At 42.5% G+C, this 57,671-nt stretch carries 64 protein-coding genes and 1 pseudogene; 24 read left to right on the top strand and 41 right to left on the bottom strand.

The features are described from left to right. Positions 1–424: 424 nt before the first annotated feature. The 6 genes from mgtA to VB733_RS21760 form a co-directional block, all read right to left on the bottom strand. A complete protein-coding gene (gene mgtA / locus VB733_RS21785) occupies positions 425–3,016 on the bottom strand; it encodes a magnesium-translocating P-type ATPase (RefSeq protein ID WP_323342151.1) in 2,592 nt (863 codons plus the stop codon). Between the two features lie 461 nt (positions 3,017–3,477). Next, the gene (locus VB733_RS21780; RefSeq protein WP_323342150.1) at positions 3,478–4,839 is read right to left on the bottom strand and encodes an FAD-dependent oxidoreductase; all 1,362 of its coding nucleotides are present in this window, start codon (positions 4,837–4,839) and stop codon (positions 3,478–3,480) included. Between the two features lie 71 nt (positions 4,840–4,910). After that, positions 4,911–5,309: a hypothetical protein gene (locus VB733_RS21775; RefSeq protein WP_323342149.1), complete on the bottom strand. Its 399-nt coding sequence runs from the start codon at positions 5,307–5,309 to the stop codon at positions 4,911–4,913. A 196-nt stretch (positions 5,310–5,505) separates the two neighbouring features. Continuing rightward, on the bottom strand, positions 5,506–5,832 hold the full coding sequence (locus VB733_RS21770; protein WP_323342148.1) for a hypothetical protein: 327 nt from the start codon (positions 5,830–5,832) through the stop codon (positions 5,506–5,508). A 105-nt stretch (positions 5,833–5,937) separates the two neighbouring features. After that, entirely contained in the window at positions 5,938–6,477 is a 540-nt protein-coding gene (locus tag VB733_RS21765; RefSeq protein ID WP_323342147.1) for a general stress protein, read from the bottom strand. Positions 6,478–6,526: 49 nt separating this feature from the next. Beyond that, positions 6,527–6,952, bottom strand: coding sequence for a hypothetical protein (locus VB733_RS21760; RefSeq protein WP_323342146.1), 426 nt, complete (start codon positions 6,950–6,952; stop codon positions 6,527–6,529). Positions 6,953–7,500: 548 nt separating this feature from the next. Between VB733_RS21760 and VB733_RS21755 the strand changes: the two genes are divergently transcribed. The 3 genes from VB733_RS21755 (at position 7,501) to VB733_RS21745 (ending at position 11,210) form a co-directional block, all read left to right on the top strand. Then, entirely contained in the window at positions 7,501–9,015 is a 1,515-nt protein-coding gene (locus VB733_RS21755; protein WP_323342145.1) for an efflux RND transporter periplasmic adaptor subunit, read from the top strand. Positions 9,016–9,216: 201 nt separating this feature from the next. Then, a complete protein-coding gene (locus VB733_RS21750; protein WP_323342144.1) occupies positions 9,217–10,512 on the top strand; it encodes an ABC transporter permease in 1,296 nt (431 codons plus the stop codon). 5 nt (positions 10,513–10,517) lie between these two features. After that, on the top strand, positions 10,518–11,210 hold the full coding sequence (locus tag VB733_RS21745; protein ID WP_272867758.1) for an ABC transporter ATP-binding protein: 693 nt from the start codon (positions 10,518–10,520) through the stop codon (positions 11,208–11,210). A gap of 47 nt (positions 11,211–11,257) precedes the next feature. Here VB733_RS21745 and VB733_RS21740 read toward each other — a convergent pair whose 3' ends face one another. From VB733_RS21740 to VB733_RS21725, 4 genes are all read right to left on the bottom strand, one after another. Then, positions 11,258–11,728, bottom strand: a complete 471-nt coding sequence (locus VB733_RS21740; RefSeq protein WP_323342143.1) for a rhodanese-like domain-containing protein — start codon at positions 11,726–11,728, stop codon at positions 11,258–11,260. A 221-nt stretch (positions 11,729–11,949) separates the two neighbouring features. Continuing rightward, positions 11,950–12,612 (bottom strand): GIN domain-containing protein, encoded by a 663-nt coding sequence (locus VB733_RS21735; protein WP_323342142.1) that lies wholly within the window; start codon positions 12,610–12,612, stop codon positions 11,950–11,952. Positions 12,613–12,813: 201 nt separating this feature from the next. Then, a complete protein-coding gene (gene petC / locus VB733_RS21730) occupies positions 12,814–13,350 on the bottom strand; it encodes a cytochrome b6-f complex iron-sulfur subunit (protein ID WP_323342141.1) in 537 nt (178 codons plus the stop codon). A gap of 177 nt (positions 13,351–13,527) precedes the next feature. Next, entirely contained in the window at positions 13,528–13,740 is a 213-nt protein-coding gene (locus VB733_RS21725) for a DUF2892 domain-containing protein (protein ID WP_010995683.1), read from the bottom strand. Positions 13,741–14,039: 299 nt separating this feature from the next. Between VB733_RS21725 and VB733_RS21720 the strand changes: the two genes are divergently transcribed. Beyond that, complete coding sequence (locus VB733_RS21720) at positions 14,040–14,525, top strand: DUF4079 domain-containing protein (protein ID WP_323342140.1); 486 nt, start codon at positions 14,040–14,042, stop codon at positions 14,523–14,525. 33 nt (positions 14,526–14,558) lie between these two features. On the opposite strand, the gene VB733_RS21715 is transcribed toward VB733_RS21720, so the two are convergent. Next, positions 14,559–17,231, bottom strand: coding sequence for a cation-translocating P-type ATPase (locus VB733_RS21715; protein WP_323342139.1), 2,673 nt, complete (start codon positions 17,229–17,231; stop codon positions 14,559–14,561). Between the two features lie 68 nt (positions 17,232–17,299). Further along, entirely contained in the window at positions 17,300–17,506 is a 207-nt protein-coding gene (locus VB733_RS21710; protein WP_323342138.1) for a hypothetical protein, read from the bottom strand. A gap of 360 nt (positions 17,507–17,866) precedes the next feature. Here VB733_RS21710 and VB733_RS21705 point away from each other — a divergent pair, with 360 nt between their 5' ends. The 4 genes from VB733_RS21705 (at position 17,867) to VB733_RS21690 (ending at position 23,010) form a co-directional block, all read left to right on the top strand. Then, positions 17,867–20,014, top strand: a complete 2,148-nt coding sequence (locus VB733_RS21705; protein ID WP_323342137.1) for an ATP-binding cassette domain-containing protein — start codon at positions 17,867–17,869, stop codon at positions 20,012–20,014. Then, a complete protein-coding gene (locus VB733_RS21700) occupies positions 20,011–21,117 on the top strand; it encodes an ABC transporter permease (RefSeq protein WP_323342136.1) in 1,107 nt (368 codons plus the stop codon). The genes VB733_RS21705 and VB733_RS21700 overlap by 4 nt, the downstream gene beginning before the upstream one ends. 613 nt (positions 21,118–21,730) lie before the next feature. After that, positions 21,731–22,408, top strand: coding sequence for a class I SAM-dependent methyltransferase (locus tag VB733_RS21695; protein ID WP_323342135.1), 678 nt, complete (start codon positions 21,731–21,733; stop codon positions 22,406–22,408). A 365-nt stretch (positions 22,409–22,773) separates the two neighbouring features. Beyond that, positions 22,774–23,010, top strand: a complete 237-nt coding sequence (locus VB733_RS21690) for a DUF433 domain-containing protein (protein WP_416336341.1) — start codon at positions 22,774–22,776, stop codon at positions 23,008–23,010. Positions 23,011–23,288: 278 nt separating this feature from the next. On the opposite strand, the gene VB733_RS21685 is transcribed toward VB733_RS21690, so the two are convergent. The 3 genes from VB733_RS21685 to VB733_RS21675 all read right to left on the bottom strand — a co-directional run bounded on the left by VB733_RS21685 (position 23,289) and on the right by VB733_RS21675 (position 24,334). Next, positions 23,289–23,678, bottom strand: coding sequence for a type II toxin-antitoxin system VapC family toxin (locus tag VB733_RS21685; protein WP_323342134.1), 390 nt, complete (start codon positions 23,676–23,678; stop codon positions 23,289–23,291). After that, entirely contained in the window at positions 23,668–23,877 is a 210-nt protein-coding gene (locus tag VB733_RS21680) for a hypothetical protein (protein ID WP_010995666.1), read from the bottom strand. Before VB733_RS21680 ends, VB733_RS21685 begins: the two co-directional genes overlap by 11 nt. Positions 23,878–24,139: 262 nt before the next feature. Further along, entirely contained in the window at positions 24,140–24,334 is a 195-nt protein-coding gene (locus tag VB733_RS21675) for a hypothetical protein (RefSeq protein WP_323342133.1), read from the bottom strand. A gap of 25 nt (positions 24,335–24,359) precedes the next feature. Here VB733_RS21675 and VB733_RS21670 point away from each other — a divergent pair, with 25 nt between their 5' ends. The 9 genes from VB733_RS21670 (at position 24,360) to VB733_RS21630 (ending at position 32,865) form a co-directional block, all read left to right on the top strand. Beyond that, on the top strand, positions 24,360–25,229 hold the full coding sequence (locus VB733_RS21670; RefSeq protein ID WP_323342132.1) for a hypothetical protein: 870 nt from the start codon (positions 24,360–24,362) through the stop codon (positions 25,227–25,229). 94 nt (positions 25,230–25,323) lie between these two features. Next, the gene (locus VB733_RS21665) at positions 25,324–25,896 is read left to right on the top strand and encodes a PspC domain-containing protein (RefSeq protein WP_323342131.1); all 573 of its coding nucleotides are present in this window, start codon (positions 25,324–25,326) and stop codon (positions 25,894–25,896) included. A 334-nt stretch (positions 25,897–26,230) separates the two neighbouring features. Then, positions 26,231–27,397 carry a serine hydrolase domain-containing protein gene (locus VB733_RS21660; RefSeq protein ID WP_323342130.1) on the top strand — a complete coding sequence of 389 codons (1,167 nt, stop codon included), beginning with the start codon at positions 26,231–26,233 and terminating at the stop codon, positions 27,395–27,397. 153 nt (positions 27,398–27,550) lie between these two features. Beyond that, a complete protein-coding gene (locus tag VB733_RS21655) occupies positions 27,551–28,309 on the top strand; it encodes a CPBP family intramembrane glutamic endopeptidase (protein ID WP_323342129.1) in 759 nt (252 codons plus the stop codon). Next, positions 28,225–28,980, top strand: coding sequence for a DUF6064 family protein (locus VB733_RS21650; RefSeq protein ID WP_323342128.1), 756 nt, complete (start codon positions 28,225–28,227; stop codon positions 28,978–28,980). The genes VB733_RS21655 and VB733_RS21650 overlap by 85 nt, the downstream gene beginning before the upstream one ends. Before the next feature lie 15 nt (positions 28,981–28,995). Further along, on the top strand, positions 28,996–29,364 hold the full coding sequence (locus tag VB733_RS21645) for a hypothetical protein (protein ID WP_323342127.1): 369 nt from the start codon (positions 28,996–28,998) through the stop codon (positions 29,362–29,364). Next, on the top strand, positions 29,354–30,202 hold the full coding sequence (locus VB733_RS21640) for a DUF6920 family protein (RefSeq protein ID WP_323342126.1): 849 nt from the start codon (positions 29,354–29,356) through the stop codon (positions 30,200–30,202). The genes VB733_RS21645 and VB733_RS21640 overlap by 11 nt, the downstream gene beginning before the upstream one ends. Positions 30,203–30,429: 227 nt before the next feature. Continuing rightward, complete coding sequence (locus VB733_RS21635; RefSeq protein WP_323342125.1) at positions 30,430–31,554, top strand: ABC transporter permease; 1,125 nt, start codon at positions 30,430–30,432, stop codon at positions 31,552–31,554. A 15-nt stretch (positions 31,555–31,569) separates the two neighbouring features. Further along, positions 31,570–32,865 carry an HlyD family secretion protein gene (locus VB733_RS21630; protein ID WP_323342124.1) on the top strand — a complete coding sequence of 432 codons (1,296 nt, stop codon included), beginning with the start codon at positions 31,570–31,572 and terminating at the stop codon, positions 32,863–32,865. Positions 32,866–33,043: 178 nt separating this feature from the next. On the opposite strand, the gene VB733_RS21625 is transcribed toward VB733_RS21630, so the two are convergent. The 26 genes from VB733_RS21625 to VB733_RS21500 all read right to left on the bottom strand — a co-directional run bounded on the left by VB733_RS21625 (position 33,044) and on the right by VB733_RS21500 (position 54,908). Beyond that, positions 33,044–33,364, bottom strand: coding sequence for a class I fructose-bisphosphate aldolase (locus VB733_RS21625; RefSeq protein ID WP_323342123.1), 321 nt, complete (start codon positions 33,362–33,364; stop codon positions 33,044–33,046). Between the two features lie 68 nt (positions 33,365–33,432). Then, complete coding sequence (locus VB733_RS21620) at positions 33,433–33,945, bottom strand: IS630 family transposase (protein WP_323342122.1); 513 nt, start codon at positions 33,943–33,945, stop codon at positions 33,433–33,435. Between the two features lie 5 nt (positions 33,946–33,950). Next, a complete protein-coding gene (locus VB733_RS21615) occupies positions 33,951–34,490 on the bottom strand; it encodes a helix-turn-helix domain-containing protein (protein WP_323342121.1) in 540 nt (179 codons plus the stop codon). 187 nt (positions 34,491–34,677) lie between these two features. Further along, positions 34,678–37,104: a phosphoketolase family protein gene (locus VB733_RS21610; protein WP_323342120.1), complete on the bottom strand. Its 2,427-nt coding sequence runs from the start codon at positions 37,102–37,104 to the stop codon at positions 34,678–34,680. A gap of 478 nt (positions 37,105–37,582) precedes the next feature. Beyond that, positions 37,583–37,738 carry a hypothetical protein gene (locus VB733_RS21605; RefSeq protein WP_323342119.1) on the bottom strand — a complete coding sequence of 52 codons (156 nt, stop codon included), beginning with the start codon at positions 37,736–37,738 and terminating at the stop codon, positions 37,583–37,585. Positions 37,739–37,791: 53 nt separating this feature from the next. Further along, entirely contained in the window at positions 37,792–38,076 is a 285-nt protein-coding gene (locus VB733_RS21600) for a hypothetical protein (protein ID WP_323342118.1), read from the bottom strand. A 788-nt stretch (positions 38,077–38,864) separates the two neighbouring features. Continuing rightward, the gene (locus VB733_RS21595) at positions 38,865–39,698 is read right to left on the bottom strand and encodes an alpha/beta hydrolase (protein WP_323342117.1); all 834 of its coding nucleotides are present in this window, start codon (positions 39,696–39,698) and stop codon (positions 38,865–38,867) included. A 10-nt stretch (positions 39,699–39,708) separates the two neighbouring features. Further along, on the bottom strand, positions 39,709–39,933 hold the full coding sequence (locus VB733_RS21590) for a hypothetical protein (RefSeq protein WP_323342116.1): 225 nt from the start codon (positions 39,931–39,933) through the stop codon (positions 39,709–39,711). A 225-nt stretch (positions 39,934–40,158) separates the two neighbouring features. Continuing rightward, positions 40,159–40,314 (bottom strand): transposase, encoded by a 156-nt coding sequence (locus VB733_RS21585; protein WP_323342115.1) that lies wholly within the window; start codon positions 40,312–40,314, stop codon positions 40,159–40,161. A 205-nt stretch (positions 40,315–40,519) separates the two neighbouring features. Next, the gene (locus VB733_RS21580; protein ID WP_323342114.1) at positions 40,520–40,930 is read right to left on the bottom strand and encodes a hypothetical protein; all 411 of its coding nucleotides are present in this window, start codon (positions 40,928–40,930) and stop codon (positions 40,520–40,522) included. Positions 40,931–41,444: 514 nt separating this feature from the next. Next, entirely contained in the window at positions 41,445–42,254 is an 810-nt protein-coding gene (locus VB733_RS21575; protein ID WP_323342113.1) for a potassium channel family protein, read from the bottom strand. Next, positions 42,251–42,562, bottom strand: a complete 312-nt coding sequence (locus VB733_RS21570) for a chaperone modulator CbpM (protein WP_323342112.1) — start codon at positions 42,560–42,562, stop codon at positions 42,251–42,253. The genes VB733_RS21575 and VB733_RS21570 overlap by 4 nt, the downstream gene beginning before the upstream one ends. Further along, a complete protein-coding gene (locus VB733_RS21565; RefSeq protein WP_323342111.1) occupies positions 42,559–43,503 on the bottom strand; it encodes a DnaJ C-terminal domain-containing protein in 945 nt (314 codons plus the stop codon). The genes VB733_RS21570 and VB733_RS21565 overlap by 4 nt, the downstream gene beginning before the upstream one ends. Before the next feature lie 21 nt (positions 43,504–43,524). Beyond that, positions 43,525–44,451, bottom strand: coding sequence for a class I fructose-bisphosphate aldolase (locus tag VB733_RS21560; protein ID WP_323342110.1), 927 nt, complete (start codon positions 44,449–44,451; stop codon positions 43,525–43,527). Between the two features lie 57 nt (positions 44,452–44,508). Further along, positions 44,509–46,278 carry an ABC transporter ATP-binding protein/permease gene (locus VB733_RS21555; protein ID WP_323342109.1) on the bottom strand — a complete coding sequence of 590 codons (1,770 nt, stop codon included), beginning with the start codon at positions 46,276–46,278 and terminating at the stop codon, positions 44,509–44,511. 278 nt (positions 46,279–46,556) lie between these two features. Next, a complete protein-coding gene (locus tag VB733_RS21550) occupies positions 46,557–47,678 on the bottom strand; it encodes an Acg family FMN-binding oxidoreductase (RefSeq protein ID WP_323342108.1) in 1,122 nt (373 codons plus the stop codon). A gap of 35 nt (positions 47,679–47,713) precedes the next feature. Continuing rightward, complete coding sequence (locus tag VB733_RS21545; RefSeq protein ID WP_323342107.1) at positions 47,714–48,445, bottom strand: zinc/iron permease; 732 nt, start codon at positions 48,443–48,445, stop codon at positions 47,714–47,716. Positions 48,446–48,623: 178 nt separating this feature from the next. Then, a complete protein-coding gene (locus tag VB733_RS21540; protein WP_323342106.1) occupies positions 48,624–49,736 on the bottom strand; it encodes a ferrochelatase in 1,113 nt (370 codons plus the stop codon). Between the two features lie 38 nt (positions 49,737–49,774). Further along, positions 49,775–50,569 carry an SDR family oxidoreductase gene (locus tag VB733_RS21535; protein ID WP_323342105.1) on the bottom strand — a complete coding sequence of 265 codons (795 nt, stop codon included), beginning with the start codon at positions 50,567–50,569 and terminating at the stop codon, positions 49,775–49,777. Between the two features lie 93 nt (positions 50,570–50,662). Beyond that, positions 50,663–51,664 (bottom strand): NADP-dependent oxidoreductase, encoded by a 1,002-nt coding sequence (locus VB733_RS21530; protein WP_323342104.1) that lies wholly within the window; start codon positions 51,662–51,664, stop codon positions 50,663–50,665. Between the two features lie 34 nt (positions 51,665–51,698). Further along, a complete protein-coding gene (locus tag VB733_RS21525) occupies positions 51,699–51,863 on the bottom strand; it encodes an oleate hydratase (protein WP_323342103.1) in 165 nt (54 codons plus the stop codon). Between the two features lie 31 nt (positions 51,864–51,894). Next, complete coding sequence (locus tag VB733_RS21520) at positions 51,895–52,140, bottom strand: alcohol dehydrogenase catalytic domain-containing protein (RefSeq protein ID WP_323342102.1); 246 nt, start codon at positions 52,138–52,140, stop codon at positions 51,895–51,897. A gap of 292 nt (positions 52,141–52,432) precedes the next feature. Beyond that, on the bottom strand, positions 52,433–52,756 hold the full coding sequence (locus tag VB733_RS21515; RefSeq protein ID WP_323342101.1) for a DUF5335 family protein: 324 nt from the start codon (positions 52,754–52,756) through the stop codon (positions 52,433–52,435). 198 nt (positions 52,757–52,954) lie between these two features. Then, the gene (locus VB733_RS21510; RefSeq protein ID WP_416336340.1) at positions 52,955–53,104 is read right to left on the bottom strand and encodes a hypothetical protein; all 150 of its coding nucleotides are present in this window, start codon (positions 53,102–53,104) and stop codon (positions 52,955–52,957) included. Between the two features lie 617 nt (positions 53,105–53,721). Then, positions 53,722–53,766, bottom strand: a complete 45-nt coding sequence (locus VB733_RS27520) for a hypothetical protein (RefSeq protein ID WP_416336342.1) — start codon at positions 53,764–53,766, stop codon at positions 53,722–53,724. Between the two features lie 119 nt (positions 53,767–53,885). Next, entirely contained in the window at positions 53,886–54,908 is a 1,023-nt protein-coding gene (locus VB733_RS21500) for a hypothetical protein (RefSeq protein WP_323342099.1), read from the bottom strand. Between the two features lie 180 nt (positions 54,909–55,088). Here VB733_RS21500 and VB733_RS21495 point away from each other — a divergent pair, with 180 nt between their 5' ends. The 7 genes and pseudogenes from VB733_RS21495 to VB733_RS21465 all read left to right on the top strand — a co-directional run. Continuing rightward, entirely contained in the window at positions 55,089–55,277 is a 189-nt protein-coding gene (locus VB733_RS21495; protein WP_323342098.1) for a ribbon-helix-helix domain-containing protein, read from the top strand. A gap of 152 nt (positions 55,278–55,429) precedes the next feature. Beyond that, on the top strand, positions 55,430–55,792 hold the full coding sequence (locus VB733_RS21490; protein WP_323342097.1) for a DUF6876 family protein: 363 nt from the start codon (positions 55,430–55,432) through the stop codon (positions 55,790–55,792). 15 nt (positions 55,793–55,807) lie between these two features. Then, positions 55,808–56,053, top strand: coding sequence for a Pb-reticulocyte-binding protein (locus VB733_RS21485; RefSeq protein ID WP_323342096.1), 246 nt, complete (start codon positions 55,808–55,810; stop codon positions 56,051–56,053). A gap of 48 nt (positions 56,054–56,101) precedes the next feature. Next, entirely contained in the window at positions 56,102–56,491 is a 390-nt protein-coding gene (locus VB733_RS21480) for a hypothetical protein (RefSeq protein ID WP_323342095.1), read from the top strand. An 82-nt stretch (positions 56,492–56,573) separates the two neighbouring features. After that, on the top strand, positions 56,574–56,903 hold the full coding sequence (locus tag VB733_RS21475; protein WP_323342094.1) for a hypothetical protein: 330 nt from the start codon (positions 56,574–56,576) through the stop codon (positions 56,901–56,903). Further along, a complete protein-coding gene (locus tag VB733_RS21470) occupies positions 56,887–57,192 on the top strand; it encodes a hypothetical protein (protein WP_323342093.1) in 306 nt (101 codons plus the stop codon). The genes VB733_RS21475 and VB733_RS21470 overlap by 17 nt, the downstream gene beginning before the upstream one ends. Before the next feature lie 293 nt (positions 57,193–57,485). Then, positions 57,486–57,671 (top strand): annotated as a pseudogene (locus VB733_RS21465) (hypothetical protein); the annotation flags it as partial.

Raw genomic sequence — 57,671 nt, 5'->3', positions numbered from 1 at the left:
ATCAGGAAATACGTTGATGATTAAAATTGATTAAATATTTTTATAAACTGTAAACTCTAAAATAGCGATCGCTTCAGTAAAATTTTCCTGGAGCGTCCGCAAAATAACAAGACGAATAAATGTCTTTGGCACCTTATTTGTGAAATGCTTACTGGGCAAAGGTTTTGTTGATTATTGAGTGATGTTAATAAAAGTTGAAAGCTTTTCAGGATTTAGATGCGTTTACCCTACACCAAATACGATTTAGTTATCGCATCGCTGAGTTGGGAGACGGGAGTATCGATCAATCTCAAAGGATATTTCTCCGCAGTTTGGGGAATATTTCAGGGTGTGCAATCTGCAAATTCGGTGCGACAGATGCTATCGAGGGTGCGGCATAACTCAACCACCTGCGAGGTGATGTGGAAAATCGTTTCAAAAAATACTAAAATTTTACGTGATTATAAAATACTCGTTTGATATTCTCCGCCGCAGTCACGTAGAACACCACGATCGCCCCCAGAACTAGCATAAAATTCAACGGCAATGGTTGAAATCCGAATACCCTTGCTAACGGTGTCCAAGGAATGATTATTGTCACTCCGATAGTCGCCAGTGTTGCCATCAACAAGTATTTTCCTGGCTTACTGTTGAAAATGGATTGGCGAGTACGAACGACTAACACAACCAGCGATGCAGAAATGACAGACTCCAAAAACCAGCCTGTTCTAAACTGTTCTGGTTGAGCTTGTAGCAGCAACAGCAGTGCCGCAAAGGTGAGATAATCAAATATTGAACTCAGCAAACCAAACACGATCATGAAGTTGCGGATAAACTTGATATCCATCCGGCGAGGTTTGTTGACTAACTCCCTATCTACCCGATCTGTTGCGATCGTCAATTCTGGGAAATCAGTTAGTAAGTTCGTCAGCAAAATCTGACTGGGTAGTAGCGGCAAAAAGGGCAGAAACAGAGAAATTCCCGCCATACTAAACATATTGCCAAAATTGGCGCTAGTTGCCATAAATACATACTTTAAAGTGTTGGCAAATGTAATGCGTCCTTCCTTTACGCCTTCGACAAGGACATTTAAATCCTTTTCCATCAACACAATATCAGCAGCTTCCTTGGCGACATCGACTGCACTTTCAACCGAAATACCCACATCAGCAGCATGAAGCGCAGAAGCATCATTAATACCGTCTCCCAGATATCCAACTACATTCCCCGCTTTTTTGAGGGCGATGATTATACGCTCTTTTTGGTTTGGCTCTACCTCGGCAAAGACATTTGTTTGTTGCACTTGATGCATCAAGGCTTCATCACTGAGCTTTTCTAGTTCAGAGCCTGTCAACGCCTTTGGTTTAGGCAGTCCTACCTGATGAATGATACTCATCGCCACCGCCTTACTGTCTCCAGTAATCATTTTTGGGGTGATTCCTAGCAGTTGTAACTCTTTGAGAGTGTCAGCAATACCAGGTTTTGGCGGATCAAACAGAGCTAGGTAGCCGAGAAATGTCATGTTCGTTTCATCGTCTTTGCTGAAAGAATCTTGATTAAAATCGCGATAAGCCACACCCAAGGCTCTAAATCCCCTACTACCTAATTCTTCAGCCTGTTGGTGGAGTTTTTGTCGCTGATCTGCAATGTCAATAGTTTTCCCCTCAACAATCTCAACATTTGAGCAAACATCCAGAATATTTTTCAGTGCGCCTTTAGTGATAATCAGATGCGTACTTTCTTTCTTGAATAAGATGCTTAGACGTTTGCGGTTAAAGTCATAGGCGACTTCATCTAACTTTTGATAGCCAGAAATATCGAATGTTTTGTATTCGCGAATCGCTGCATCGATGGGATTGACATAACCCGACTCAGATGCAGCATTCAAATAAGCGTAAAGCAGAACGCGAGTCGCCTGCGGCGAGGCTACGCCTAACGGCGGGCTTTCGCCAACGCCAACGCTTTCTTTCCCTTCCACATCAACCGCAGAGTGAATTTTCACCTCTCCTTCCGTCAGCGTCCCCGTTTTATCGGTGCAAAACACGTTCATACTGCCAAAGTTTTCGATCGCGGGTAAGCGCTTCACGATCACCTGCTTTTTCGCCATTTTCTTGGCACCACGAGCCAGGTTAACGCTAACGATTGCAGGTAACAATTGAGGAGTCAAACCCACCGCCAGCGCCAGAGAAAATAGAAAGGATTCCAGTACTGGGCGATGGAGATAGACGTTAGCGACAAAAATTAGCACTACCAAAATTAGCGTTACTTCCATGAGAAAGTAGCCAAACTTACCCAATCCGATTTCAAATTCGGTTTCGGGAGGTCTGAGTTTCAGCCGTTCCGATACTTTGCCGAATTCAGTTTCTTTTCCAGTATGAACGACTACTGCTTTTGCCGTTCCACTAATAACATTGGTTCCCATATAAAGGGAATTGGTGCGTTGGGCTAGTCCAGTTTCCGCAGGTAATAGGCCACTTAACTTGTCAACTGGATAGGTTTCTCCTGTCAGTGCTGCTTCATCCACCGATAAATCTTTCGACTCTAAAACTAGACAGTCACCCGGAATATTTTTACCCGCACAAAGCACTACAATATCGCCCCTGACTATTTCCTCGGTGGGGATTTCTTGAGATTTCCCATCCCTCAAAACAGTTGCTTTAACTTGCACTAATGCCAATAATTTTTCGACAGCATTCGAGGCTCCTCGCTCTTGCCAAAATCCTAATAGCCCACTGATGAAGACGATCGCCAAAATGATTATGGCATCTGCCGCATCTTTCAGAAAAATCGATAGCACCGCCGCAAAAATCAGAATTAAGATAATCGGACTCTTGAACTGATTGAGCAACAGCATCCATGCGCTCGATTTGTGTTTCTGTTTGAGCCTGTTTGCGCCGTACTCGCTCAGGCGTTGTTTGGCATCTTGACGGCTTAACCCGGAGATTGTAGAGTGCATTTGCTGAAGCACCTGCTCCGTGGGTAAGCTCCAAAATGTGGAGAGTTGAGGATTCATCGGTGTGGTTTTTGGGGGTCTCATAATGCACCTGAAAGCTAGGGCAAACACATCTAAATCCTGAAAACCTTGTCCAGCAATGACACTAACAGAAAGTCTATGGTACAGGGCTTCTTAATGATTAATTAAACAAAAATATTTATGCTTTCGCTAATCAATTTGATTCTACTCAAACCCTTACGTATAGCCCATTAGGCATTAAGGAAAAGCGGAGCGTGTCCGCTACCCTTTGGGAATGCTTACCCTGCGGGAACGACTTTGCCCAACAGCGAATGTTACACTTTGCTTCACACTCCTGCGGAGAAGCAAGCTACGCAATGACAAATATATATAATTCCTTCAAAGTACTTAAAACAAACTATGTCCAAAAACTGCTCCATCCTAAATGATTGCAGTAAACTAGCAACTGGCGGTCTCTCTAAAGGATGAGATTTTGATTCCAGGTGGCTAAACTGCTAAAACTTATCAAAGAAGACGAGCAGTCATTATTTAGATTTAGTTAATTTTCCGAACTTTTGCAACAATACTAACAAAACACCAGACAGCAATAATCCAATAATTATCAACCGCCATTTCCATAACCATTCAGTAGGAGAAACAGGAAAGGCAATCGGATTACCGCGATCGCGCAGACGCTGTTGCAGGGTCATCAATTTGGCGTTTTTCCGAGGTAAGGTTTCCACTAATTGATCAGCCCAAATATTTTGTTCTAAGGCAAAAGTAGCAGTCATTCCCGCAGCAGCACCAGTAGACCATTCAATCGACTGAGTTCGGTAAGCAGCAGCACTAATATGACTGGTCGCAATATTTGTTCCCGTTACCAAAAGGTTATCAATTTTTTGAGGAATCATTGCCCGCAAAGGAATTTGAAAAGGATAGGTTTGAGCGTGAGCTTGTTTTTCTTCAGGACGTTCGTAATTAAGCGATCGCTCTGGAGGACTCAGTGCCATACAGCCGTGAATGTCTATTGGATAGTGACCGATTCCCACGCTATCGGGAAAAACTGTTGACTGAGTACGCTGCATCCCCGACTCTCCTAAACTAGCAAGAGCATTTTTGAGAGCTTGGTATCTCGTTGGCGAAAACTTCTGTCGATAATAAGGTTGTTCGTAGTTTTGACGAGAGACACGGTAGGGAATATCAGCCAAAGCCATGATTTCTCCCGTTGCAGTTGCTTCAATGACATACCATCTCCCAGATTTAGGGGGAAGAAAGCGAATCTTTTCTTTGCCAAATAAGACCGAATCTTTTTCGCTGTAACTCTCTTCTAAAGTTTGGGAGAGAGGATAAGTATTTAGCGATCGAGCCCCATAAGCAGCAAAATGTTGAATTCCACTAACAGATTGGATAATTTGCTCGGATTTGTGGTTATTGGAGCGAACAATTTGAAGTTCTCTAATTACCGTTTTGGGAAACCAGCGTAAACTTCCTCCTCCAGACTTGGCAGCTTCTTGGAGCATAGCTAAAATAATCAGATGACCATCACGAGGGAAAAAACAAACCTCGCTGACCCAACAACGTCCTGGATTTTGAGTCCCATAATGGCTGGCAATTCTCTGACGTAGCTCTAAATAGCCTTGAGAAAATGCCAATTGAGTCGATTTTCCTAGTTCTTCGTCAAGCGCAGAAGTCCCCTGAGAAGAAACCTGTCCCCCAAGCCAATCAGTTATTTCAGTTAGACAAACAGTATGTCCAGTTTTTAAGGCTTCATAAGCTGTCGCGACCCCTGAGATTCCGCCACCCACCACTAAAAGATCGCACTGGATGTCTTCGATCTGAGGTTGGGATAAAATTTTGATTGCGGGTAATACTAAATTGCCCAAAACCAAGCAGAAGGCAAAACACATAGCAAATCCCAGCAATATGGTCTGAATTGGTTTCTTTAACAAATAAAAATATCAAAGCAAAATAAATCATCCTAATTGGTCTTAGCTAGCAAATTCCAATTGCAGCCGTAGCCAAAATAACTAGCCGCATATTCCAGATTTTGAATAAAAGTACCAATTGATAAAATCGTTTCTCTCTGAGTCGGGTCAACGGCAGGTAGCCATTTACTTTTATCGTTGCCGATAATCCAGTGATAAGGTTCGAGATATTGAACAAACCACGGCTGCATATTGTGTCCACTCGGCGCGAGGGAGACGATAAACAGAATTTCTTTTTCATCCGGTTTGATAGTTTCTTTGTTATTGTTTACTGGTTTTATATCCGTCCTTAAAAGATTCCTTTTATCACTTAAGAAATAAGATGTTGTCATAGTTGCAATTATTATTCCTCCTGCAATACTGATAAAATTTTCCCTATTCATAACGCTCATAATTGAGGGTAAAGAGTAACTAATTTGAATTATGAAAAATTAAAAAATGCGGAGTATCCTTTTATATAAAGATTGGTGGATAAATCCCGCACTGTGCTTTTTAACCTATTTCAAAGTTCAGTCAAAATACTGAGATGCAATGTACTTAGTTGCGGCTTGGGTATAAACACTCAGAACGCGATAGGATTGCACTTCACTAATCATTGGTTTGAACCTCAGTAAATTGCTTTTTAGAAGTATGCTGCATATGAAACCACATAGAAATTCCTGTAAAAAGCAAGATGAACAAGCCGAGAGCATTCAGGAAGGGATAAATAAGTTCTAGATTAAGTGCGCCAAAATGTCCCTTGTGCCAATCTAATAACCAGTAAAACCCATCTTTTTTACCTGCTAAATCAACAATCTGAAAAATAGTTCCTGTAATTGTTGTCAGCAATAAAGGTAACAACATAATAGGTGCAAGTATGCTGTGCAGATGGCTAATATTTTGAAAATAGTGGCTATGATTTTTTGTGGTTGTCATCAAATAATTTCCTTATCCATAACCTTTGTAGAGATGTAGCAATGCTACGTCTCTACATTGTTTTTCACCAGATGTCTAATGTTGGCAGATTAATAGTTCAAAGCCTTAAACAGGGACAGACAAGCTGATTTCATGACTGATTTTGCCTAGCATTTGCTTCGCCTGACTAACATCATCCTTGTTACCTGTCACCAGGATGATGAACTCGCCTGCTTGGATGTTAGTCTCGTACCTGAGTATCTCGTGCTTGGGGATTCCTAACCCTCCTAAAGCACCAGCTAGTCCGCCAACAGCAGCAGCACCAGCGCCACCAACGAGGGTTCCTTCCAACCAACCTGCCAATACTCCCACAATGGGGCCAGCAATGATGATCGGCGCGACTCCGGGAATAAATACCACTCCAGCCCCTGCTAAAATGCCAAATAAACCGCCGACGAAGCTACCCCAATAACCACCGCCTGCGGCCCCAGCTTTGGCTGTATCTTTCCAGGTGAGAAATCCTCGCACATTTTCTGTGGTTTGGTAGTCTTTACCAATGATTGAGAGCTTTTGCATATCGAAGCCTGACTTTTGTAGCTCCAATACAACCCTTTCTGCTTCTGCGTGGGAAGGGAAATGGGCAACAACGGTATGTGTATATGTCATGAGTTTGGCTCTTGTATGTATGTGAAATAGTTCTCAGACAAGCTTGGTTTTACTTTTTCGTAGTTACCGCAGCAGCTTCAGCATCTAGTCTGGCGGCGATCGCTTCTAAGGTGGCTTTTTCAGCTTCTTCAAGGGTGGCGATCGCTAAAAAGGCCGCTGTAGCTGCATGGTTTTCAGCTTTATCTGCCCGATGTTCAAGCTTCTTTACTTTGCGGCTCGTTTTCCATTCCTCAACATGGGACTTCACTTCAGATTCTTTTTCTTCAAATTGAGTTTTCAGCTTTGCTCGATATTCGTCGAATTCTTGTTTTTTAGCATCCAGTTTTGTTTTCGCTTCTTCAAGTTGGGATTCAATCTCAATTTGAGTTTTTTTCGGCGCAGATTGAATACTTGCCTTCAGCGATTTTACCCGTTCTTCAACTGCTTCTAGATTGTCATGCAGGTTTTTAGTGAAGTTATCAATTGCAGTACTCATGATAATTGCTCTATTATTATTTTCTGAAATCTGGCTCTATGATTGTCAAGCTTAAAATTAAGGCCATGCTTGAGTTTTACCACACATTTAATATTTACAAATTTGGAAATATATAACCTCTATCTTTTGAAGGGTTTAATATAAGTTATACAATTCAACCATTATTTAAATCGTCCTTAAAAGTATTTTATATGGTGGTGAGTTACTCTTTGCCGCTTTTGACAAGACTCGTGGGATTAGTACAACAAGGTAAAGGTTAAAAATTCTCCAACTAAAACTGAGAGAATATGGTAAAAAAAACTAGTATGTTGTTGAATTTTATTCTAGCGATCTCTTGATTTATTCTCATACCTAAGATGAAAAGGTGAGTTTTTTTAAATCAACCAAATAACCCTGGAAATCAAACATCACTTTGTTATATTGGTTATATTGTTAAGAGTATTCATACTTTAATTTTTCCTGATAATTTTCCCAAATCATAAAATTATATAGACAGTTTTGATAAGATTGCCAGCACTTTTGCATTTTATAAATTAGAGGTATTACCTATGAGCATTTCCCTAATACCTAAAGAGATAAAACCTAAAGAGGTAAAACCAAAGGAACTAAAGCCGAATGGACTGAGTAAGCTAAGAGCAAATAAATGGCTACTTGGGTTACTGATATTGATACCCATAATTAATATTAGCTATCTTGCTTATAACCAACTTGTTGTGGTGCCTCAAAAACAAGCAAAGAATAAGGTGCAAACGGCTTTAGTTAAGCGGAGCAATCTGCCCATCACAGTTTCTGCAAATGGGACGGTGGAACCTGAACGATCAGTAAATGTGAGTCCTAAAACGTCAGGGATTCTCAAGCAACTGCTGGTCAAAGAAGGTGATTCTGTGCAACAAGGGCAGATACTTGCTTACATGGATGACTCAAATCTTCAGGGGCAATTACATCAGGCTCAGGGTAATCTGGCTGCGGCTCAAGCAAATGTGCAGAAACTAGTAAATGGGAATCGTGCTGAAGATATTGCTACAGCAAAAGCACAACTGGCTGAACAAGAAGCAAATCTCCAAAAATTGCTGAATGGAAATCGACTCCAGGAAGTTGCCCAAGCCCAAGCTCAGTTGAAAGATGCTCAATATGCTCTGCGTCAAGCTGAAGATGATCTGCAAAGAAATCAAAAACTCTATAGTTCAGGTGCGATCGCTCTCCAAAGTCTAAATACCTTCCGCACTAGCCGCGATCGCGCCCAAACTCAAGTCAGGCAAGCAGAACAAGCTACTTCATTAGTGCGATCGGGGACTCGTCCAGAAGATATTACTCAAGCTAGGGCAGTGGTAAAGCAGAGACAGGAAGCTCTGGCGTTGTCTCAAGCGGGGTCACGACCGGAAGATATTCAGCAAGCCCGCGCTCAAGTGGCATCGGCTCAGGGGGCGGTGCAAATTATCCAAGCAAACCTCAACGATATGGTGATCCGCGCCCCCTTTAGTGGGATTGTTGCCCGGAAATTTGCCGATCCTGGCTCTTTTGTTACACCCACCACAGCAGGTAGTTCAGTTTCCTCTGCCTCATCTTCTTCCATCTTGGCTCTTGCATCCACGAACCAGATTGTTGCCGATGTGGCAGAAGCGAACATTGCCCAAATTCGTATGGGTATAGTTGCAACAATTCAGGCAGATGCTTATACAGGGAAAACTTTTACCGGAGAGGTGACGCAAATTGCCACCCAGTCAAGTGTTGTGCAGAATGTGACCAGCTTTGAAGTGAAGACATCAGTGCCAGATACCCAAGGCTTATTGCGATCAGGAATGAATGTGACTGTGGACTTTAAAGCTGGAGAGTTAAAAAATGTCCTAGTAGTGCCGACTGGGGCGATCGTGCAACAAAACAATGCTCAGGGTGTATTTGTCACCAAGGACAAAGGCGATTCGGTCTTTGTGCCGATTGTCGTAGGGACAACAGTAAATGAAAAAACCGAGGTCAAATCTGGCTTAACTGGAAACGAAAACGTTTTACTCAGCTTTCCACCTGGAACTCGTAAGGTTTCTACAGCTAATGGCAGACCTTCTTGACATACTCCTTGTACCTTTAGGTCAAGGATTCTCTAAGTCTCACGGCTTAGATTTCTGCTTCTTAGCAACTGCCTCCACCCCAAAGGTTTTTCGGTCTTATGTTTGCTCCACAGACTTAAATTCCCGGATGTCCCTCGGTATGTACTTAACTGTAGCACAAAGCCGTCCTATAAGGACGGGGTTTCAGACCCAGAGGTTTCGATGAAAAAACTTACTAATTTACAGACAAAAACTCGTCCGCGCCGTTCGGGAAAGCGTAAGGTATCTTTCAGTGAAGTTTTGATCATGTCAGTCGAAACACTGTGGGGTAATAAACTGCGGACAGGTTTGACTATGTTGGGGGTGATTATTGGCATCTCCTCGGTGATTACGATTACCTCTGTAGGACAGGGCGTACAAAAGTCAACGGAGTTACAAATCCAAGCCTTGGGAACAAACGTGATGTTGGTTTCCGCAGGGGCAGCCAGAACAGGCGGTATCAGCCAAGGCGCAGGTTCAGCTAGTACACTAACCTGGGAAGATGCCCAGGCGATCGCCAAACAAGTCCCAGCCGCTAAATCGGTTTCGGCATTCTTACAACGCGGTTCAATTCAGGTCGTCCGGGGCAATACCAACATTGCTACTAGCCTTTTAGGTACGGATTTGAACTACCCAACGATGAAAAATATTCATCCCCAAGTGGGACTATTTTTTAATCAAGGGGATTTAGATGCTGGGCGACCTGTGGCGTTTCTCGGTTCTAAGGTGCGCGATGAATTATTCAACGCAGACGAAACTGTGATTGGAACTGATTTGCGGATTCGGGGCAAGCGATACACCGTGGTTGGGGTGGCAGAATCAAAAGGAACATCGGGTGGACAGGATCTAGACGATCTGATTTATATCCCCCTTACCAATATGTCTGCCCAAATTGTGGGCAATAACGCCTTGACGGGTGTAGCAATTAATGGATTCTGGGTAGAAGCAAGTGATGGCGATCAACTGAACTCGGCTCAATTTCAGGTGACAAATATTCTGCGTCTACGGCATGGCATTCATCCTTCAGCCGTCGATGATTTTCGGATTATCAATTTAGTTGATATTATCAGCACTTTCAGCAATGTGATGGGGTCATTTACCTTGATGATCGGTGCGATCGCCGGGATTTCCCTAGTTGTGGGCGGTATTGGCATTGCCAACATCATGCTAGTTTCAGTGATGGAACGAACGCGAGAAATCGGCATTCGTAAAGCTGTGGGCGCAACCGGCACAGATATTTTGAGCCAGTTTTTGACGGAGGCGATCGTTATCTCCACGGTTGGCGGTGTGATTGGTGTGGGATTGGGTATCGGGTTCGCCTTTGCTGCCGCAACTGTGTTCAAATTTCCGTTTATTGTGCCGTTGTGGTCGATTGGGACAGGATTTAGCCTTTCATTAGTAGTTGGCGTTCTGGCTGGCGGTATCCCAGCGCGGAATGCTGCCAAATTAGATCCAATTTCAGCACTACACAATGAGTGATCGCTATGGCAACTATGATCTCGATGGAAGGCATTACCAAAACCTATCACTTAGGAGAATTGGATGTACCCGTTCTCAAGGAAATTAATTTATCAATTGAAGATGGGGAATATGTGGCGATTATGGGGGCTTCGGGTTCAGGGAAATCGACCCTGATGAACATTATTGGCTGTCTGGATCGTCCTACGAGTGGACAGTATATCTTAGACGGTAGAGAGTTGACGACGCTAGATGATGATGAACTTGCAGATATCCGCAATCAGTATATTGGCTTTGTGTTTCAACAATTTAATTTGTTGCCCCGATTGACAGCGTTAGAAAATGTCATGCTGCCGATGATTTATGCAGATGTCCCCCGTTCCCAACGCCTGAAATCTGCGATCGCCGCCCTGGAAAATATCGGATTAGGCGATCGCTTAACAAATCGCCCTAGCCAACTTTCGGGAGGACAGCAACAGCGAGTGGCGATCGCTCGCGCACTGGTGAATCATCCCGCCTTAGTGTTAGCAGATGAACCAACGGGGGCTTTAGATTCCAAAACTTCTCACGAGATTATGAATCTGCTAACAGAATTAAATCAACAGGGAACCACGATCGCAATTGTCACCCATGATGCGACTGTAGCAGATCAGACAAAGCGGGTGATTCAAATGCAAGATGGCGTGATTGTGGAAAGAGCGATCGCCCAACATTTCTAACACCAGCATTGTTCTCTCGGAGTATCTTGCAGGGTAATTAGTTTTAGTCAGGAGGTGATCGCTTCTTTTGCGTTTTTCCAGCCTGCAAAGCTAGGTGGGAAACCTTGGACATTCTCATAGCCTAATAGGTGCAGTGTCATTACCCCCATTGCTGATCTATAACCAGAGGAACAGTACAACACCACAGGGCGATCGCGGGGAATTTGATTCAGATTTTGCGACAGGGTTCGCAGGGGAATATTAATTGCGTTAGGTATATGTCCAGATTGATACTCAGAGGCTTCTCGCACATCTACTAACATGGGCTGAGACTTCTTTAACAGGCTTTTTAACTCTTCGACAGTGGCGATCGTGTAATAACCTGCGGGAATCGAAGTGAGAAAACTATCAACTCCCGATTCTACATTGGGGGGTTTAGATAGAGTTTGCATCCTGGGTTGAGAGATTGATTCAGCCTGTGTGAGAGTTGCTGCTAGAGTTGGGTTTAGCCCAGCACCAAGCAAGAGGCAAAAACACATAGCAAATCCTAGCAATATGGTCTGAATTAGTTTTTTAGCTATCATATAATTTCGCAATTGTAAAGTAGCAAGTCAATTAATTATGGCGTTGAATATGTAGCCGATGCTGATAATGCCAACGGTCATTAACCCGACAAATACAGCTAACAGTTGTGGTCGTAGCACTTTTTTGAGAATCACTATTTCAATTTTCTCTCTACTGAATCCAAGCGATCGCTTCGCTAACGTTTCTTAATTGACCCCACGCCCCGCCCAGATTCCCGAACTTGAGGAGAGCCAATATACTCTATTGAACCCACACCGGATACAGTCGCATCTAACTGCTGAGTGACATTAACCACAGCACTCCCCACACCGCTATTGCGAACCGTCGCCTGCTTAGTCTGAAAATTCTCCCCTTGGAAACTTCCAACCCCGGAAAGATTGAGTTCCAGCACATCAGCACTGCCGGCGATCGTCATGCTACCCACCCCATCAAGGGAAATCGACAACTGTTTACCTTGGATATCGTTTACCTCAAAACTACCGACACCATCTATATTTAAGCTCTTTAGGCTTTTCACCTCCACAACGAACTCAATGGGGTTGGTGGGATTCATATTTGTATCTTTTGCGATGGTGAGATAGAGAACATTGTCAGCTACACGACTTTCTAGCAACGGCAGAATGTTGTTGTCTGCGGTGATCGTTAGGGACTCTTTTCCCGTCTGCTGTATCCTGACTTTACCTACAGATTTACTAGAAATGGATGAGAATCCACCTACTTCTCTAGATTCGGTCTTAACTATTCCAGAGCCTCTAATCCCACCCAAATTGAGATAGCAGCCTGTTAACAGGCTCAAAGTTGTTAAACACACAATCAAACCGTATGGCTTCGATCTCATTGTTTTGCCTGCTATATAAATCCTTAGTCATTCACTTTTCATGCAACAGCTTTCTAGAAAGCTTCTGGCTTAATACGAGGCGATTCTTGCGTTTTTTATAAGCCAAGTAACTAGCAATAATCATCAGAAATGGTGGAGCCGCAAGCCATAACCAGAAACTAGGAAGTAAAAAATCCGAATCGGTTCCATATCACTTCATCCTTAGACCCACCAGGGTTTCTTTCCAGTGCGAGGATCAGTTTCCGTCCACGGCGAGATTAAAATGCTGTTGTCGATCACTGCAACCTGGACAATTTTGAGCGGTAGAGGAGCGGGGCCACGCACCACCGACCCATCTGGGGCATAGCGAGAACCATGACAGGGACATTGAAACTGCTGATCCAAGGGATTCCAGGGGAAGGTACAACCAAGGTGAGTGCAGTTATCTACAAGCCCAATACGATCCAGGGTGTGATCTTCTTTGACAATCAGATAGGTGGGTTCTCCTGCCAAACCGGCAACCAGGGCGCGGGTTTGGGGCGGTTCAGCCAGAATTTGCGAGGCGGGGATTTGTTTCCCTAGAATATCTTTAGCCAGAATAGCACCCCCTGCTCCTGTTTTTTCTGCTGGAGCAATCAAGAATTTGCCAGCAGGATAGAGCACAGCACCCGCAGTGACAGCAACAGTTGCTCCGGTAATAAAGTTAAGTAGTTGCCGTCTTGATAGGGATGGACTTTCGATTGGAAGGCTATTGTCCATTATGGGTCTCCTTAAAAATTGATGAGTGAATCCCTTTAAGAGACTGAAAAATAAAAAATATCCCAAATTCTCTTGTGGGATGGGTGTTCTCACTACGTGCCACTACGCGAACACCTATCCCAGATTCAGAGCGGGTAGGATACCCCAGAAGATGGATAATTTATTTTTTGAAAGTCCTTAAAGTTGATCATTGATCTGGCTGGTATGAATTCCCAGGAGGCTATAAAGACCACAAAATCCTACTAAAGCTGTCACCAGCAATACGCTACCTGCAACGACAAGACCAATACCCAATCCGGTACTGTAGTACGGGAAAAGTCCTAGATAAAACAACGCCGAAGCTAACAACAGACGGATCAGGCGATCTAACGAACCAACATTCGTTTTCATAACTGTAATCTCCAATATTGAATAGGCTACAAAACCCTTGGAAAAATCTTGAACGGGCTGCAAAACCCTTAGAAAACCCTTGGTGCAATTATGCAGGAAGCAACTCTCAAGGGATGGCAATTTTTTCTTATTTTCTCTTTCATTATAACCCTTAAATTACTAGGATTTTTAATATCAAGACTTATATGTTTCTAGTACAATTGATACAGTTTATCCAGTATTCAAACATGATTTCAAGCAACAGAATGTCATACTTTTTTATGATTAATTCTCCATAGCTAATTTTGGAAATACCTATTATGAGTTCAGAAACCTTAGCGGCTCTCAAGCCCTATCTCAGCTTTTTTCACCCTATTACTATGTGGATCTTGCTGGTTGTTGCGCTCTATGCGATGTACCTGGGTGTGCAAGTTCGACGAACGAGGCTGGCAGACGGAGATATCAAAAAAGAATTGGTGAAGGGTCGGTTTGCCATCCGCCATCACCAAATTGGTTCTATCCTCCTGGCATTGATGGTAATAGGTGCGATCGGGGGGATAATGGTAACCTATTTTAATAATGGCAAAATCGTGATTGGCCCTCATCTGTTTGCAGGCTTAGGGATGGTGGGATTGATTTCTACTTCTGCGGCGTTAGTCCCCTTTATGCAGAAGCATGACTGGGTTCGCAGCATCCACATTTCGCTGAATCTTATTCTGCTAGGATTGTTTGGTTGGCAAGCTGTGACAGGGGTGCAAATTGTGCAGAAGATTGTTACCCAAATGATGAAGAATGGTGCAGCGTAAGTATTATTCACGCTACAGATTAAAGAGTTCTAATCAAAGATTTTCTGGGATAGGTTTTCTTGATTTGGATTGAATAATTCGTTGGGGTCGATTGAGAAACTTTAACTGTTCAAACCAAAGCAGTGCGATCGCCCCACCGCCCAAACAAATTGCCAGGTCAATTGGGTGTAAGAAGGAGAAGCTAAACAATTGACGCAAGAAGGGAACATACAACACGAAGGCGAGAAAAACCAGTCCCCCACCAATCACCCACCAAAGGGCATTATTGGGGGATTTCAAGATTTTGAGGCTGAGGCGAGATGAAGAACTTTCGCTCAAAATTAGTCCTAAATTTGCCAAAATTAACGTTGTAAAAGTTAAGGCACGGGCATCAAGTTCGCCTTGTCTGCGATATAGTGCAACGACAAAGATGACGAGAACAATTACCAAAATTCCCACTCCTTGCAGTACTGCCAAGCCCAAAGTTTTCCTACCAAATAATGGTTCTTTGGGGTTACGAGGAGGACGCTGCATCACCGTTGCTTCTGCGGGTTCGGCTTCTAAAACAATTGAGCAAGCTGGATCAATAATTAAATGTAGAAAGGCAACGTGAACGGGAAGTAATACTAACGGCAACTTAAACAACACTGGAATTAAAGACATCCCTGCAATGGGAATGTGAATCGCCAGCAGATATGCCATTGCTTTGCGGAGATTATCAAAAATGCGCCGTCCCATTTTCACCGCTTGCACGATGGACGAAAAATCGTCATCCAATAATACTAAAGCCGCCGACTCACGAGCCACATCTGTACCTCGCTGTCCCATCGCAATCCCAATTTGGGCAGATTTGAGCGCAGGGGCATCATTCACACCATCCCCAGTCATGGCGACGACTTCACCCTGGGATTTCAAAGCATTAACTAACCGCAGTTTTTGTTCGGGAACAGCGCGTGCAAAGATATTTGTACTTTGAATACGCTCCTGGAGTTCAAGATCACTCATGAGATCCAATTCTGAGCCGGTGAGAATAGCTCCCATTTGCATCAATCCAATCTGACGGGCAATAGTTTGAGCCGTTCCGGGATAATCACCCGTAATCATGACTACTCGAATACCTGCGGTGTAACATTCTTGAATCGCCGCCGCCACATTTGGACGCACTGGATCAGACAGTCCCACTAATCCGAGAAATTGAAAAGGAAAGTCATGTTGCTCGTCGGGTAAATGATGCGGATTGAGCGACGGATGAGGCGGTAAAAATGGGGGCGGTGCATCAACAAGAGAGGCTTTGGCAACCCCTAATACACGCAATCCTTGATCTGCCATTTCACTGATTTGGGCTGCAAGAATTTTCTGCTGTTGGGGGGTGAAATGACAGAGATCCGCGATCGCTTCCGGCGCTCCTTTGGCTGCAATTTCATACTGCTTGCCATCGGCTGACTGCCAAACGTGAGACATTGCCAATAGCTGCGGTGACAGGGGATATTCTCGTAACAGCTTCCAATCGTTGTGCAGATGTTCAGTATGCGCCAGATAGCGATCACCTAATGCCTTAAATGCTTTTTCCATCGGATCAAAGGGATCTCGCTGGCTTGCTAGAATGCAGAATTCGACTAATTCATGAACTGCTTCGGGGAGAGACTCTCTTAAATGCAATTCCAAATTATATGGGTGAGGATTTTCTGCCTGGTTGTATGCAAATAGCTGTTGTACAGCCATCTGATTCAGGGTCAGCGTCCCAGTTTTATCCACACACAGAACCGTTGCTGAACCCAAGGTTTCCACGGCGGAAGCGCGACGAGCTAAGACGTGTTTCTGAGAAATGCGCCAAGCTCCCAATGCTAAGAAAATCGTCACGACAACCGGAAATTCATTGGGCAAAATTGCCATCGCTAGGGTAATACCTGCGAGAAATCCTTTGAGCCAATCTCCTCGCGTGAGTCCATAAATTACAACGATCGCTACACACAATAATAAAGCAATGCCAAACAAACGGCTCACTAACTGAGTCATTTCCTGTTGTAGGGGAGTCGGTTCTGGCTTGACTTTTTGTAAAGCCTTACCAATCTTGCCCATCTCTGTTTGAGCGCCCACCGCTTGGACTTGAGCAATTCCCTGTCCTTGAACTACCAAAGTGCCAGAATACACAAAGGGCAACTCATCGCCCCCTGGACGCGCCATTTCCACGGTACCGGCAGCAGCAATTTTACGGACTGGTAGGGATTCCCCGGTTAATAACGACTCATCGGTTGAAAAATTTGTGCAAGATAACACCATTGCATCGGCAGAAACGCGATCGCCTTCTGCCAACACTAAGATATCTCCCCTAACAACTTCTCGTCCTGCAATCCGTTTTCGCTCACCATCCCGAATCACCAAAGCGCGAGGACTGGAAAGGTCGCGTAAGGCTTCTAGAGCATGTTCGGTTTTACCTTCTTGGTAAAGGCTAATCCCGGTGATGAAGAAGACGAAACCTAGCAAAATCAGGGCTTCCTGGAGGTCGCCTAAAATCCAATAGATGATACCACCACCGACTAGTAATAGGAATATCGGGTCTTTAACGGTATCCCAAACGAACGATAAAAGATTATGCGATCGCGACGAGGGGAGTTCATTGTAGCCTTCGTCTTTGAGCCGAGCGATCGCTGTCGCAGACGGCAAACCGTTCGCTTCTTGCTCAGATAAGCCAGCCACGGTATTGAGATGCTGTGCATGTTCAACCATAATTTAGCTTTTTCCTATAGAAAACTCCACAAAAAGAAATCGGAAATGTTGAACAGAAATATAATTATCTATAGTTGCTTTAAGCTTTCAATTTTATTGAGGCTGATAGCTCCATCAGTAGTACGTCCTGTCATTTCGCTTTCATAAATACGGTAGATAGCAATTGCCTCTGCACGTCCCCAGGAGTCTAGCCAAGTTCGATTGATTGCAGGAGAAAGTGTTGGATTTCGCTCTTTAATGTGTTTAAATTTAATCTTTGTATAGACAACAAGCAATAGGATTTTAGTTTATTTTATTTTTTCCCATACTTTGATTTTATTGTACCGATTTACTTACTTTCTGTTGATTAACTCCCAAGCTCCGCAAAATTCCTGATTATTACCCTAAATTCCAACTAAAGCATAAATCATCAAATATTTCTTATATCTTTATAGGTAGATAATGTTTAGATTATCTATTCCTTTTGGATGTTTTATTTATGCGTAGACTATAAATAGACAAAATATTTAATCAAACATAATATTAGCCATAAAACTTTATATTTATTTTTAACAAAATCAGAGAAGATAAATGGATATATAAAGAAGTATTTGGATTGAGTATTTGTTTTTATTGCTTGAGCAAGGTTTTAGCCTATGAAACTTTCCCATGAGTTAATTCCTGCTGCTTCTCTAAGCCTCAATGAGGTGACGATCGACGTTCGGGGACTCTACAAACACTATGGTAAAACAATTGCAATTCGTGGACTCGATTTGCAAATCAGCCGTGGCGAATTGTTTGGATTGATTGGGCCTGACGGTGCAGGGAAGACAAGCACTTTCAATATTTTGGGTGGTGTGATGGAAGCAACCGCAGGTGATGCCAAAATTCTGGGATTGCCTGCCCGTGATGCTCGAAATTATACTGGATATCTGACTCAACAATTTTCTCTTTATCCTGATCTGAGTGTGGATGAAAATATCTATTACAGTGCAGGATTGCGACTTGTCCCCGAAAATCAACTTGACGCACGACGCACCAAGTATCTCAAGTTGATGCAACTCGATTCATTTCGCGATCGCCTTGCCGGTCGTCTTTCTGGTGGGATGAAGCAAAAGTTAGCCTTGTGCTGTGCATTAATTGCTGAACCGCAAGTATTATTATTGGATGAGCCAACAACTGGAGTTGATACCATTGCTAGGCGTGAATTTTGGGACATTCTGGCTGGATTAACTGCCCAAAATATTACCGTACTGGTTGCGACTCCCGATCTAGATGAAGCCGAACGGTGCGATCGCGTGGCATTAATTTACAACGGACAAATTCAGCAAATGGGTTCTCCCTCAGAACTCAAGGGTAATTTAGGCTTAAATCGCTTAATTATCCGCACTTCACAGCTAATTGAAGCAGAAAAAGCACTGATTGTCACAGAAGAGGCAGAGGGGAAGGGAGCAGGGAGCGGGGGGAGCAAGCCCTTCCCCTCTACGCTCCCCGTAGAGGAGCATGGGTACGTTCCCGGAGCGTCTCGTATAGAAGCCCCGCCCTTCCAAGGCACTTTGACTGGGGCAGAGTACAAGCTCCGTCTCCCCTGCCCCCTGCCCCCTGCTCCCTTGCCTCTTTTGACAGGTGAAATTGTAGAAGTTTCCACATTAGGCGATCGCCTGGAAGTTTTGGTGAAAGATGTGAAATCGGGAATTGCCTTTGTGCGCGATCGCTTGACTCAAAACAATGTACAGTTCGAGGAAATTCAACCAGAATCACCCACACTAGAGAACGTTTTCACCACACTCTTACGCCAAAAAGGTTCTGTACCAAAATCTCTGGCATTTCCGCGAGTTAAAAATTTGGCAATCTCTGAACCTGCAAAGGCGAAAGTTGCCATATCTGCACAGAATCTCAATCGCGTTTTTGGTTCTTTTCACGCCGTTGTGGATTTGAATCTGGATATCCGCTATGGCGATGTTTATGGACTTTTGGGGGCAAATGGAGCCGGAAAAACCACGGCCATCAAAATGCTATGTGGACTATTACCAATTAGTTCTGGCGAAATGTCCCTGGCTGGGGAAACAGGTAATCTTCGCAGTGCAGAATTGCGGCAACGTATCGGCTATATGAGTCAGAAGTTCACCCTCTACGATGATTTAACAATTCTGGAAAATTTGCAGTTCTATAGTGGTGTTTATGGCATTCCACCCCGTCAGCAGCGAGAAAAAATTAGTTGGGTGTTATCCATTTCGGGATTAGAAGGACAAGAACATTTACTGACAAGACAACTCCCCGGTGGATGGAAGCAACGAGTAGCATTTGGCGCATCCGTCATCCATGAACCGGAAATTTTGTTTTTAGATGAACCAACTTCTGGCGTAGATGTTTTAGCACGTCAGCAATTTTGGCAATTGATTAATGATTTTGCTCGTCATGGGACGGCAATTTTGGTGACAACCCATTATATGAACGAAGCAGAACAATGTAGCCGGATGTGTTTTATGGTTGCAGGGCGGAAAGTCGCTGAAGGTTCTGCCAGTGAGATTAAAGCTGCACAACCTGGTCAATTATTTGAGTTAAAAATTGGCGAACTGCAAGGAAGTTACGATCGCTTACGGCAATTTCTCGAACCGTGGCGTGTGTCCATTTTTGGCGATCGCCTCCATGTTGTTCTCGATCATCCTACCGCAGAACTGCCCCAAGTGCGGTCATATCTGCAATCGGCAAATCTCTCCCTTACAGATATTCAACCGATGCCATTTTCCCTAGAAGATGCCTTTATTGGGGAAGTGCAACGAGCCGGAGGTGCGCCGCCATGATGATTCGCCGGATTCGCAATCAATTATTCAAAGAATTAGAGCAGTTTGTGCGCGATCGCTTAGGTGTTGCCCTCGCCTTCATTTTACCTGTAATTGCCCTGCTAATTATTGGCTATGCAATTCGCCTGGAAGCGAAAAATATTGCTCTGGCGGTGCGGGATCTCAACCAGACAAGCTTCAGCCGGAGTTATATTGAACGACTATACGCGACCAATTTATTTGTCCCAGCACAATGGCAAGGGGAACGCTTTCCCGATGCCATCGACCGGGGAACGGCTCAAGTGCAAGTCACCATTCCACCTGACTTTACTGCTGAGGTACAAGCGGGCAAAACTGGAAATCTGCAAGTTGTGATTGATGGCAGTGATGTGATCAACGCACGGGTAACAAGATTGGCGATTCAGGGAACAACTTTGTCAGTTGTACAAGCCCAACTCAGTAAAATTGCTGACTCTGTTGGTGTGATTTCGCAAGTGCGACTCTGGTTTAATCCCGGACGACAGGAATCATTATTTATTGTACCTGGAAGTTACGGAGTGATTTTAGCCATCTTTCCGCCGTTGTTGATAGCGATCGCATTAGTGCGAGAAAAAGAACAAGGGACAATTCTACAGCTTTACGCCTCTAGCCTCAGTGCCTCGGAACTATTGCTAGGTAAATCCTTGGCATATACCCTCGTGGGATTGGGAGAAGCTTTAATTCTGTTTATTGTCGGTTTTTTGTTGTTTCAAGTGCGCGTGATTGGCGATCCCACTCCCTTAATTATTGGCACTCCCATATTCATCTGGGTAAGTGTACAACTCGGATTAATCATTGGCATTTTCACTACCACCCAAAGCGCGGCTGTACAGGCGATCGGCACAATTAAAGTGCTGACTGCCTTTTTGCTGGCAGGATTTTTGTTTCCCCTCAATACAGTGCCGTTTCCATTTTCGATTGCTTCCTATTTAGTCCCCGTGCGGTATTACATCGAACTTTGTCGGGATGTATTTGTGCGGGGTTCAGGCTGGTTTGGAACTTGGCATCTCATCGGTGCTTTGCTGCTTTTGGGAATTGTCGAGTTTGCGATCGCTTGGTGGGGAATGCGGCGAATGCAACTATAGAGATATATTCTACTTGTACTTGCATCGGCAGTGTCTCCTACTCAATTAAGTAGGAAGGTACAATTAAATATAAAACCTTTGTAGGATGGGTTAGCACAGCGTAACCCATGCAGAAGAAGACTTTGATGCGTTACGGCTACGCCTAACACATCCTACCTTTAATTAAACCTGGCTACTTACATTAGTTTAGAGAGTATTTCTTCATACATCCAGTAAATATCTGTCTTTTCTGTTTGGTAGGAATAGTGCTTAAGGCTGATAATATCTTGTATCTGTTCTAATAACTTTTTGGAGCGTTGCTCCATAGGATGTTTTGCGGTAAGATTCCGCATAATACTCTAAATAGGGATGTTATACGGAAAAATTCCATATAACACCAAGGGATACACGGAAAAATTCCATATAATCCTCCCGCACAGGGTAGTTATGCGGAAAAATTCTGTATAATATCCAAAATGGGGGTTTAAAAAAGAAGTTTTCTGTATATCCAGAAAAAAGGTAGCTGTAATGCTTGATATATTAGGATTTAGAAAAAGATTATACGGAAACTTCCCGTATAATAAATAGTTAGCCCGCTTCGCGCAACTTTGTCGGAAGTGATAAAATAACAATCGTGAATATCAAAGCTCTTTTCGATACAGCCGCACAAGATTACGACCGTACTCGGCCTCAATACATTCCGTGTTTCGATGAGTTTTACAGCACCGCTCTCGGACTCATTCCTCACAACAGCCAAGCCCACATCAAAGTACTTGACATCGGCGCTGGCACAGGTCTGTTATCTGGCTTAGTTGCAGCGGCCTTTCCAAATGCTTCCATCACTTTAGCCGACATTTCATCCGAGATGTTGAGCAAGGCGCGCGAGCGTTTCAACTCAAATCCAAACATCGAGTACTCGACTCTGGACTTTATCAATGCGCCAATCGTCGGGAAATACGATGTTGTGGTTTCGGCTTTGGCGTTGCATCACACGCCGCAGGAAAAGTTAAAGGGCGTATTTCAAAAGATTTTCGATGCTCTTGAAAACGGCGGACACTTTATCAATGCAGACCAAACTTTAGGAACTACGCCAGAGAACGAAGATAAGTATGCTCAGGCTTGGCTCAACGGTGCTAAAGCCAAAGGTTGCACTGACCGCGATATAGAAGTTGCTATTGAGCGCATGAAGGCAGATAAAACAGCTACGTTGCAAAATCAACTCTACTGGTTGTCCGAGGTGGGGTTTATTCAAGTTGACTGTTGGTATAAGAATTATCGGTTTGCCGTCTACTCCGGCCAAAAGCCAGCCTGATAGTCGTCAACATCGGGCTAACAACCCCAATGCACACCGACCGCCGAGGGCTTATCTGTTGGAAGTTCGAGGTTATCTACGGCGGGTGATTGGGAACGTTAGCTTGCTATCCGCCATAAGTTCCTGATTTCCCCGTAGTTCGTTTTTGCTAGGGGTAAAGCTAACCTGATTTGCTCTTTCCTGAATTTTTGTAACTTTAGATATAATGCATTTGTAATAGACGTAAGTACACGTACCCTGAATTCTATGGAAGAAATCATCCAGGACGCTTCAGATATTTATCCGACCTTGAAGCAGCTTATCGACAATACCACGACAAAGTTTTTAGCAATGGGTGTTGCTTTTGATCGTTGAATTACGTGCAAATGTTGCAAAATCCGATTCAGATTACACCTGGAGTTTGCGGGGGACAAGCGCGAATTAGAAATACACGAATTCCCGTATGGACTTTGGTAGCATATCGTCAACAAGCTGCGCCGGATGAAGAATTATTGGCAAATTATCCTGGATTGACTGCGGAAGATTTAAGTGCAGCTTGGCATTACTACGAACAAAATCCTGAACAAATCGATCGAGAAATTGCCCAAGATGATTTAGTTTAATGGCATTACAATTTTACAAAACATGAAAATTTTCCGATCGCAATGAGTATGGTAAAAGTTGATTGCGATCGCCGATTTTTAAATATATCTAATTCCTAAATACTAATGCTGAATCGTCTTTGCTTTGCTGCTTTTGGAGATTTTAGAGTTTGCGATCGCTTAATATAAGTCTAGCCCAAAGCCCTATTTTTTCGTGAGTTCTTGTCATTAACGACCGAACAATCGCACCGATGGCGTAACCGCCTGCCGTAGGCGATCGCCAAACATAATAGCCATCATTACCAATGCTCTATAACCAATCCATCCACATAATCAAAATCTGAATCATCGGTCACAAGCACCCAACCATGTTCCAGACAATGCGCTGCAATCCAAACATCATTCATCGGAATTGGTCGTCCTTTGCGCTTTAAAGCAGAACGAGTTTGAGCATAGATAACTGCCGTTCTCTTTTCCACAGGCACAACCGTACAAACTTCCATAAACTCCAAATATCGAGGAAGATTTTTCAACGGTCGAGTCGAGTTCTCAGCCCCAAACAGTAACTCTCCAACTACTACCACCGACAAAAATATTTCCGGTAACGCCAACACCCTTGAAACAACATCAGGATCACCATTCAAAAAACGTATTGCAACAGAAGTATCTAATGCAATCTCACCACTCATTTAAATCAACCTGACGACAATCAGCTTGAATTGCTTCCTGTAAATCGGCCGCCTCATTATCACTCAAAATACCAGCAAATTTCGCTAGAGGATGATGACTGCGCGTTGTCTGAAGACGATGTAAAAAATCTAACATTACTTTAACTAACTCATCTGGAACCTCTGCAAGTTCTTGGATAAGCTGCTCGCGGCTAGTCATACATTTGCCCTCTTTAGCAAAGTTTATTGTCTAATATTATAACGAATCAGTGAATCAGCTTCCGTAACCTCTATCAATCCCTCACGTCCATCAGTATACTTGGCTTTCTGTTGGACTAGAGGCTACGTCAAAAATTCCATTATCCAAAATTTAAAATCTAAAATTCGGTAAGGAGTATGGTTGTTTGGCTGGTGTTTATCCTCAACGAGAGCCTGAATGGAACTGTTGGGATATTTTGGTTGGTTCAATCCCTGGGGTAGATTCAGGTAGAGCAAATTTCATTTATTATTAGGTCGGAACGAGTATTAGCGATGCCCTTGGCAAGCACTTTGTGATATCGCCGATTTTTAAATATATCTAATTCCTGAAGACTAATGCTGAATCGTCTTTGCTGTGCTGCTTTTGCGGATGGCTGAGTTTGTGGCAATGCAACTATCCAATGAAGCGAATTCATCATGATGTAATTCACGAGGATAAAATCTATGAAATGGCAACAATTAATTCTGGGTTTTATCGCCACCATCAGCTTAATATTTGCAGGTAATGCCTTAGCGCAGACTGACATCAATATCAACAATACCAACCTGATTCGCTTTGGTGGTAGCGTCACCGTACCAGAGAATCAAGTTGTCGAAAATGCCTTGGCTTTTGGGGGGAGTGTTACAGTATCCCCTAATGCTAGAGTTTTAAATACTGCGATCGCATTTGGCGGGGATGTCATCCTGAAAAAAGGAGTGCAGGTAGAGGGTGATGTTTACTCCTTTGGCGGCAAAATCGTCAAAGAAGAAGGTGCGAATATTGGTAGTAGGTATACCACCGATGATCGACATGGGATGATGGATAGTTCCAATCGAGGTAGAGGTAGCTTCTTCTACACTATTTCTCTGGGTCCCATTTTTAGAATTGGTAACGCCGTACTAGCGGCGATTCTTGGACTGATTATTTTACATACCAATCCCCAGTTCCTGCCTTCTTTAGCTACAAAATTGCGTCAACACCCCAGTTTGGCTGTTTTATGGGGAATGGGGGCAATTGTCGGCATTATCTTTGTGAATGTGTTTCTAGCGATTACGCTGATTGGTATTCCTCTGATTCCACTACTAAGTCTGACGGTGATTATCACTTCTCTAGTCGGATCATTAGCCGTGGCACTTTTTGTTGGTCAAAGTCTAGTCGGTAATCGTAATTGGTCGTTACAGCAGCAGTTTTTGGTAGGTTTGGCGGTCGTGACTATTCTGACCCTCATTCCATTTTTCGGAAGTTTAATAATTTTCCTAGTCAATATGTTCGGCTTGGGAGTGATCTTGCTGTGGAAACTTGGTAGAGAAAAACCTCAAATAGCGACTGAGTGAGGGCATTCTCCTGACTTTACCTGTGGCGATGGATCAGGAGATTGAGTTGCAAATTCCATCTACCATTTGACCTTATTTAAGTTTAAGAAAATCCATGATTTATTTGCCTTTGATTTCAATCCTGTTGCTTGTTGGACCAGCACTTGCAGCAATCTCCATAACGCGATCGCTCACCACCCGTGGACATTTAGTTTTGTTGAGTATATGTATCCTCTACGGAATTTTTCCATTCCTGGTCACTTGGGGAGGGATGGGTTTAGCTGAACGCTTTGGTTGTTCAGCAGAAGCAGTTCGCTTTATTTGTCCGTCTTCATCTTGGCTTGGAGACGTAATTTCGGGGATGTTCATGGCTCACTGGCTGGCGATTTTCGCTATTCCATCAGCCATTTTCGGTGCGATCGGACTCCTGATTTCTTTGATTCTCAAGGTCAAGCGATCAGATACCAATACTCCCATCATCCCAAGAGTTATATTTTATCGCAGTCGTCATAAAGTTTTCGCTGGCGTGTGTTATGCCCTTTCTCAGCTATGGAATTTACCAATCATGGGTGTCCGAATTGTTACCGTTATTTTAGCGATCGTCATCCCTGGATTTATTTTCTTGTACTTTTGGTGTTGGTTGGCATTCCCCATCGAATTGCGATCGCAACAACAACCTGTAGGATAACAATCATGAGTCTACGCAAATATCATCAAAATCCTCTGAGAAAAATACATTTTTTCAAATTAGAGAGATAACATTTTTGGCAAAGTTTTAAGAAAAAATAAAAATATGACCCAAAATAAGCTATGTCTTAAGCAAATCAGATTTTTTCTACTTTACACTTTTTCCATAACATGGTTTTGTTGGTTAACTATTATCATCGGAAACAGATATTTTAATGCTCTTTGGTATGGTGAGTCTTTATTTTGGATACCGTACTTAATTGGCGGGTTGGGTCCAGCAATTAGTTCCTATATTATTTATCGACAGTTCCAGAAAGATTTTAGTGAAAAATCTTATGCTTAAAATTCAACTTCGTCAGTGGGCAAATCATCACCCCATTCCTTTATTTGTTGGTTTTACCTATCTCCTCTTTTGGGGAATATGGCTGCCAACCTCATCAGCGACGTTCGCCAGTCAGCTAACGCAAATACCTCAGCTTGAAACCGACACCTCATCTTTCCCATCAGATCAGCACATCATTTTCAAAGCTGACACATATCTGAGCAAGCTGACCAAAGCCAGACTTTTTAGCGGGTCAGTGCTGATTGCACGAAATGGCAAAGTTCTGGTCACAAAGGGTTATGGCAAAGCAGACCGCAAAAAGCATCTGATGAATACGGCGCAAACGAAATTTCGTATCGGCTCAATGACAAAGCAGTTCACGGCGATGGCAATTCTCATTTTGCAGGCACAGGACAAACTCAATGTGCAGGATCGCATCTGCACTTACCTTGCTGACTGCCCTACCAGATGGCAGCAGATCACCATTCATCATCTCTTAACCCATACCTCTGGAATACCAGATTTCACTAGCTTCCCAGACTTTAAGATTACTATGCGATCACCGTCTTCTCCCACCCAAATGATCGCGCGGTTTAAAGACAAACCGTTGGCTTTCCAGCCAGGGGAGAAGTTTAGCTACAGTAACTCCGGCTACGTTGTGCTGGGTGCCATCATCGAACAGGCATCAGGTAAAAGATATGAGGCATTCTTACAGGACAATATCTTTGTCCCGTTGCAGATGGTAAATTCGGGCTACGACCATAACAAGAGAGATCTTGCTGTTGGCTATCGGGATCAGACAAACTTGGCTGATTTTATTGATATGTCTATTCCCTATGCTGCTGGTGGGTTGTACTCCACCGTAGAAGACCTCTACCGTTGGGATCAGGCTTTGTACACGGACAAACTGATCCCGAAAAGCCTGCGAGACAAGATGTTTACTTCTTTCGGCGGATTTGGTTATGGCTATGGTTGGGGCATCGGCAAGGAAGACGATGGCTCCGCCCGCCGCAGGCATCGCCCAGTAATTAGCCACATCGGCGGAATTCAAGGCTTCAGTAGTTCTATTGCTCGCTACCCCAATGACAAGGTTGTCATCATCGTCCTGGGCAATCGGGAAGATGGAAATTCTGGAGATATCGGCGTTCAGCTAGCCAAGATTGTCTTTGGGGAGAAGTAAGCCAAATTCGTAGATGGTGAACATGATTCTGCCGTTCGCGTTCGCGAAGCGTTTGCCTCAGCAGAAGACAACTGCCAAAAATATTGGAGGTAAAGTTCAAGAATGAGAAACCCCCAGAAACCTTTCTCGCTGAAAACATATCTATTGATTGTTATGGCGATATCTTGGCCATTTCAAATCGCATATTTGCTGTGGGCAAAAACACCATTTATGCGCTATGCCTTAAGCTCGTTACCAATGATTATGGTCGCAGTTGGCACATACATCGCAGGTCGCTATATATTCCGTGACGGTTTCTCGAAGGCTGGCTGGAGTTGGGGTAAACCAAAACATTATGTAGCAGTCTTTTCACTAGCAATCTTTGTCTGGGTTGTCCCCACCATCCTCGAATTAGTCTTAGGAATGCGGAGTATTCCTAAAGGAGTTATGGTTCCAGACATCCTCGGAAATTTTCTACTTCGTTTTGTCGGTACCTTAATTCCAGCCTTTGGTGAAGAGTTTGGTTGGCGCGGCTATCTGCTACCACACCTGGTCAAACAATACAGACTAAGAACAGCACTGCTATTTCATTCATTTATTTGGTGGGCATGGCATTTGCCTGTACTTATTGCAATGGGCATGACAGAAAAACTTACTGATAATATGGGGACTTCAATCGCCATTACGCTTGCAGTCAGTCTAATTCCTAGCATGATGCACGCGATCGCTTATGCCTATATTTGGACTATTTCGCAGAGCCTTGCCGTTGTAACTGTCTATCACGCCGCATTTGATGAAATTCGGGATGCGATCGAAACTTCAATTGGGTTTGGTTCTTTGGTGCAGATATGGCAGATGCTGACGTTTACAGTATTAGGCGGACTGCTGCTGTGGAAGGGGAATTGGAAGCAGTTAACGGTAAGGAAAGCATGAGAATTTTACTGATTGCTTCTCCCACAGGTGAACAAGTGGGAATACCTTTTACTACCGAACAATTTTTTGGGGTTTTTGAGAAATATAATCAAGCTATATTTCCGATGCAGTTTGTATTGATTTTAGTGGCGATCGCATCGGTTGTACTGGTAGTAAGTCGAAAACCATTTGCAAACAAAACCATTTCGGGCTTACTCGGTTTCCTCTGGCTATGGGCGGGTGTTGTTTACCATTTGACTTTTTTTACAGAAATCAGTCCACCCGCTTATCTTTTCGGCGCGTTGTTCGTTTTTCAAGGCTGGTTATTTTTATACGAAGGTATAGTGAGAAATCGTTTAAGTTTTTGTGCTAACCAGAAAATTTACGGTATTCTTGGTGCAATTTTAATTGTTTATTCCCTAGCAATTTATCCATTAATCGGCTATGCGCTGGGGCGAATTTTTCCGACATCACCGACATTCGGCGTACCTTGTTCGACAACCATTTTCACCTTCGGCTTGCTGCTCTGGACAGACAAAAAAGTTCCATCAATTTTATTGATTATTCCTATTTTATGGTCGATTGTCGGAACCTCAGCGGCTTTGAGTTTCGGGATTAAAGAAGATTTCGGATTGTTCGTCGCGGGAACGCTCGGAACGGCTTATATCATTTGGCGCGATTTAACACCTTGAGAATAGAGAGGTAATATGGAAAGTAACACCAAATTGATACTAATTAAAGTCGTTCATACTTTGATATGGATTTTCTTCAATTTTGTGATTTTCTATATGCTTTATGCCGCGATCGCCAATAAACTCGATTTCTGGCTCTGGATTGGTTATGGATTTGTATTTTTAGAAGGGTTAACTTTACTAACTTTTAAATCCCACTGCCCACTAAATCTGCTTGCCCGAAAATACACAAATTCCACAAAGGACAATTTTGATATTTATCTTCCTAGTTGGCTGGCTAAGTATACGAAGTTAATCTATACAACTATTTTTGTAATCATTTTTATCATCACCATTTATCAAATTCTGAATCAACAAATATTAGGTAAGTATCATGTTAATTAAATGGATTGTGATTATTGGTGTTTTAATCGTAGTTTGTATCGGACTTGCTGTTATCTATGGTAGCGATCGCTGGCAGTCAGAAACCCATAGTTTACGTGCCAAATTAACAAGTGGACAGCGGATAATTCAGCCGAAAATCTATGACCCAAAGGAAATTGAAGATTTGCCAGCACCTGTACAGAGGTTCTTTCAGACGGTACTCAAGGACGGACAACCGATCGTGGCTGTAGTCAAACTCTCCCAGCAGGGACAGTTCAACATGAATGAAACTGAGAACAAGTGGAGTCCGTTTACTGCCACTCAACTTGTGACGACTCAACGTCTGGGTTTTGATTGGGATGCACGTATCCAGATGGCTCCAGGAGTTAATGCCTTTGTTCATGATACCTATTTATTAGGAGAAGGCAGCTTACACGCATCATTACTCGGTCTTTTTACTGTTGCAAAAATGCACGGTGCGCCTGAAAACAATCAAGGTGAATTATTGCGGTTCTTTGCTGAGGCTCTTTGGTATCCTACTGCCCTATTACCCAGTCAGGGAGTGCTATGGGAAGCAATCAATGACACCTCCGCTCGCGCTACTTTGAAGGATGGTGCAACAACTGTCTCCGTTGTGTTTCAGTTTAATGCTGAAGGGACGATCGATACGTTTCGGACTGAGGCTCGTTATCGTGACAAGCTGACTGCGATGCCTTGGGGCGGGCGATTCTGGGAATATTCGGTTTGTAATGGGATGCTGATTCCTTTACAGGGTGAGGTGGGATGGGAGTATCCAGAAGGCATTCGGCTTTATTTTAAAGGAAGAACTACAGAGATTCACTATGAGTTTGCGTCTTGATAGGCTGCAATCGAAACAAACATCAAAATCAAAATTTAGAAATTCCTTCTTTCATTGTTGGCAATAATTATTTTTTGATTATGCGTTGGGAGAATACTACAAAAGGATTTGGTTTTTAGTTTACTATCTTCTCTTTTGCAATAGTTATTTTTATATTAGTGTTACTAACTTCCTTCACTAATATGCTTAGACGACGACACTTCTAATAGTAATTGTAGTTAACACTGATGATGAATCGCCGCCTATTTGCTCTGTTAATCAAGGAAAGCACTGAACTGTTGCGTAATCGCCAACTGGTTATCTTTCTCACAATCGCCCCGATTATTTCAATGGTGATTTTTGGCTATGTGATGAATTCCAATGTGACAAACTTACGGCTGAGTATTCTAGACCAAAATCAAGTAACAATCAGCCGAGATTTTGTAGATGCGTTTACTGCAAATCGTGTGTTTCTAGCATCTCGCCACACTAACAGTCAACAAACTCTCACCCAACAAGTTGAGCGGGGTGAAGTCGATGCTGGATTAATCATTCCACCTAGTTTTGATCGGGATTTGCTGCAAACGGGAAAATCAGAAGTTCAGGTTGTGGTTGATGGAATTAACGCCTACAGTTCCGGACTTGCAAAGGGCTATGTCAGCCAAATTACAACTCAATTTAACTTAGATTTGCTCAAACGCTATCAAGCTGTATCAACTGGACTAGAAGTCCCCGTTCAAACTGAAATGATGTTGCGTTACAATCCAGGAATGCTTGATAGTTGGTTCTTTGTTCCTGGTGTGCTGGGCGCAATCATCACCTTGAGTGCTATTCTGGCTGCGGCTGTGGAAGCGGTTCGAGAAAAGGATCAAGGAACACTAGAACAGTTGTTGATGACTCCAGTTGCATCAACTTATATTTTGATTTCTAAAATTGTGCCGATATCTGCTTTACTCACAGGTACATTGCTGATTTGTTTCCTCGTTGCTCACTGGGTTTTTGCCTTACCTTTTCGCGGAAATTTATTTTTATTACTGCTATTTTCCATTCTCTACATTCAGATTGGTGTTGCCATTGGACTGGCAATTTCTACATTTTCTGAGAACAAATTGCAAACAATTTTGATTGGGATATTTCTCAATATTCCCATTATTTTATTAGGCGGTGCGGTGACGGCGGTGAATAGTATGCCGCTTGTATTTCGCTGGATTGCCCAAATTAATCCGCTTTATCATTACTTGATCATTCTCCGCAGCATTCTTCTTAAAGGTGCAGGTTTAGAAGTTTGGGGTTTAAATGCGATCGCCATGATTGTATTTGCCCTCGTGACAGTTCTGGTGAGTGCAAATCGCTACCGTAGTCAATTAAGTTAACTCAGGGTGTATTTTATGTCACATACAGTAGATTCTTCAAAACCTATTACAATTCCTCAAAAATCTGTTGCAACGCCTCAAAAGCCTGACGATCCAAAAATTCCCACTCCGAAAAAATCCCGACGCTGGTTGTGGATTTTGGGCGGGACTGTGGCGATCTCATCTGTGGGCTTTGGAGTTTGGTATGGGTTTTTTCGTCCCCAACCTGCAAAGATGATTCAATTCAATGGACGGATAGAAGGCTATGAAACCGATGTCAGCACCAAAGGCATTGGTCGGGTGGAGGAAGTTACTGTGCGAGAAGGAGATACAGTCAAAAAAGGACAATTATTAGTGCGTCTTAGTGATGAAGAAGTACAATCGGAACTGAGTGCAGCCACAGCCCAGGTAAATGCGGCAAAACAACGAGAAGCTTACGCCCGGTTACAAATCTCTATTCTCGCAGATCAACTCGCAGATGCTAATCTGAATTTACAGCAATCCCAGGGTGACACGCAAGGTAAAGTTGCGGAAGCTAACGCCCTCGTCTCAACCGCAAAGGCCGTTGTGAAACAAGAAAAAGCACGAGTTTTAGAAGCGCGGGCATTAGTTGAACAGGCGCGGGTAGATAGCGATCGCTATGCCTATTTGGCGATTGAAGGAGCTGAAACCAAACAACGCTATGATGTGGCGCAAACTTTTTACAATACTGCCAAAGCTGCTTTGCAAAGCCGTTTAGCGACTGTGGAAGCGGCACAAACAGCCGTTAATATTGCTCAGGGAAAATTGACGCAAGCACAAACAACAACCCTGAATCCAAGGCGACAACAAACTAATGTCAGTCGATTCGAGACACAAGCACAACAGGCACGCAACACAATAGCAGCCGCCCAAGCTGATGTGAAAACTGCCCAAGCGAATCAACAATTGATTCAGAGTCGGTTAAATAATCTGACGGTGAAAAGCCCGATTGATGGCGTTGTTACGACACGCAGCGTTGAACCTGGTACAGTGGTTCTACCATCGCGCCCCTTGCTGAGAGTTGTAGACTTGAGTCAAGTTTATCTGCGGGGCTTTATTCCCGGTGGGCAAATTGCTCAAGTTCGCGTCGGACAACTTGCCAATGTTTATTTAGATAACGATCCCAAACACCAAAATTCTTTTAAGGCAACCGTTACCGCTATAGATTCTAAAGCCTCCTTTACCCCAGAGAACGTTTATTTTCAGAGCGATCGCGTGCAACAGGTATTTGGTGTGAAACTGAGCCTGGAGCAACGAGAAAGACTAGCAAAACCGGGAATGCCTGCGGATGGCGAAATTCCCTTGCAATGAAGGAGATTAAGATGTTTCACAAAGTTTTGGTCACTGACAAGAAAAATCAGTGAAAACAAATTAAGTACCTCAGCAAAAATATTTATGCATTTACGATGGAATCGGATTTAAGCAAAGACCTTACGATTGCTTCGCTCCACTCGCAATGAAAAATATATATTTAATTTTGTACCAGTACTTATTCTGCAATACGCTTGCTCAAACCATCTAAACCCTGTGTAATCTTTTCACCAGGGTGATTTGCTAAATCTTTCACACCAGCGTCAACCTTAATACCAATAATAATCCCCGCATCGTTCATCACTTTGACAAAAGGCGTTCCATCTTTTGTGGTTTGGCAGATTGTTTCATCATATAAAATAGCGCCATTGATATAGTTACCTAAACCAGGAGTAGTTAAAAGCAACTTCCGGTAAGCGCGGCGATTTTCCTCAGTTGGCGCGATTCCCAGCTTCTCAAAGCGCTTGTTACAAGTATTTTGGCTCTCATCTATAGCCAAGATGCCTTTCCCAGGAGAACCATCGCTTTAGCAGTAGTGACAAGTGGTTGTGTACTCATACCAATTCTTTATGAAGCTGCACTAAATAAAGCTTCAAGAATAAAGTTGTAAGAGGTTAAAGAAGCAATCATTTCTGGAGTAATAGTTTCTAATACTTCGGCTAACTTTTTACGTAGTTGGGCAAGGGTTTCGTAATTTTCCCATTCAAGTTTGCTTTTGAGAAACTCCCAAAACCTTTCGATTGGGTTCAATTCTGGAGAGTGGGGAGGTTGAAAAATAGGTATGATGTTCTCTGGGCAGTCAAGAGTTTTAATTGTGTGAAATGAACCTCGGTCAAATTGAATAACTGCAACGTCATCACCAAGTTCTACTGATAACAAATCTAAAAATTTTTGAAAACAGTGACCATCAAGATGAGAAAACTCGTAGAAAAAACTGTACACAGTTAAAGGCTCAACTACGCCATACAAGTAAAAATTATCACGTTTCCATTGACTTAAACCTACTGGTTTTACACCTCTGTTAGTAATCACACGTCCTGCGACTGTCTTCAATCCTAAGCGAGTTTCATCTTGACACATATATCTTAATCGCTTATTTTCTCCAAATTCTTCTTGTAAAAAACTAAGGGCGAGCGGGAGTTTTTTTTAAAGTGAGATTGGCTTTCCGGATGCTGCTTCCGGCTTTTTGGACGAGGTACTTTTAGTTTGGCACCAAGCTGGTAACGAACTAGTTGGTATACAGTTTTATAGGCAATATCAAGTCCTAGCTCAGTCACGAGCCATTGTTGAATCTGACTATAACTTTGAAAACCCTGTGGTTCAGACAACCGTAGCTTCAAGCGTTCTAAGTTTTCTCCTCTGACTATAGGGTTTTTACCTGGTGCATGTTTAACTTCTAATAAGCCCTTGTACCCTCCATCCTTATATTTGTTTAACCATCGAGTTATAGTTCCCTCATCCCGTCCCAAACGTTCTGCGATCGCATGACGGCTCCTTACTTGACCTGTTTTTAGCCAGTAAAGCATTTGCAACCGTTCTTTGCTACTAGCAGAGTCGGCATATTTAACCGCTTTTTCTAATTCTTCTTGACTCTCTTTTATTTCAACTTGTAAGCTTAAACCCATCGCCCTTAAACCAAATGCACCGTTATTTATAATTTAGTGCAGCTTCATACAGAAATGGTATCATGATTTAAAACCTTTTAAAAGATAAAGAGAGACTCAATGGCTGGATGCGATCACTCTTAAGACTTTGGTGTTCAGAACCCCAACTTATTGAAGAAGTCGGGGTTCTCGTCGCAGTCCTGCAAAATTAGTAAGGCCACTTCCAGTTGACGATTTCCGGCTGATCGATACCGTGCTTGTGAGCATAATTCCGGTTGTTAATAATTTCTTTCTTCATGCACTCTCTAACATAGACAGCAGCAGAACCCAGCTTCGGAACCCGATCAATCACGTCAATCACCAGATTGAACCGATCAACTTGGTTGTTGATAGCTAACTCAAGTGGTGTGTTAATGCTGCCCTTTTCCTTGTAACCACGCACATGAATATTTTCATGGTTGGTGCGACGGTAAGCAAGTTTGTGAATCAGCCAGGGATAGCCGTGGAAGTTGAAAATAACAGGCTTTTCCGTGGTAAAAAGACTATCGAAATCCCAGTCTGATAGTCCATGTGGATGTTCTGTATCTGGTTGCAACTTGTACAGATCAACAACATTAATAAACCGCACCTTGAGATCGGGGAACTCATCTCTTAAGATGGCAGTTGCAGCTAAAGCTTCCATAGTCACAACATCTCCGCAAGATGCGATGACGACATCGGGAAGATCGGGTTCTTGGCCATGATGGTCGTTGCTTGCCCATTCCCAGATGCCGATACCTTTGGTGCAATGGGCGATCGCTTCTTCTATGCTGAGAAACTGGAGGTGTTTTTGCTTGTCTGCAACGATGACGTTGACGTAGTTGGTACTACGCAGACAATGATCGGCTACAGAAAGTAGACAGTTAGCATCGGGAGGCAGATAAATCCGGGTAACTTCAGCACTCTTATTAGTAACCAAATCTATGAAGCCTGGATCTTGGTGGCTAAAACCGTTGTTGTCTTGTCGCCAAACAGTAGAGGATAGTAAGATATTCTCAGAAGAAATCGGCGATCGCCAAGCAACTTCATTTTTACTGATTTCCAGCCACTTGGCGTGCTGGTTAAACATAGAATCAACAACGTGAGCAAAAGCTTCGTAGCTGTGGAAGAAACCATGTCGCCCAGATAAAAGATAGCCTTCCAGCCAGCCGAACAGGTTATGTTCACTGAGCATTTCCATCACTCGCCCGTCGGTAGATAGCTCACTGCCATCGGCATCTTCAGGGAGGATATCTGCCAACCAGACTTTCTCACTGACTTCGTAGATAGCACTGAGTCGATTGGAGGCGGTTTCATCTGGCCCGAATACGCGGAAATTATTCATGTTATTACGCATGATATCTCGCAAGAAGTTCCCTAGAGGCTTCGTGTTTTCCACCTCAACAGCACCCGGCTTGACTACCTCAACTGCGTTGTTGCGGAAGTCGGGCATACGCAATTCTTTCCGCAGCATTCCACCGTTAGCAACGGGATTGGCACTGATGCGGCGAGAACCAATAGGAGCCAGCTTTTTGAGTTCGGGAATTAGACTGCCATGCTCATCAAATAATTCCTCTGGCTTGTAACTTTTCATCCAGTGTTCTAGAATCTTCATGTGTGCAGGATTAGTAGCTACATCCGTAATTGGTACTTGATGCGATCGCCAAAATCCCTCCAATTTATGACCGTCTATTTCTGCCGGCGCAGTCCATCCTTTGGGGGTGCGAAGGACAATCATCGGCCAACGAGGACGTTTTGCAATACCTGAAGTCCTGGCTTCTGCTTGAATTTTTTTGATTTCCAGAACCACTGTTTCTAGGGTTGCTGCCATCAATTGATGCACTTGTGCTGGATCATGCCCTTCCACAAAGTAAGGTGTATAGCCATACCCCTTGAATAAGTCCTCTAGTTCCTCGTGACTGATGCGAGCTAGGATGGTTGGGTTAGCAATCTTGTAGCCATTCAAATGCAAGATTGGTAAAACAGCACCATCCCGAATGGGGTTGATGAATTTATTGGAATGCCAAGCCGTTGCTAGAGGCCCAGTTTCTGCTTCACCATCACCAACAACTGCCGTCACAATCAAATCTGGGTTATCGAAAGCCGCACCGTAAGCGTGGGAGAGGCTGTAGCCTAACTCGCCGCCTTCGTGAATCGAGCCAGGGGTTTCCGGTGTGCAGTGGCTACCAATGCCACCAGGAAAGGAAAACTGTTTGAAAAACTTCAGCATACCTTCCTCGTCCTCGCTCTTATCAGGATAAACCTCAGAATAGGTTCCTTCTAAGTATGTAGGCCCAAGAATACCCGGAGCGCCATGACCTGGGCCTGCAATGTAAATCACATCCAAATCATATTTCTTGATTAAACGGTTGAGATGGACGTAAATAAAGCTCAAACCGGGGCTTGAACCCCAGTGTCCTAACAGGCGATTTTTGATGTGTCCTGGCTTGAGGGGTTCTTTGATCAGTGGATTGTCCTGCAAATATATCATGCCTAGAACTAAATAGTTACAGGCACGCCAGTAAGCATTGATTTGAAACAGTTCTTCAGTACTAAGTGGGGCAGGTTTGTTTTGTTTTACATCTGAAGACTTTGGCTTAGAAGGAGAAATAGTCATAGATTCTGAATCCTACTCATCTATTTTTGGTTAAAGAATTGCTAAACACGCGATAAGTACCTCAGCAAAAATATTTATGCATTTACCATGGAATCGGATTTAAGCAAAGACCTTGCGATTGCTTCGCTCCAGTCGCAATGACAAATATATATTTAATTTTGCACCAGTACTTATATCTAACTAAGTATCTATGAAAATTAATCTTGCATTTTTTTAATATGTATCCTTGATTGGATAGGGTACAGAGGCAAATGAAATGTGCAAATAATTTAGTCTTACTACTTATTAATAGGTCTAAGTAAATAAATTTAAACCTTTAACTTCAATTGTTGAATAAGGCTTGATTAATATGGCGTTCGCTCTGCCACTTACAATGTAGTTTATTATTAGCTTATCCTTTAAAATTGGCGAAGGTATTGTTCTTGAGGAAGAGTTTTTGTGAAATCAGGGTTTTATTTAATTTGCAATACTTTGGAAGTTATTGGTCTAAATCTCGTCGTGCTAAGGCTTGAATCTCAGTTCGTAGTGCACTAATTTCTGCTTGCATTGCTTGAAGTGATTTTGCACTTGCCAGTTCTGCTTGATTATTCTCAGTATCCTGACCCACAAATAATGTTGCCAGGGTTGCAGTCACATAACCACTTATGGCAAACGCATACAGTGCCAGGAAAAAGATTTTAATACTTTTTACTTGCCTTTTTTTTGTAAAGTCCAGTTAGCACGTGACTCGAATACTTCGCCGACTGCACCGCCATTAAGTGGTTTGCCTAACTCGAAAGGTGTAACATATGATTTCCTGTTGCTCATACGACCGCGCATATATAGATCGACTGACATGTAGAGATTGCGAACAAGTACCTGCCCATCTTGAAGTGGCGCCAGTTTGGTCTGCGCGATCGTAAAGTTATCTGCGTTGGGGAGTCCGCTAGGGTAGGAAACCAGCAAAACCTCGCGACTTATTACATCTGTCATAATTTGCTCCTTATTATCCACCTTTTAGGTAAACTTATTTAAACACTTTGACTACCCCTGTTAAGGTGAGGTTTTTTCCAACGTATTAATAAGGGCTTCAGCCTTGCACTAATTAAAATCTGAAAGCAGAAAAATAATGTTTGCGCTCAATTTTCGGTTCACGGATTAGGGACACAACGTAAGAATAAGGCTTTCGGCTAGTACTAGGTTGGTACACCTTAACAGGGGTAACACTTTGACTAAGGTCAGCTTTTTGGGCGCACTCGTCATCAAACCCAAACCTGAGGCAAAAGCTTATTTTTGTGTCAAATACATCAAACAAAGGTTTTATCCATTTAGTTTTGTTAATTTTAGATGCGTTTGCCCTAGCTTTCCCGCTTTCTTTGGTACCGCTGTGATAGTCAAGATAACGGGAAAAACAAAGCCTTAGGCAGGACTAACAGCAATAGTCCGCGTGCATACTATTTTTCATCGCTCGAACAGTAGGACTTCGCGATCGCCCAGAACCTTTTAAGGTATCCCCTCAAAATTTCGGGGTAGGAATTATTCTGGTATCCATGAGCAACCAAAAGAATTAAAAGAAGATTTATCTCGAATAATAGCTCCCAAAGATGGAATAAGTAGGAAGGCGGAATTATTTGTAAGACGCATTTCGACTGCGCTCAATGCTCAAAACAGCTACAGAACGAGGGTTGAGCGTAGCCGGAACCCGTCATCTGGTTTGCTTTAATTCCACCCAGCTACTTATGCCCGATTTGAGAAATACGCTCACGCTCCCAATTCTAATATTAAATATTAGACATAATTTTATTAAAATCAGGATAAGCGTGGCTATAATTATCTAATTCAAAGAATTTCTTGTCATTACTTTTTTCAAAGACTTCATATAATTTTTTTCCTTCGTCAAAAGGTACTGTATCATCATTTTTATAAGCAAATTGCCTTACTGGTATAGTTACATTTTTAGCATAATTAGCAGAGTTAAAAATATGATCGCTAAAAATACATAGAATATAATACTCTCTATAACACATAGATTGAAGACTAGAAAAGGTGTTTATCAAAATTAGCTTTTTAGCTTGTGATTTTTGAGAGGCGACATAAGTAGCTGGAGCTCCTCCCATAGAATGACCAAGAATGGTAATTTTATTTTCTGGAATGCCCTTTTTAATAAGCCAATCATAGGTCTTTAGTGCTGCGTCATAAGTAGCTTCTGGGCTAGGTTTACCTTCTGATTCAGAAAAACCAGGATAGGCTGGTGAGATGATACTATATTTTTTATACATTTCTGGTAGAAAATGCAACAACCTTCCCTCATTACCATGATAATAAATTAAATATTCATCACTTTGTGCATTAGGTATCTCCCAGATTGAAAAATTTTGTCCACTGGTGGTTTTTTCCCAGTTAAGTTTATAATTCAAATAAGGTGAATATGGTATAGATGCCCAGCTAATTTTATTTTTAAAAATCAGATTTGGAGCCTGTAAAGTAAGGTATAAAGAAGCTAATAGCCATATTAGAATTAGAGCTAAAACGGATTTAACTGAGAATTTCAGGATTTTTTGATATTTTTTCATAATTCTATAGTTAAATCGTTGCATTGCTTGTGAACGATACAAGCTTAATCACCTATTCAAGATAAACTGAGAACAGCATTGAAACTGCAAAAGTCCGAATAAAAGTCAACATAGACCAGTTTGTATCTTGAGTTTGATGCGCTTCCGGCATAATTTCTTCAGCGTTCGCCACCATCAACGCTTCTGCCATCGCGACTAAACTTCGTACTTTTACCTGTGTTGAATTATCGCAAGTTTCTTTTGATGATTGGATTAAGCTACGTAATGATTTAAACAAACATCATAAAACCAGAATTGAACAACTTCGATTTCGCCGTAATCCTTTGGAATACTTAGCTCACCTTGAGGCTATGCTTATCTAGCAAGCTTTGCCGCTCTAGTTTTTTTTTAACTGTTCGCGCACTTGCTGATGCAGAACATCTTGGATATTGTCGATTATTCCTTCTTCTCGCCACTGTTTGTAATGCCAAAATACAGTGGAATAGGGAGGTAAATATGAAGGTCAATCACACCAATTACAACCATTTTTAAGTTGATAGAGAACCCCATCTAAAATTTCCCTCTTGCTCCATGTTGGGGGTTTGGTTCTTTTTTTCTTCGGTAGGAGGGGTTCAATAATTTCCCACTCTTTATCTGTCAAGCTGCTTGAATAGCTCATTGTCTCTTAATCAAATCAAGTTGTGGAATGTCTTCCCGCCCCTCTTCCACAATGAAACTTACAAGGCGATTGCCCGAAGCGCACGAAGGCAATCGCGCGATTCGATAAGTTTGTATTTGATACCCAGTCTCTTGGATTATTATACTGGAGAATGTAAAGATACCAAATGGGTTCTATAGTTTATTTCTGGGATAGATATTATTGCCTACTGCGACTTGGCAAAGTGCTGTCGAGTCTTGGCAGCGATTTGATTATCTGTCATCTTGTCAACTGTCTCAATGCCTACAACGCGACTACCAAGGTTATTTTTTTCTAGACGTTCTTTCAGCTCCTCTTTTGCCTCACCCGGTCCAAATATCAAAATAGACTCTGCATCACGAATATATGCAATTACCGCATCATAGTAAACATTGAGTTCTCCTGTAAAAGTTCTCTGGAGGCTATCATCTGCGGGTACTTGATGTGATTCGTAAGCACCCTTAAGAGGTGAATCACCAGAACGCCGAGGCTGTTTTTCTACTTCTGATATTATCTCTCTTATTTCTTCCCCTTTCTCCGTAACAGCCACAACAATAGCTTTCCTATGGTCAATCCACAGCCCTACATTTGTTCTCATCGATATCTCCTTGATTTACTAGTTACATCTAACTAAGTATCTATGAAAATTAATCTTGCATTTTTTTAATCTGTATCCTTGATTGGATAGGGTACAGAGGCAAATGAGATGTGCAAATAATTTAGTCTTACTACTTATTAATAGGTCTAATTAAATACATTTAAACCCTTTAACTTCAATTGTTAAGTAAGGCTTGATTAATATGGTGATCGCTCTGCCACTTGCAGCGTAGTCTAATATAGGACTTACGCACTGTACAAAATGACTTTTTTATGTATCAACGTAAATACGTTATTTCAGTCTTTTCTAAATTACCCTTTCTTGGTTGCGATCGCATAGTGCGGAACAGAAAAGTCAAGCTCAAAGCCTGTAAATCTATGCCCCTATTTTGATTTTTCTGTCAATGCGTAAGTCCTATATTATTAGCTTACTCTTTAAAATTGGCGAAGGTATTGTTCTTGAGGAAGATTTTCTATGAGAGCAAGGTTTTATTTAATTTGCAATACTTCGGAAATTATTGGTCTAAATCCCTTCGTACTAAGGCTTGAATCTCAGTTCGCAGTGCAGTAATCTCAGCTTGCATTGCTTGAAGTGATTTTGCACTTGCTAGTTCTGCTTGATTATTCTCAGCATCTTGACCCACAAATAATGTTGCCAGGGTTGCAGTCACATAACCACTTATAGCAAACGCATACAGTGCCAGGAAAAAGCATAGTACTCTACCTTCTGCTGTTTTCGGAAAGTAATCAGAACCAATGGTGGTCATTACCATTGCCGTCCACCACAGCGCAGTACCATAGTCGATAATAGTGCCATTAGGAAGTTCGCGCTCAAACGCATAAATTCCAGCTGCACCAATTAGGGTGACAATCACGGTTAATCCCACCAAATAGCCAAATCCTCGTCTACCAACACTGGCTGCTAAAACTCGCATTCCTTTGTTGGTTCGTGTCATCACTCGCAACAACTTTAACCCTCGAACCCCATGAACTGATTGCAAAGACTGTATTAATGGCACAATCCGAAAGATTCGCAGCGCTGGAATAAACAGCGAAAAAGCGGTCAACCAGTTATGTCGGAGGTAGGAACTTCTGTGAGGAGCCAGGAGAAATTTGATCCCAAAATCCACGATGAAGGCGAGCCAAATTACGGTGCCGATCGCTTCTAGCAGAGGATTCAGTCCCCAAACTAGCTCAACGATAAATAGCCCTAACCAAGCAAAGCCAAGCACCAGCATGGGCGTTTCTAGCCAATTGTCCCACTGTTGCAGCACCTCGCTACATAGCCTCTCAGTATAAGACTCTAAGGCTGGCTTTGACCTCATAGAGGCTTCTCTTGATGAGACTGATATACTTTTAACTGTGCCTGTAATTGGGCAATTTTAGTTGCCATATCTAGCACCATTGCCGCTCCAACTAAGTTTAGTCCCAAGTCTCGACGTAACCGTTGAATCTGAGCAATTCGCGCGATCGCATGGGAATGCAACATACTGCCAATTGGTTCGATTATGCCTAACTCAACATAAACCTGTAAAACTGTAATGGAAGTCTCAGTAATCAATGCGGCATATTCAAAGCTGTAGAGTTGCTCACCTTCGAGGGAAACCACGGTTTTTGAAAGACTGAAACTCATAACTTAATCTCCTCTAACTGGATACGGGGGTTAAAGCTTGTATTTGCCTGGATTTTTTCGTAGTATTCTTCCTCAATTGGACTCAGGTCTTGGGGTGTGACAATCTGAAGTTTGGCAAATAAGTCACCTCGTCCCCCTTTTGGCAATGTCCAACCTTTACCGCGCAGTCTCAGCGATTGCCCCGATCGCACCCCTTTGGGAATTTTCATCGTTACGCTACCATCGGGGGTTGGCACTTTGATTTCTGCCCCTAAAACTGCTTCATCAGGTCGAATTGGAATGTCACAAACCAGGTTATCGCCTTCAAATCGAAAGAAGGAATGTGGTAACACCTCGATAGTTAGATATAAATCGCCACGCTGTTGAGAGAATGGACTAGGACGACCTTTACCTTTGATGCGAATTCGACTTCCTGATTTTGCACCTGGGGGAATACGAACATTGATAGTTTCATCGTCGAGTTGCAGACGCTTCTGGACACCATGAAATGCTTCGGGAAACGTGAGTGCGATCGCGGCTTCTGTATTCGGTGCAGGAGCTTGGGAACGAAATCCATCATTAAAATTATCAAAGCCACCAGTGGAAGTTGTACGTCTAGATCGACCTAGCAGATCGTTGATAAAGGAATCAAAGTCTCCATATTGATCGAAGTCGCTCGTCGCAGTATTAGTTCCCCTAGATGATGCTGCTTCAGTGTAACCAGGATTATTCCAGTGCTGACCAAACTGGTCATACTTTTGCCGCTTTTCTGGATCAGAAAGTACCTCATTTGCCTCATTGAGGTCTTTGAACTTTGCCTCTGCGTCTTTGTCTCCAGGATTGAGGTCGGGATGATACTTGCGGGCAAGCTTACGGTAATCTCGTTTAATTTCTTCAGGGGTTGCGGTTTTACTGACTCCCAGGATGGTATAATAGTCCTTAAAATCCGTTGCAGTAGGCATGATTGACCTCTCAAAGGTAAATTATTCTGTTGTGGGTACGCTATAGATTTTCATAATCGAATCCAGCAGCTTGAGAGCATCTGGTTTGCTGCGCTGAAATGAATTACGTCCAATAATCGAGCCGAAGCCACCACCCCCTTGAATCGCCCGAACTTCTTGGAGTAGAGCCTCATCTGTATGGGTAGCTCCACCGGAAAAAATCACAATTCTTCGACCATCGAATGTACATTGGACAACATGACGAACTCGATCAATCGGGGTAGCAATGGGAATCTGCATTTTTTGGTAAACTTCTTTTGCAGCCTGCTGTTCGATGTGTTCGGTTGGTAGTTTGACCTTAATAATGTGTGCCCCTAACTGGGCGGCAATTTGCGCTGCATAAGCAATTACATCAATCGCCGTTTCTCCTGCCGCAGTGACACCGGAACCTCGCGCATAAGACCAAACTACGACCACTAGCCCACACCGCTTGGCTTCTGCCGCATAAGCGCGGATTTGCTCGTACATCTCGAAGCGTTTGGCAGAACCAGGATAAATAGTAAAACCGATGGCAACACAACCTAATCGCAAGGCATCCTCAACGCTACTAGTCAATGCCTGAGTGGGATCGGCTTCGTCGAGCAAAGCATCATGGTCATTTACTTTGAGAATCAAGGGAATTTCACCCGCAAACTCTCTTGCTCCGGCTTCGAGGAAACCCAATGGAGCAGCATAGGCATTACAGCCAGCTTCAATCGCCAATTCAAAATGATAGCGCGGATCGTAAGCTGGAGGATTGGCGGCAAAACTTCGCGCAGGACCATGTTCAAAGCCTTGATCTACAGGAAGAATCACCAGCTTGCCCGTGCCACCAAGCCTACCATGATTTAGTAATCGCGCGAGGTTGGTGAGGGTGCCAGGATTGTCACTACCGTACCAACTCAAAATTTCTTTGGTTCTTTCTGTCATGGTTTAGCTCTAAGAATTAAATAACTAATCTTGCCCTGATTGGATCTATTGATCTCGCTATACATCCCCCTTCGCAAGATTATTAGAAGTTAGAGTAGGCAAAGATTTTGAGGTTGTTAAAGACCATGTTCTATCAGTGGTAAAGTCTAAAATAGACTGGTGATAATTACTGAGACTTTCTCGATGTCCAACGCTCAAAAATGTCATACCAGAGTCTTTTAGTTGTTGATATAAATATTTTTCATTCTGAGGATCGAGGGCGCTAGTGGCTTCATCCAAAATGGCGTATTTAGGTTTATTGAGTAGTAAACGCGCAAAAATTAGCCGTTGCTGTTCTCCTAAAGACAATACCTGTGTCCAGTTTTGTTCGGTATTGAATCCACCATGAGTTTGCTCTAGATTGGGTAAATTTACCTGAATCAAAATTTCCCTTAAATCAGCATCTTCAACTAACCTATCGATGTTGGGGTACAGCAGTTGATCCCGTAAAGTCCCTAAAATCATGTAAGGTCGCTGCGATAAAAATAGTATTTCTGCCAGTGGTGGGCGTAAAATTGTACCTGTACCTGCATCCCATAGTCCGATAATCGCCCTCAGCAAGGAACTTTTGCCACAGCCGCTAGGTCCCCTCACTAACAAACCCTCACCCGTTAATAGTTTTACAGATAGGTTCTCAATTAAAATTCTTTGATAGTTAGGGGTTTGGAGTGTGATATTTTCTAATGCTAAACAATTTTCTACAGGAGAGGGTGCATCAGTGGCAATTTCAGTTTTGATGGTTGGCTGTTCAGTACCATCAGGCTGGTTCACAGTTGAGTCGGTAGTCTCCAAAAACTCTAAAAAACTGTATAAACGTTCAACACCTGCGCCAAAATTAGCTAGGGACTGAAAGCGTGACACAATTAGGTTGAGGGAGAAAAAGACCCGGATGAAAGCTCCTTGTGCCTCGGTGACTTTACCAACTTCTAACTCACCAGCAAAAATGCCAGGTGCCACGACAATGGCAGGGAGAATAAAGGGAATAAATTCATAGGCATTGGTCAGTATATTGAGATTTAGTTCCCAAAAAATTAAGCGTTTGAAGTTGTCAAAAACTTCTAAAAATTTGCCTTGAATTCGATCAGATTCGTACTGCTCTCCCTGGTAGAATGCGATCGCTTCCGCGTTCTCTCGCACTCGCACCAAGCTAAACCGGAAATCAGCCTCTTTTTTCAGCCGTTCAAAATTAAGTCGCATTAAGGGCTTGCCAAATACCCCAACTGTTGTCAAAGTACCAATCAGGGCATAAAATACCAAAAACCAGATTAACGGTTGAGAAATACCCCACAGCACGCTGCTAAAAGCAGCAATCGCTAATAATGAATCAACTACTGCCAACAGCAATGCTAGGGACTCATAGGTAAAGCTTTTGACATCTTCAGTAATCCGTTGATCGGGATTATCAATTTCGGCATGGTCATAATTTAGATTATAAAATGCTCGATTTTGGAAATAGCGATCGCTAAAATAGTTTGTCAGCCATTGCCGCCATTGTAAGCCCAAGCGATCGCGTAAATAAACGTAGCCTGCATAGAGTGGGGCATAAATAACTAATGTCCCTGTAAACACCAGAATCGTTTGCCAAAATCTCGCTTCATCTTGGGCAGATAGTGCCGAGATTAGCACACCTCGCTTGTTGTTGAGCAACACACTCAGCCCGGTGTAGCCCAAAGATAACAGAATGACTAACAGCAGTAGTCCGCGTGCATACCATTTTTCATCGCTCGACCAGTAAGATTTAGCGATCGCCCAAAACTTTTTAAGTATAATTAAGTTGAATCGTTGCATTGATTGTGAACCATACAAAGTTAATCAGCTGTTTGAGATAACATCAGAACAGCATTGAAACTGCAAAACTCCCAATAAACGCCAGCATAGACCAGTTTGTATGTTGAGTTTGATATACTTCAGGAATAGTTTTTTTAGCGATGCCTACGGCGGGCGGAGCCATCGCCCTCTACCGATAATTTGTACGGTCAATCGCGGCGTAGAGCATATAGAAAATAACAAAATTGAAAAATATCCATATCAATGTGTGAATGACTTTAATCAGAGTTAATTTAGTTTCACTTTCTATTGCGTATAAATCCATCAACGGGTCGTCTAAGTGAAACCGACGGCGGATAATTCTTCAAATAACCTGTACGTAAGATAAATTGAATATTTTCGTCGATCCCAATGGATTGATTCAGCGTTTGCCGCGTTGATACTTCTTCCAATATCTGCGTCATCGGATGAATAGCGATATTTTTTTCTCGTACTTTTAGGAAAAGTCGCTGCATTATTCGACCAGTTTCGAGCAATGTAGCTACTGAATTATCCCTGCTGGTGATTAAAATCCAACCTGCTGATTCTGATACTTCCTTTTTAATCTTATCAATACCTGCCTCTCTAAAATCATTTTTCATCACATTATCTTTGTCGTAAAAATTCCGCACTATCCAGCCAGAAATTCCTTCTATTTCCATACCTGCCGTTGTCAGCCCATCACGATGTCTATCAGCATCTTTACTAGAGAATCTGATCCAGTCGGCTAATTCTTGCTGCGCTGGGTTACGGTAGGCTTGAAGGCGGTTAGCAACGATAGTTTGTTCGTTTATAAATTGACTTTCTTTGCTGGTGGCAGGTAGATAATGAATAAATTTTGGTTCTAAATTTATGAGATATTTTAGATCTTCTTTTTCTAATACATCACTTAAAAAATTGGAGCGAACCGTTCGACGGCTTTTAATTTTTGCAATATCAAAAGTATTTTTTAACTCTTCTTTAATCAGCTTTACTTCCATTACTTGTTCATCTTGATTCGTTTTAGCTAGTAAATTATAATTGCAGCCGTAGCCAAAGGAACCAGCGGCATATTCCAGATTTTGAATGAACGTGCCAATTGATAAAATTGTTTCTCTCTGAGTTGGGTCAACAGCAGATAACCATTTACTTTTATCGTTGCCGATAATCCAATGATAAGGTTCGAGATATTGGACAAACCACGGCTGTGTATTGTGACCACTCGGCGCAAGCGAGGCGAGAAATAAAATCTCTTTTTCGTCAGGCTTAAGAATTTTGTTGTTATCATCTGCTGGTTTTATATCCGCCCTGACAAGATTACTTTTATCGCTGAACAAATAAGTTGTTGTACCTACTGCAATTGTTGTCCCAGCAGCAATGGTGATGAATTTCTTTCTGTTCATAATCAGTATGGAAATAAAAATACTCGATTTATTAGCTATTCAAGATAAGCTGAGAACAGCATTGAAACTGCAAAACTTCCAATAAACGTCAACATAGACCAGTTTGTATCTTGAGTTTGATGGGCTTCGGGAATAATTTCTTCAGCGATCGCTACCATCAACGCGCCTGTTGTAAAAGCCAGCACAATAAGCTTGGCTAGATCAGCCTGTCCGCGTAATCCCCAATAACCCAGGGTTGTGCCCAACCAAACCGGGATAATAAAGGCAGCAAGTAACAAAAGTCGCTTTGTGCGCGGCATTTTTTGACTTTTAAACGCCACATTGGTCACAAATCCTTCGGGAATGTGAGCCACAACCCTCGCTGATGCCAACACTACCCCTAGATGAGGCGAGATCGTCAAACTAGTGCCAATCATTAAGCCATCGCCAAATAAGTCGATCGCAATGCTCAGAAAAATCGCTAAACTCACGGTATTAATATCTATACCGCGCAGTCGATTCTTACTTAACTTTAGAAGCTCATTAACCCATATAAAAAACGCTCCACCTAAAAATAATGCTAGGATCGTTGCCCAAACAGGTTTAGCAATCATGACTCTAGGTATGAGTTCGCTAGATGCGATCGCTAACAACACCCCAGCCGTAGCGTGCAGCGCAAGCCCTAATGTTTGCTTTGATGTCGGCAAGGTTTCAGCAATCATTGCACCAATGAAGTTACTGACAACGGGTAGAACTGATAGTGTTAGAGCAAATAGAAATTCCTGCATAGGTCAGGCTCCGCTAGTCGTAAGTAAGTAGCTGGGTGTTGAAAATTGTCGTTATGACAAGGCAGTGGGTGTTACCCTGAGCTTGTCGAAGGGCAGTTGGGGTAAGACTTTGAAGCTAATTTACATTAAGTTATATAGTTGCGTTTATTCCCACCTAGCTACTTAACATAATTAAAGTTCAGTCAAAATCAAGTCTTCTAGTTTTAATATGCTCCTGCTCTTGCGGCACTGACAGCATGGTTTCAATATCGGGATTTGCCCATTCTGCTGCTATTTTCAGAAAATCAGGATCGTCATTAACACAGCCAAGTTTTGTGTAAGTCACCGTGGCATACTGACGCTGTAAAGATGCGATCGCATCCTCCACATCGAGAATGGTTTCATAATTATCTGTCACCCAGCCAAGCGGTTTAAATACAATAACTTGCGCCCCTGCTGTAATTAAGCTTTTTGCAGCTTGTTTCAGATTAGGTTGTGACCATTTGATGAAAGGTGTGTCATGATTTACCCAACCGATGGAAACTAGGGGATATTGATGCTGCAACTGTGCTTGGACGCGATCGTAAAGGGCTTGTCCATCAATTACCCCGGTTAACAGTCCTTGCGCTTTTTCTGGACCCCCGTGAACTGTTAATATAATGCCAATCTGAGACTCAATGAAGCGACCAGCGAATAACTGATTCAGAGTTTCCTTAGTCTGACGCACCAGCAAATCAATATAGGCTGGCTCGGTTGCAAAAGCTGAAATATATCGAATTGCTTTGAATGGATAATATTGAGGCTCATTTACAGATGCAGTTGCGGCAATAACTTCATTGACTTGCTCGACAGCTATTTTACCCGTGAATGCAGAATCGACTACAAGCATTGGATAAATTAGCAAATTCTCAAAGCCTTGCTCAATGATATCGGCTACAACTTCTTGCACAAAGGGTTGACAGAAATAAAATCCTTTGAACACTTGCACCTGATTTCCCCATTGGTGTTGTAACTCTTTTTCAATACCGAGACGTTGTTTTTCAAAAATCTCATTTTCGGGCGACATGAAATGATGATGCTTGACTCCAAAATTGTATAAATCTTGAAGTGCGAGAAACCAACTAGCAAGAGGATATAGCCATTCTGGAATCGGCACAAACTGAGATGCAATGTACTTGGTTGCAACTTGGTTGTAAACACTCAAAGCGCGGTAAGATTGCACTTCACCATAGCCTGTAAGTAAAACTGCAACGCGAGAATTATTACTATGTGGCACGACTGGTTGCGTCGTTTGAGATTGAGGACTAATCATTTGATTCCTGGGTTGAATAGGCGATCGCGGTGAATTCATTAAATAATTGATCGCACCACTCCACCCTCTACTCGCAAAGCAGCACCATTAATCGCAGATGCCAAGGGACTAGCCACAAATGCAACTAACGCCGCGACTTCAGAGGTTGAAGCAAATCGCTGAATCAGTGAAGATGGACGAGTCTTGGTAAAAAAATCTTTCTCTACTTGTTTGGGTGAAATATTTTGCTCGTTGGCAAACCCCTGGATGAAAGTTTCCACTCCTTCAGAACGGGTTGGACCCGGCAATACGGTATTTACTGTGACATGGCTGCCTGCGGTTGTTTCAGCTAAACCACGACTCAACGCCACTTGTGCAGTCTTTGTCACCCCATAGTGAATCATCTCAACGGGAATATTCAAGCCAGACTCACTAGAAACGAAAATAATCCGTCCCCTATTTTCCTTTAGCATGAGGGGTAAGTAATGGCGTGATAGTCGTACACCACTCATCACATTGACTTCTAGAATATTCATCCACTCCTCATCAGAAATGTCTTCAAATGCTTTGGAGGCATAGATTCCCAAGTTATTCACCAGAATATCGACGAATGGCGCTTGTTGAATCGTTGCTTCAACTCCTGCTTGTGTTCCTAAATCAGCGACAATTCCTTGAGTTGCAGCATTTGGGACATTTTGCCCAATACTCTCAAGGGCATGATTTACACGCTCTTTAGTTCTGCCATTGACAATCACCTTCGCTCCTTCTTGAGCAAATATAGTAGCGATCGCCAGTCCAATTCCGGCGGTTGAACCACTCACCAATGCAACCTTATCTGATAGTTTGAGATCCATAAGTATTTTGCTTTAATTCTAATATTTGTTAATTCAGCGATCGCCGTGAGTAAAGTACCTGTAAATGCCAGCACAACTAGCTTGGGAGTCAAGCTAATCCAATTTCACCACCATCTTGCCAACGTTTTTTCCTTCAAATAGTCCGATGAACGCGCTCACTGCTTGGTCGATACCGACTACCACTGTTTCCTTGTTCTTCAGTTTTCCGTCTCGGAAATATTTACCTACTTCCTGTTCAAATTCTTGCTGATGAGCTAGCCAATCACTAACAATTAGTCCCTTCATCGTCAACCGTTTAGTAATCATATTAAATAGATTAGAAGGACCAGGCTGCTTCTCCTGATTGTAACCAGAAATGCCGCCACAAGCGATAATCCGCCCATGCACTTTTAATACTGAGAGCGCCGCTTCGAGCATTTCACCTCCCACATTATCAAAATAGACATCAATGCCATCTGGAACCTCTCGGTTCAATTGTTCGAGGATAGGAGCGGCTTTATAATCAAAAGCAATATCAAATCCACATTCTTCCCGCAGAAACTTGACCTTTTCCATGGAACCTGCCGAACCGATCGTACGGCATCCACGCAATTTGGCTAGTTGCCCAGCCACACTTCCCACCGCACCTGCGGCTCCCGAAATACAAACCACGTCGTCAGCTTTGACGTTTACCAAATTTAATCCCACCCAAGCAGTCATGCCCGTCATCCCAAGGGCACCGAGATAAACTGAGAATGGTTGCACCTCCTGGCTGACTAGATGCAACTCTTTTGGTGCTGCGATGAAGTATTCTCGCCAGCCGAAGTTAGAAGTCACAATATCGCCTTGATTGAACTCCTTAGCGCGTGACTCTAATACTTCGCCAACTGCACCGCCATTAAGTGGTTTGCCTAACTCAAAAGGTGGAACGTATGATTTCCTGTCGCTCATCCGACCACGCATATATGGGTCAACTGACATGTAGAGATTGTGAACAAGTACCTGCCCATCTTGAAGTGGCTCCAGTTTAGTTTGCGCGATCGCAAAGTTATCTGCGTTGGGCAGTCCGTTAGGGTAAGAAACCAGCAAAACCTCGCGACTGATTACATCTGTCATAATTTGCTCCTGATTATCCACATTTTCAGTAAACTTACTTAAATGCTTTGACTAAAGCCTCAAACTGCACATGCAGTGACTTGTCGTGGTGCGAAATAGGTGGGATTGGGCGATCTATACTTAGAAATTCGTAGACTGCCATCTGAGCCGCTCGCACCGAATACTCGACCGTGAAGACGACATCATCAGGAATTTCCACAAACTGGCTGATGAAGGCGAGGTTTTTGGAGCTACGAGGGATCGCCCTTTTTCAAATTCCGCACATCCGAACCCACCGTTTCGACAATACCCATCCATTCGTGACCCGTGCGCCATCCTGGTTTCCAATCATCTGACCCTCGGTAAAACCACAAATCGGAGCCACAGATACAGGCATGGGCAATCCGCACAACCGCATCAGTTGGCTCTTGAATCGTAGAGTCGGGAACGGTTTCGACCCTTACATCACCAGGAGCGTAATAGACAGTTGCTTTCACAATCGATTTTCCTGTTATAAATAGTTAGAAGCATGGATTTTGTAACTTGCAATTCTTTTCTCTCAAATGTTTTTAAATACAAGTTTTGAAAATCAGTTTTGCACTTGAATTTCATCCACTTTACTTAACCCGCATTTCTCACAAGCTTGGCGATCGCATTTACCGTAATCTTTACCCAGAATATATTTGAGATGTTTTTGATGGGTAAAAATTTTTGCACAGTGCGAAATGCATAAACCTAGGTTTTATAAGGCTTTGAGAGATGTGGTGAGAAATCCGGGTTAACTGCTATTCAAGTAGCTTGTAGCTTAATTAATGTTTTTGTTCCAGCCTCATCAATAACTGAAACTGCCATCATCACGCCATTTGAGTTCTGTGCAGTCAAAACTTCAGTTGGTGAATTAATAGTGTGAGCGTAAGTTACTTCATCCCGACCGACTTCAATTAATAAGTCATCTCCTTTTTCCGGTGGGTCGTAAACCATCGCCATCAAAGGTACATTTTTAATCAATTCTTCGTCACCGAGTTCTGAACTGATAATTTCGACAGAAATATGCCGCCCACGATTCCCATCTGAAAATTGATCGAAAAACTCGCCCCATCGATCTCGCGGCACAGATTTGTTTATATCAATTTTATTTACCATTCTGATTCCTTCTGAAAAATTAGTGATTTACTTGGATACTTTACTTAGGGCTAAAAGGTAAGAAAAGCTGTACCTAGTAGTAGTCTCCCAAGGAAGCTGTAGTTTGGCTTTAGCACTATTAAAAACCCCACATTTTTAAGTTAGTGGACTACTAGCAGGAATCTAGCGCTATGCATCAAAACCAAAGCACCCTAACGTGAGATTATTATCCACTGAGAAAACCCCTGGAGCAGCCCAGGCTGGTCGTTCAGCTTTCTCAAACTCACGCACGGCTTCCGGTTTCTCGTTATAAGTAGTTGCGTAGCCGTTTATTGCCACTGTTTCATCTTTCACCCAAACACCGATGTCTGTGACCTTTATACTTGGCTAATATTTGAGTTCGGAAAACACATCGCTTCTAAATTGTCATGAAGTTGTTTTGCGAAGTTATCAATTGTAGTATTTATAAGGCTACCTCTAGAATATTTGTTTTGTGAAATTTACACAACGTGTTATTAAATTAACAGCCATAAAATTAAATTAGTCCTGACAATTAACTTAGTTTATTTGACTGAAATGAAAATTTAAATCACTCTTTCGTAGCTTTATGCTCTGTTTATGCCGAGTTTTTTCCATCTATCTGAGGTTATAAAGGTGAATATATTGAGAGGTAGATACATCTCTGATTTGTTACTGTGCAAAGGTAATATTTTGCTAATTAATGTATTAAAAGTATAGTTACATCCTATTAAACCCGCATTTCTCACAAGTATTGCGATCGCCTATCTCGTAATCCTTAGCCAGAGGGTGTTTCGAGCCTTTTTGATGGGTCATAATTTTGTCTCAGTGCGAAACGCATAAATCTAGGTTTTATAAGGCTTTGAGAGATGTGGTGAGAAATCCGGGTAAAGCCTCTCCATCTCCGGTTCGACACCCACATTGGTACTTGCCCACTCCTAAATACTTACGCCTTTGGCACAGTGAGCGATCGCTTCATCCATCGAAAGGTATTGGAGATGGGGTTGTTTGTCAGAAATGATCGTCGAGTAAGTGGTTGTTGAAAATTAATTACACATGACAATTATGGGCAGAGTGTAGTATTTGCAATGGTTTTAGATTTTCAGAATGTAACATTATTTTGCTGATTGTAGTTCATCCTCTTTCGCTGTAAGTTGTGCGAGCAAATCTTGGTTTTTTGTGCGTTAGCGAAGCTCATCGCAGATATCGCTCGTGAATATTCTTGTGCTGCTTGGATTTCCCGTTTTGCCGCTTGCAATGCAGCATCGCGAATTTCGATAAACCGCCCTTGCTCAGATTCGGCTTTTTCGCGGTTATACTGAGCGTTAGCGAAGCTTATCGAAGATATCGCATCTGCAATTTTCTGTTCCACATCAACTGCGGTAAACAATTCCTGGGAATTTGCCTTTTTTACTGGCTGTTGAGCTTCTGGCTCGATTTGGTGGGGTTTGAGCAAGTGTTTGACTTCCATTCCCTGGGAGACTGTGTGGTCAAGCAATACCCAAAATTCCCCCTCTCGTTTGGACATGATTATTCCACTGTGACCGTTCCATCCTGCCTTATCTTCTTTGACGACAATCCGCATTCCTGGGGCTAATTCCGCAGTTGGCAAAGCTGGAGTTTGACTTACTTCTGTGCTTGGTGCTTGTTTATTTCCTTTCTCCCTCGCTCCCTCACTCCCGCTCTCCTGCTTAACTTGTGCAGCAGTCTTTTTACCTGATCGCACCAATTCCTTGACCAAATCATGGCTGACTTTGGTTAGCTGTCGCAGTGCGGAAACGCTCCAGTTTTGGACATTTTGGCGGATTAGTTTTTGCGATCGCACTGGTAATTTCTCAAACCAAGCATAAATCTCCATCGCAGAGGAGGCGATATAGCGTGATGCACCAAAATCAGGCGAGGCAAGCCATTCAGAAAATACTTTCTTCCCATTGGGGCAAAATGCAAGGCAGTCTAAGTAAAAATCTTGGAGCGATCGCCCTATTTCCAGCAATCCGTCAAAGGTTTGACGAACGAAACCAAAGAAACTGCCGAGGGTGAATTTAGCCTTGGTTTGCAAGTCGGGTTTGGTAAAGCGATCGTAATCGAAGTTATACGCTATTGCAAAAGGCGCAGTTGTATTCATAATAGAGATGTCCCTTGAATATTGGGCAACCAAACCCTCCGAGCTAGATTGCGAGTCAGTGCGGGGGGTTTTGGCTTTTTCATTTCCAAATATTGATTCATTTTAACACATATTGATGTAATTAATACTCATAAAGTTGCTATTTAAGTGTTAAATTGTATTTATTTGATAGGAGGAAGTATGATGACGGATATGAGCAAACGTATCCAAGTTACACTTCCTGACAGGCTTGCAGATGATTTGGAAAAGTGGGCGACCTATGATGGACGACCATTATCAAATCTTGCTGCTTATCTTTTAGAACGTGCTGTAGCAGAAGCAAAAAAAGAGGGTGCTGAGTGGACAAAAGAGAATTTGGGAAGTAAGTAAAGTTTATTTTGTTCATTCAGCCATACCTCATAACTGTGTTTGAGCGATCGCGACTTGTTGATGTGTTGAGCGATCGCTTTTTGTTATGTCTTGTAGTTTTACGGCTAACGCCTGTAGGGGTGTGAAATCTGTAAAATTGGAATTGTCCAAACATGAAAAAACCACACCAAATAAAAGCCGCACTCGACCAATTTACTGGTTCGACGGTTCTCTACAAACACTGGCTTGGCTTGAAATATACCGAAGGCATCAAATACTTAGCAGACGAAACAAACTGCTACTGGCTGCTTGACGCAATATTCTCTCATCAAACAAAACAATTTCTCTCCAATCCCAACCTGCGAGAATTCCAAATTTGGCAATTACGAGTTGAAAATAAATCTGGCATCTTGATTTGTGAGTGGGACACTAACAAAGAAGTATTACGCCAAGAAATCGAATATACAGATTTCCCACTAAGTCACATCAAGCTGTATTTGGTCGAGGGAACTCTCATCCTCCCTAGCGAATATTAATAGTTTGGGGTAATCATGATACAAGCTATTAGCAAAGAGCAAATATTCGTCACTAATCTTGAACAATTTATGGGTAAAGCTGACGAATTTATCAAAACATACTATTCGGGTGTTAGTGAAGAAAATCATGTCCGAGAAATAATCCAGGATTTGCGAAATCTGATGTTGGATACAGATTTACGGCAACTCGAAATTGATTATCAAGATTATCGAGAACAAGCCGATTTATTGGGCGATTGTGATGATAATGCCTGGTTTTGAAAAGGCTAACGCCTGAAGAAATGTGAAGAATTAAAGGTGAGTCAAATTATGGCGACACGTAAACAAACAACAACAAATATCCAAACCATAGATAACTCGATTTTGGGCGATTATGCTATTAGCGATTATTCCGAACGAGTATATTCCAAGGTTTACTATTCCATCCGCTCTTTGTGTGGGTTAGTTGCCAAACGTAGCTTGAAAGAAACCTTTAGTTGGGATGAATTTAAGGAACGGTTTAACAATGATTTCGGGAAGGTGGAAGAAAAGCGATTTTCTCTCGAACAATTGCTCGAATATGCTAATCGTAAGTTTGGTAAAACCTTGGAAGATTTACTTGCCGAACATGAGATTTCCTGGCAACGCAGACGCGAATATATGGAGCGCAATAGTCTAGAAAATCAAGCGGAGACAATCGCAGAAAGTACTCACTACTAATTCCAGAATAATAATTCCTAGATTCAAATTCTCCAGTGACGAATCGTTGCTGGAGGAATTTTATTAAAAGAGAGTGAAAATTATGGCTTTTGTTTTGAGTGAACCACAGTTTCAAGTCTTAACACATAGAGAAACAGGACAGAAAACCGGGAGAATATATTTTCCTGCTTTGTTTTTAGCCGAGTTTCATAAAAATGTTAATCAATGGTTACAGCAACGGGACATAATGTTTGATGAGACAGATATCAAGCGATATGAAGATGGCTCTTTTCGATTATATTTCAAAACTTATGGTGAGTTGGAAAAAGTATATTTTCGATTAATATTAATGACAGAGAAATCTTGCTCACAAAACAGTCAATATCAACAATTAAATATTAGGAAGAGACATCAAAATGATTGTTCAATTTAAAACAATAAAAGGTGTTACCTTTGAGTATGGAGAAAACGAAACCCAAAGATATTGGGAACACGTTACTAACGAAAAAACTTATTTATTACTGCAACCTAAATTAATGCCGACTTATTGGGCAATTATTCAGCTTGATTCCAACGGTAATTGCAAGCCTCTCAATTGTGCAGTAGTAGATCAAGATGGAAATATAATTCAACAAGACCCACTTTACAATCATCACGAATTAACAGTTGAAACTTGGTTGGAAATACTTGCTAATTATATGCAATCCACTGCTTGTAATTAGGTTAGCCATCATGGTCAATAAATAATGCTAAACCAGTTGATTGAATCTGAATATTTAGGATGAGTTTTTCGATGAAGTCAAGAAATCACAACTTTCTTTGCGATAACCACTACAGCACCATACCCATTCCCCAATTTTAAGCAGAATCAGATGCTCCTTTTGAGGAGTATTTTTTTTTGGAATGAGCAGGGCTGAATACGCTATATAGTACAATATTACTAATAAATCTTCACAAATTACTTCCACAACAGCGAGTCTGCAAGTATAATATTTTCGCCATCCTCCAAAAAGCAATGTCCAGCGCTTACCAAGTCAACCAGCAAGCAAGTAATGCCACTCCCAAGCAGGAATCAATCACGGGGGTGGTAGAACGTTTGACTTTCCATTCCGAGGAATCTGGTTATACGATCGCACGGTTACAGCGCCCAAGAGTATCAGAATTGACTACAATTGCTGGTAACTTTGCAGGCATCCAACCG

Origin of the sequence: Calothrix sp. UHCC 0171, from assembly GCF_034931845.1 — a bacterium.
In the GTDB taxonomy this organism is placed as follows: domain Bacteria; phylum Cyanobacteriota; class Cyanobacteriia; order Cyanobacteriales; family Nostocaceae; genus Brunnivagina.
Note: the sequence above shows the minus strand (reverse complement) of the source record. Positions and strands in the feature narration are given on the sequence as shown.

Bases quoted from the DNA above. Each gene is read 5' to 3' on its own strand.
- mgtA (WP_323342151.1), bottom strand. From the start codon at position 3,016: ATGAGACCCCCAAAAACCACACCGATGAATCCTCAACTCTCCACATTT.
- VB733_RS21780 (WP_323342150.1), bottom strand. From the start codon at position 4,839: ATGTGTTTTGCCTTCTGCTTGGTTTTGGGCAATTTAGTATTACCCGCA.
- VB733_RS21775 (WP_323342149.1), bottom strand. From the start codon at position 5,309: ATGAGCGTTATGAATAGGGAAAATTTTATCAGTATTGCAGGAGGAATA.
- VB733_RS21770 (WP_323342148.1), bottom strand. From the start codon at position 5,832: ATGACAACCACAAAAAATCATAGCCACTATTTTCAAAATATTAGCCAT.
- VB733_RS21765 (WP_323342147.1), bottom strand. From the start codon at position 6,477: ATGACATATACACATACCGTTGTTGCCCATTTCCCTTCCCACGCAGAA.
- VB733_RS21760 (WP_323342146.1), bottom strand. From the start codon at position 6,952: ATGAGTACTGCAATTGATAACTTCACTAAAAACCTGCATGACAATCTA.
- VB733_RS21755 (WP_323342145.1), top strand. From the start codon at position 7,501: ATGAGCATTTCCCTAATACCTAAAGAGATAAAACCTAAAGAGGTAAAA.
- VB733_RS21750 (WP_323342144.1), top strand. From the start codon at position 9,217: ATGAAAAAACTTACTAATTTACAGACAAAAACTCGTCCGCGCCGTTCG.
- VB733_RS21745 (WP_272867758.1), top strand. From the start codon at position 10,518: ATGGCAACTATGATCTCGATGGAAGGCATTACCAAAACCTATCACTTA.
- VB733_RS21740 (WP_323342143.1), bottom strand. From the start codon at position 11,728: ATGTGTTTTTGCCTCTTGCTTGGTGCTGGGCTAAACCCAACTCTAGCA.
- VB733_RS21735 (WP_323342142.1), bottom strand. From the start codon at position 12,612: ATGAGATCGAAGCCATACGGTTTGATTGTGTGTTTAACAACTTTGAGC.
- petC (WP_323342141.1), bottom strand. From the start codon at position 13,350: ATGGACAATAGCCTTCCAATCGAAAGTCCATCCCTATCAAGACGGCAA.
- VB733_RS21725 (WP_010995683.1), bottom strand. From the start codon at position 13,740: ATGAAAACGAATGTTGGTTCGTTAGATCGCCTGATCCGTCTGTTGTTA.
- VB733_RS21720 (WP_323342140.1), top strand. From the start codon at position 14,040: ATGAGTTCAGAAACCTTAGCGGCTCTCAAGCCCTATCTCAGCTTTTTT.
- VB733_RS21715 (WP_323342139.1), bottom strand. From the start codon at position 17,231: ATGGTTGAACATGCACAGCATCTCAATACCGTGGCTGGCTTATCTGAG.
- VB733_RS21705 (WP_323342137.1), top strand. From the start codon at position 17,867: ATGAAACTTTCCCATGAGTTAATTCCTGCTGCTTCTCTAAGCCTCAAT.
- VB733_RS21700 (WP_323342136.1), top strand. From the start codon at position 20,011: ATGATGATTCGCCGGATTCGCAATCAATTATTCAAAGAATTAGAGCAG.
- VB733_RS21690 (WP_416336341.1), top strand. From the start codon at position 22,774: ATGTTGCAAAATCCGATTCAGATTACACCTGGAGTTTGCGGGGGACAA.
- VB733_RS21685 (WP_323342134.1), bottom strand. From the start codon at position 23,678: ATGAGTGGTGAGATTGCATTAGATACTTCTGTTGCAATACGTTTTTTG.
- VB733_RS21680 (WP_010995666.1), bottom strand. From the start codon at position 23,877: ATGACTAGCCGCGAGCAGCTTATCCAAGAACTTGCAGAGGTTCCAGAT.
- VB733_RS21675 (WP_323342133.1), bottom strand. From the start codon at position 24,334: ATGATGAATTCGCTTCATTGGATAGTTGCATTGCCACAAACTCAGCCA.
- VB733_RS21670 (WP_323342132.1), top strand. From the start codon at position 24,360: ATGAAATGGCAACAATTAATTCTGGGTTTTATCGCCACCATCAGCTTA.
- VB733_RS21665 (WP_323342131.1), top strand. From the start codon at position 25,324: ATGATTTATTTGCCTTTGATTTCAATCCTGTTGCTTGTTGGACCAGCA.
- VB733_RS21660 (WP_323342130.1), top strand. From the start codon at position 26,231: ATGCTTAAAATTCAACTTCGTCAGTGGGCAAATCATCACCCCATTCCT.
- VB733_RS21655 (WP_323342129.1), top strand. From the start codon at position 27,551: ATGGCGATATCTTGGCCATTTCAAATCGCATATTTGCTGTGGGCAAAA.
- VB733_RS21650 (WP_323342128.1), top strand. From the start codon at position 28,225: ATGGCAGATGCTGACGTTTACAGTATTAGGCGGACTGCTGCTGTGGAA.
- VB733_RS21645 (WP_323342127.1), top strand. From the start codon at position 28,996: ATGGAAAGTAACACCAAATTGATACTAATTAAAGTCGTTCATACTTTG.
- VB733_RS21640 (WP_323342126.1), top strand. From the start codon at position 29,354: ATGTTAATTAAATGGATTGTGATTATTGGTGTTTTAATCGTAGTTTGT.
- VB733_RS21635 (WP_323342125.1), top strand. From the start codon at position 30,430: ATGATGAATCGCCGCCTATTTGCTCTGTTAATCAAGGAAAGCACTGAA.
- VB733_RS21630 (WP_323342124.1), top strand. From the start codon at position 31,570: ATGTCACATACAGTAGATTCTTCAAAACCTATTACAATTCCTCAAAAA.
- VB733_RS21620 (WP_323342122.1), bottom strand. From the start codon at position 33,945: ATGTGTCAAGATGAAACTCGCTTAGGATTGAAGACAGTCGCAGGACGT.
- VB733_RS21615 (WP_323342121.1), bottom strand. From the start codon at position 34,490: ATGGGTTTAAGCTTACAAGTTGAAATAAAAGAGAGTCAAGAAGAATTA.
- VB733_RS21610 (WP_323342120.1), bottom strand. From the start codon at position 37,104: ATGACTATTTCTCCTTCTAAGCCAAAGTCTTCAGATGTAAAACAAAAC.
- VB733_RS21600 (WP_323342118.1), bottom strand. From the start codon at position 38,076: ATGACAGATGTAATAAGTCGCGAGGTTTTGCTGGTTTCCTACCCTAGC.
- VB733_RS21585 (WP_323342115.1), bottom strand. From the start codon at position 40,314: ATGAGCTATTCAAGCAGCTTGACAGATAAAGAGTGGGAAATTATTGAA.
- VB733_RS21580 (WP_323342114.1), bottom strand. From the start codon at position 40,930: ATGAGAACAAATGTAGGGCTGTGGATTGACCATAGGAAAGCTATTGTT.
- VB733_RS21575 (WP_323342113.1), bottom strand. From the start codon at position 42,254: ATGAGGTCAAAGCCAGCCTTAGAGTCTTATACTGAGAGGCTATGTAGC.
- VB733_RS21570 (WP_323342112.1), bottom strand. From the start codon at position 42,562: ATGAGTTTCAGTCTTTCAAAAACCGTGGTTTCCCTCGAAGGTGAGCAA.
- VB733_RS21565 (WP_323342111.1), bottom strand. From the start codon at position 43,503: ATGCCTACTGCAACGGATTTTAAGGACTATTATACCATCCTGGGAGTC.
- VB733_RS21560 (WP_323342110.1), bottom strand. From the start codon at position 44,451: ATGACAGAAAGAACCAAAGAAATTTTGAGTTGGTACGGTAGTGACAAT.
- VB733_RS21555 (WP_323342109.1), bottom strand. From the start codon at position 46,278: ATGCAACGATTCAACTTAATTATACTTAAAAAGTTTTGGGCGATCGCT.
- VB733_RS21550 (WP_323342108.1), bottom strand. From the start codon at position 47,678: ATGAACAGAAAGAAATTCATCACCATTGCTGCTGGGACAACAATTGCA.
- VB733_RS21545 (WP_323342107.1), bottom strand. From the start codon at position 48,445: ATGCAGGAATTTCTATTTGCTCTAACACTATCAGTTCTACCCGTTGTC.
- VB733_RS21540 (WP_323342106.1), bottom strand. From the start codon at position 49,736: ATGATTAGTCCTCAATCTCAAACGACGCAACCAGTCGTGCCACATAGT.
- VB733_RS21535 (WP_323342105.1), bottom strand. From the start codon at position 50,569: ATGGATCTCAAACTATCAGATAAGGTTGCATTGGTGAGTGGTTCAACC.
- VB733_RS21530 (WP_323342104.1), bottom strand. From the start codon at position 51,664: ATGACAGATGTAATCAGTCGCGAGGTTTTGCTGGTTTCTTACCCTAAC.
- VB733_RS21500 (WP_323342099.1), bottom strand. From the start codon at position 54,908: ATGAATACAACTGCGCCTTTTGCAATAGCGTATAACTTCGATTACGAT.
- VB733_RS21495 (WP_323342098.1), top strand. From the start codon at position 55,089: ATGATGACGGATATGAGCAAACGTATCCAAGTTACACTTCCTGACAGG.
- VB733_RS21490 (WP_323342097.1), top strand. From the start codon at position 55,430: ATGAAAAAACCACACCAAATAAAAGCCGCACTCGACCAATTTACTGGT.
- VB733_RS21485 (WP_323342096.1), top strand. From the start codon at position 55,808: ATGATACAAGCTATTAGCAAAGAGCAAATATTCGTCACTAATCTTGAA.
- VB733_RS21480 (WP_323342095.1), top strand. From the start codon at position 56,102: ATGGCGACACGTAAACAAACAACAACAAATATCCAAACCATAGATAAC.
- VB733_RS21475 (WP_323342094.1), top strand. From the start codon at position 56,574: ATGGCTTTTGTTTTGAGTGAACCACAGTTTCAAGTCTTAACACATAGA.
- VB733_RS21470 (WP_323342093.1), top strand. From the start codon at position 56,887: ATGATTGTTCAATTTAAAACAATAAAAGGTGTTACCTTTGAGTATGGA.